Here is a 57,671-nt window from a genome sequence, read left to right on the forward strand (position 1 = left end):
AGAGCACCATCTGCGCTCGGCATACCAGTATAATGAAGAATGATCATATCAGGCGGACAGTTATCTACCCGCTCGCCATGGTTAGGCGAAGGTGCGACGGACGCACCCATGTAATCCGGTGTAAAAGCAGTCATGCAGCGCGGCGTTCTTTCTCAATCGCCGCATAAGCGGCATTGAGTGCAGCCATACGTTCATTGGCAGCGGCATGCAACTCCATCGGCACGCCACGAGCAATCAAACGGTCCGGATGATGTTCTGCCACCAGACTGCGGTAACGCTTGCGGATCTCAGTAAATGCGTCAGAGCGCGAAACACCAAGCACCCTGTAAGGGTCACGACCATCAAGATGGACGTGGCGGGCCATGATCGTTTCGAAATGGTCTTCGGTAATGTGGAAGATTTCCGCAATACGGCCAAGGAATGCCAGTTCGCGCTCATGGATCAGACCATCCGCCTTGGCGATATGGAAAAGACCGTCGATGACGCTTTCCAGCATCTGGCAATTGTCCTGTCCCGAACCGCAAAGGCCGGCCAGACGCTCGGCATAGGCTTCATAACCGGCCACGTCCTGACGGGCGAGATTATAAAGACGCGCGACGTTTTGCGCTTCTTCTTCCGGAAAATCGAAAATCTGCCTGAAGGCCTTCACCTCGGCATCGTTGACGACACCATCAGCCTTGGCCATCTTGGCAGAGAGCGCGATGATCGCCACAGAGAATGATACTTTACGACGGGTTTCCGGGTCGCCCTCGAACAGCGTGCGGATGGCTTCCACCACGCGACCGAGCGTATTTCCCGCCACGTCGCCGATTGCGCCGAGCAGCCGTTCCCACAGAGATGAAAGTTGCAGACAGGCGAAATCTATAATCATAATCCAGATTCACCAGATAATGCCCGAAAAATCAAGGTGTACGGTACCCTGCCAGTATTAAGTTTTATTCATCTTTGGTCGCGATGAACCTGATGATCGAAACTGGCACACACGCACAACCTGCCACGGGACGCAGCACGGACAAGGTTATCCACAGCCCGCCAAATGGCGCCATATCACCGTCATCAATTGAAACGATTATATTTGCCCTTGGCCGCAATCGCCTCCAAAAACCCGGCGAAACACCCGTTTTTCTTGATAAATTCACTTTACAGCCGCGGCCTGCTGTCGCATCCATTTGCCCACAGACCAGATTTTCATGACCTAAAAGGAGTGCCGTTATGGCCAAACAGAAAGTCGCAATGCTGACCGCCGGTGGACTTGCTCCCTGCCTCTCTTCCGCTGTTGGCGGCCTGATTGGCAGATACACGGACATCGCCCCGGAGCTCGACATCGTGGCCTACCGTTCCGGTTATCAGGGCGTTCTTCTGGGTGACCGTATCGAAATCAACAAGGACATGCGCGAAAAGGCGCACCTGCTGCATCGTTATGGCGGCTCGCCAATCGGCAACAGCCGCGTCAAGCTGACCAATGCTGCCGACTGTGTGAAGCGCGGCCTCGTCAAGGAAGGCGAAAACCCGTTGCGCGTTGCGGCTGAGCGTCTGGCCAATGACGGCGTCACCATCCTCCACACCATTGGTGGAGATGACACCAACACCACCGCTGCCGATCTCGCAGCCTATCTTGGCGCCAATGGTTACAACCTCACTGTGGTTGGCCTTCCAAAGACGGTCGACAATGACGTCGTTCCAATCAAGCAGTCGCTTGGCGCATGGACAGCCGCCGAAGTCGGCGCAAACTTCTTTGACAATGTCAGCAATGAACAGAGTGCCGCACCTCGCACATTGGTAATCCATGAAGTCATGGGCCGCCACTGCGGTTGGCTGACGGCAGCAACCGCCCGTTCGTATATTCAGAAAACCAGCGCTAATGAATATGTCGACGGCTTCATGATGAATGCCGCGATGAAGAACATCGACGGCCTTTTCCTGCCGGAAATGGCGTTTGACCTGGAAGCAGAATCTGAGCGTCTGCGCGCCATCATGGACAAATCAGGTTATGTCACGCTGTTCGTGTCGGAAGGTGCTGGCCTCGATACCATCGTTGCCGAGCGCGAAGCGGCTGGCGAAAGCGTCAAGCGCGACGCCTTTGGGCACGTCAAGATCGACACCATCAATGTCGGCGGCTGGTTCCAGAAGCAGTTTGCATCGCTGATCGGCGCGGAACGCTCGATGGTTCAGAAGTCTGGTTATTATGCCCGCTCGGCCCCGGCCAATCAGGATGACCTGCGCCTGATCCAGAGCATGGTCGATCTTGCTGTCGAAAGCGCGCTCAACAAGGTGTCCGGTGTCACCGGCCATGACGAGGAACAGGGTGGCAAGCTGCGCACCATAGAATTCCCACGCATCAAGGGTGGAAAGCACTTCGATATCTCGGCAAAATGGTTCACCGACGTGATGGATCACATCGGCCAGAAGGCTGTGTCAGCATGACGCATAAGGGCGTCCTGCAACCTGCAGGTGCCCTAACCATTTGAATTTATGCATCGGCTTGTCAGGAAATTTCTTTTTGATTGACGACCCGATGCTTTTTCAGGGTAAATTCCCTTGCAAGACGTCAGGAGCATGGCATCATGCTTCTGATCTTGCTAAATTAAAGCATGGCACACAAAACTGTGTAGCGGTTTTGAGATAAGAACATGCGATAAGAAAGACTTAAGGCGCGCCCGGCCTATCTGCTGATCCGTTGCGCTTTGAGAGGAAAGGGAGCCGAAATGATGAACGCCGAGCTATGGATCACATTTGCCGCAGCTTGCGCCATTTTGTTTTCACTTCCCTCGCCGCTTTCACACCGGGTGGCATCCTATCGTGCCATCAGAGGCAAAAAAACCATTTTCCCGGCCATTACAGGCGCATCGATTGGCATTGTAACCGCCATGACGGCCGCCGCGGTGCCAACGCTCGGCTTTGCCTATCTCTCCGCATCCCTGCTGGAAATCGTGCAATGGGCCGGCATCGGCTGGCTGTTGCTGTTCATGCTGTGGGTGTTTGCCAGCCCGGCTGTGCGGCTTGCCAAGGCCGACAATGACAACCTTCCTTTCAAGACAGCCAGCGGTGTTTTCACCGACTGTTATTGCCTTGCGCTGACACCACGTTTCATCGCTGTCTTTCTGGCCTTGTTGCCGCAGTTCGTGACAGCAGGTGCAGACAACATTACCTTGCTGGCAGAAATGCAGGCGCTGGCCCTTCTGATGTCGCTTGTTCTGGCCCTCGGACACGCTGTTTTTGCCGAAAAGAGCCTGTCACTTGCGCGGCAGATGAGCAACCAAAAACGCAAGCCTTATCAACGCCGTAGCTACTTCATCAGCGGTCGCGCCGTAACAGCAGGATACCGCCGCATTGCCGCCTGACGTTGCAGGCCTGCTTGCCGCCCGGTTCACAATAGGTTAATGGACGTCACATGTAGTGGCCTGCTTCGTTCGCGACGAGGGCGTCGAAAGACAGGCAAAACGAGAGCGGCAACATGACAAAACGCCTGAGTGCAAGCCGGAGAACGGCGCTCCTGATATCGACCACTTTTGGTATCGCAGCCACTTTGGCAGGTTGCACCAGCGTAGAAATTGCTTCCAAGCCTCAGCTTGAAACCACCCAGCCGACCTTGCAGGCGCAGGCAACGACAGCGCCTGCTGCAGATGGCACGGCACCGGCCGCCGCAACTGTAGTTGCAGGCACGGAAGTTGCTGCACAGGCCGCAGCAGCACCCGCGACAGCAAGCGTCGCCGTTGATGCTGCCGGCAAACTCGTTCTTCCACCAGCCGCAGAAATTGCCGCAGCAGCCGCCCAAGCGTCGACCGATGGCCAGGCAGAAGCACAAATGGTGGCGCAGGCAACCACTCCGGCAGCACAGCAGGCAACAACCGCGCAGGCCACACCTGCTGCAGCCGCAAACACCGTCGCCACAGCAGGCAACACGGCCACTTTCACACAGGTTGCCGCCGTAAAGGGTTCGTTCCCAAGCAAACAATCCGAATCTGCAGCCATGCGCATTTCCATGGCCATGCAGCCGTTTGACGATGGCAAGGCCGCCCAGGCCGCCATTTCCGCGCAGACAGCTGTTCCCTCTCAAAAACCGCAGGGCGTGATGATGGCGTATGCCTCCGCCCCGCAGAACTCGGCCATCGCTGCCATCAACACCCGCGAAGGCATGGAAACTTCTCCTGTCGGACGCGAAAAGCTCAGCACGCTGATTTCCAAATACTCGCAGATGTATGATGTGCCGGAAGATCTGGTGCACCGTGTCGTACAACGCGAAAGCCGTTACGTTCCATCTGCCTTCAACCGTGGACATTACGGCCTCATGCAGATCAAACACGCCACCGCCCGTTCCATGGGCTTTGATGGCCCTGCGTCCGGTCTGTTCGATGCAGAAACCAACCTGAAATACGCAGTTAAATATCTGCGCGGCGCATGGCTGGTGGCTGACAACGACCGTGACAATGCCGTACGTCTTTACGCGCGTGGTTACTACTACGATGCCAAGCGTAAGGGCATGTTGCACGTCCTGCGCAAATAGGCGCTATCCACAGCACGTCATCAAACTGTAGCGTATCAGAGATAAACGCCTCTAACCCAATGTAGAGGTGGAATCATATGACGAGCGCCACACACAAAACCAGCTTTCGTAACAATGGAAAGCTGAAGAATGCCCTCCTCCAGCACAAGACACTTTCCACGGATGGCTTTTCCGAGCGTCTGTTCGGCGTGCTGTTTTCCGGTCTGGTTTATCCGCAAATATGGGAAGATCCGGAAGTCGACATGGAAGCCATGGAATTGCGGAACGGGCACCGCATTGTCACCATCGGTTCCGGTGGCTGCAATGTACTGGCATATCTCTCGCGTAATCCTGAAAGCATTGATGTCGTCGATCTCAATCCGCATCACATCGCCCTCAACAAGCTCAAGCTGACCGCTTTCCATCACCTGCCCGGCCACGGAGATGTTGTTCGCCAGTTCGGCCAGTCCAACATCCGCAGCAACAGTGAAGGCTATGACCGCTTCATCGCCCCTCACCTCGACCACCAGACCCGCGCCTATTGGTCCAAGCGCACGATGACCGGCCGTCGGCGTATTTCGGTGTTCAATCGCAATATCTACCGCACCGGCCTGCTCGGCCGCTTTATCGGCGCAGGTCACGTCATTGCCCGCCTGCACGGCGTCAAATTGACCGAGATGACCCACGCCCGCACCATGGATGAGCAGCGCCGCTTCTTTGATGAGAAGGTAGCACCGCTGTTTGACAAGCCAATGATCCGCTGGCTCACCAAACGCAAAAGCTCGCTGTTTGGCCTTGGCATTCCGCCACGTCAGTATGACGAACTGGCAAGCCTCTCGGATGGCAACACCATCACCCCGGTTCTGCGTGCCCGCCTTGAAAAGCTGGCTTGCGACTTCCCCTTGAAGGATAATTACTTCGCCTGGCAGGCATTTGCTCGCCGGTATCCAGAGCCGCATGAAGGCGATCTGCCAGCCTACCTGAAGCCGGAATATTACGAAGCCATTCGTAACAACGCGCTCAAGGTTTCGGTACACCACGCAACCTTCACGGAGCTTTTGGCTGGAAAACAGGCCGCCAGCCTCGACCGCTACGTACTCCTGGATGCGCAGGACTGGATGAACGACACACAGCTCAACGATCTGTGGAGCCAGATGACCCGCACCGCTGCCCAGGGCGCACGCGTCATCTTCCGTACCGCTGCGGAAAAAAGCGTCATCGAAGGCCGCCTGTCGCCGGAAGTCCGCAACAATTGGGTCTATTTGGAAGAACGGTCGCACGAACTGAACCGCAAGGATCGTTCGGCAATTTACGGCGGCTTCCACATCTACGAAAAGACCTCGGTATGAGTGGTCAAAGCAAAGGGTTTCAGTCCCTTGATAGCAATGACCACGCCGGCCTGATGGATGATATGTACCGCTACCAGCGGTACATTTACGACCTGACCCGCAAATATTATCTGCTGGGACGCGATGGCACCATTGCTGGCCTGAATATCCCAGCCGACGGCACCATGCTGGAAGTCGGTTGCGGCACAGGTCGCAATCTGCTGCTGACCGGCAAGACATTTCCTGCCGCCCGTTTGTTCGGTCTGGATATTTCTGCACAAATGCTTGAAACAGCTGCCGCAAACTTCAGATCTGAATCGATAAAACCGGTTTTTAAAGTGGCCGATGCCACGGCCTTTGACGCTGCCGATTTCGGACAGGACGGCGGTTTCGACCGGATCATGATTTCCTATGCGCTGTCGATGATCCCCGACTGGCACGGCGCAATCGATGCGTCATTGTCTGCACTGGCACCGGCAGGCAGCCTGCATATCGTCGATTTCGGACAGCAGGAAAAACTGCCCTCGCTGTTCAGGCGCCTTTTGCGGGGGTGGCTTACCCGCTTCCATGTCACGCCGAGAGCTGATCTGCGAGATGTTCTCAAGCAGCGCCTTGCACAGCATAACGCGACCTTGCGCTTTGAAACCATTGGCGGTGGTTACGCCTGGCGGGCGGTGATTACCAAAGTCCAGCAGGGATAAACGGCACAAACGCCCCCTCACATCCAGCATCATCCTCGGTAAAAAAACGGGGATGATGACATCTTGCTGCAAAGCCTTGCTTAAATACCAAGCAAAACAGTGTTTTGCCCCTTGTCATAACCGGTTGTTTACCACGATATGCTGAATTAAGAATATCCGAACTGCTTCGAAACCGAGGTGGTGTGGGGGTAATATTCCTTTTTTAGACGAGACAGACATGGGGCGACGGCTTTTACCGGTGGTTCTTTCCACATTGATGCTGGTCAGTGGCTGCACTTCCGCCAGCTATGACCTGCTGGAAACGGCATCCGTTGCCAAACCACGCTTTCAGGACACCGATCCGCAGGACTTTGGCGTCAACAATCCGCACCGCCATGATATCCATGGCATCGATGTGTCCAAGTGGAACGGCGATGTCGATTGGCAGCAAGTGCGCAAGTCAGGCGTCTCCTTCGTCTTTATCAAGGCCACCGAAGGTTCCGACCGCATCGACCCGAAATTCAATGACCACTGGCGCCTCGCCGCGAAAGCGGACATTCTGCATGCACCCTACCATTTCTACTATTTCTGCTCGACGGCGGATGCGCAGGCCGACTGGTTCATCCAGAACGTGCCGAAGGAAGCCGTAACCCTGCCGCCGGTTCTTGATGTCGAGTGGAACCCGTCTTCCCCGACCTGCAAGACGCGCCCTGCCCCGATGGTCGTGCGCGCCGAGATGCAGCGTTTCCTCGACCGTCTCGAGAAACACTACGGCAAACGTCCGATCATCTACACCTCGGTGGACTTCCATCGTGACAATCTGGTTGGCCAGTTCAAGGACTACCATTTCTGGGTTCGCTCGGTGGCTGCTCATCCAGCCAAGATCTATGAGGATCGCCGCTGGGCGTTCTGGCAATATACCGCAACCGGCGTTGTGCCCGGCGTGACCGGACCGACGGATATCAACGTGTTCTCGGGCAGCGAAAAGAACTGGAAAAGCTGGGTTACAACCGCTAGCAAGTAATGCTGAAAGGCCTTTGTTAACGAAGCAGCCATCAAACCGGGTGTTCAGCCCGGTTTTGGGGTGTTTTTATACCAGGCCTCATGCTTTCGTCACAAAGCTTGTCGAAAGCAGGAAAACTTCATTACCAAGGAACCACACGATGTTCATGCCATCCGTCCGCAGCGCGGTTCTCGTCGCTGCCACCTGCCTTCTGACTTCCGGTACTGTTTTTGCGCAGGCGCAGACAACAACACAGGCACCCGCACAGGCCGCAGCTTGCGGCGGTGATCTTTCAGCCTTCCTGCAGGGTGTAAAAACAGACGCATTGGCAAAGGGCATCCCGGCTGACGCCATCGACAAGGCTCTGGCAGGCGCGGAGATTGACCAGAAGGTTCTGTCGAGAGACCGCGCCCAGGGCGTTTTCAAACAGACCTTCCTTGAGTTCTCGCAGCGCACCGTCAGCCAGGCTCGCCTTGATATTGGCCGCAAGAAGATCCAGCAGCTGTCCAGCACCTTCCAGCGCGCCGAGCAGGAATTTGGTGTTCCAGCTGGCGTCATCGCTGCCTTCTGGGCCATGGAAACCGATTTTGGTGCCGTTCAAGGTGATTTCAACACCCGCAACGCACTTGTGACCCTGTCGCATGACTGCCGCCGTCCGGAACTGTTCCGTCCGCAGCTGCTTGCCCTAATTGAGATGGTGCAGCATGGCGATCTCGACCCTGCCACCAACACCGGTGCATGGGCTGGCGAAATCGGCCAGGTCCAGATGCTACCTAAGGACATTATCGCCTTTGGTGTCGATGGTGACGGCGACAACCACATCAACGTCAAGACCAGCGCTGCCGACGCCATCCTGACTGCCGCGAAGTTCATCCAGAGCCTTGGCTTCCGCAAGGGCCAGCCATGGATTCAGGAAGTCAGTGTTCCAGAAAACCTGCCTTGGGAGAAATCCGGTCTCGGTGGTCCGTTGACGGCTGGCGAGTGGTTTGCGCTCGGCGTGACCCCGCGTGATGGCAACAAGAATTTCGCAAACCTGCCGGCCGCACTGGTGCTGCCACAGGGTCGCAAAGGCCCAACCTTCATCACCTACCCCAACTTCAATGTCTATCTGGAGTGGAACCAGTCCTTCATCTACACGACGTCTGCGGCCTATTTCGCCACACGTCTGATGGGCGCACCTGTTTACAACAAGGGTAACCCCGATCAGGGCCTGGATGACGCGGCGATGCGCGAGCTGCAAACCAAGCTCGATAACATGACCCATGACGTTGGCAAGATCGACGGCATTCTCGGTTCAGGGACCCGTGTTGCCGTCCAGCGCGAGCAGAAGCGTCTTGGTATGGCAGCTGATGGTTGGCCTACCCGCGAGCTTCTCGACGCGCTTTAAGGCGAAACTGCCACATTTGGCACCGATTGAACCAAGCGGCCCCTGTTCGAATCTGGGGCCGCGTTTACCATCCCGCTTAAGGATTATGTCCTAATCTCGACAAAACGACTGGGGATAAGCGGCCTGGATTTACTTTTTCTCAATAAAACAATTAATTTCTAATATTGAAATATTATTTGATTTTCAATGGATTGAGGAAATTCATTCCTAAAAACCGAACAAATGCACTGCGCTGCGGCATAAAATACGCTTTTCAAGCGACACAAAACGGTCATATTATCCTCCAGTCAACAGAAGGAGGCAGACCATGGGACTCACGAACTCTCTTAATGCCTTGGTAGTCGGTATGGCGTTTGTGTTCGTCGGAGCAATGCTTTTTATCTGACGAGGACTTCAAGGCTCGATCAAGCATCCAAAACAGTTGATGACTTAAAAAAATTTAAAAGCGCAGATTCGGGAGGATCTGCGCTTTTTCCGTATTTGTAAGAACTTAAGTCGGTTCAGGCTGCCGAGCGTCTTTCACGCGACAGGCCAAGATTTTCCAAAACAGCATTGACCAGTGGCGCACGGTTCATGGTGTAAAGGTGAAATTCGCTGAAGCCGCGTCGCTGCAAATCCTCGATCTGCTCAGCGGCCACGTCGGCGGCCACCTTGGCACGGTCTGTCGGGTTGTCATCCAGACCTTCAAAGCGAGTATCCAGGAATGAAGGTACGCTTGTGCCGCAACGGCCAGCAAAACGCTTAAGCTGCGTCAGGTTCTGGATCGGCATGATGCCCGGCACTACGGGAATGGTGATGCCAGCAGCCGTTACACGCTCCATGTAACGCTCATAGACGTCGTTATCGAAAAAGAACTGCGTTAGGGCACGCGTTGCGCCATTGTCGAACTTGCGCTTCAGCATGTCGATGTCAGCCGCTTCGTCGGTGCTCTCAGGGTGTTTTTCCGGATAGGCGGACACAGAGATTTCGAAATCGCTGATCTCGCGCAGCCCCTTCACCAGTTCCGATGCATTGGCATAACCGTCCGGGTGCGGCTTATATGCCGTGCCGATACCGGTTGACGGATCACCACGCAGCGCCACGAAATGGCGTACACCGGCAGCACGAAATTCGTCCACAACCTTATGCACGTCCTCCCGGCTGGCATCAACGCAGGTCAGATGCGCTGCCGTATGCAGCTTGGCATCGCCAATCATCCGTCGCACAGCCTCAAGCGTCGGTGCCTTGGTCGTGCCACCAGCGCCATAGGTCACCGACACGAAGTCCGGGTTCCAGCGCGAAAGCTCGGCCACGGTTTCCCACAATTGTTTGTCCATTTCCGGCGATTTCGGCGGAAAGAACTCAAAGGACAGATGAATATGGCCATTGGCGCGATTTTGTTCTGTCGTGGCCATTGTCATGCCCTCCCCGAGGCAACAAACGGAGTGGATGCTGCTGCCTCGTTTGCAATCAGCAAACGTTGGTCCTTTGCAATCCAGATTGTAACATCCAGTGACTGGCTGCCGGCTTTGCCGGAGCGCAGATCAACCGCCTTAAGAAGCTCGAGTTCAGACTTCTTCAGCCAGTCCTCAAGCGTTTGGTGAGAAAATCCGAGCCGCACATGGGCATGGTCTTCCCGCAGATAATCAAATGAATGCGGTGCCAGATCGATGATGACCAGACGGCCACCGGGACGCAACAAACGCGCAGCTTCGGCAATGGCCCGGTCAGGCTCATCCAGGAAATGCAAAACCTGATGGATAACGATCAGATCGAAATCCTGACCTTCAAGCGGCAGGTTGAAAATATCGCCGTGCCGGACGGACGCATTGCTAATGCCCGACTTGTCGAGATTGGACCGCGCCACGGCAAGCATGTCACGGCTGGCATCCACGCCAATCGCACGGCGGTAGACACCGCTGAGCAACTGCAGGATACGGCCGGTGCCCGTGCCAAGATCCAGCATCGAGTCGATCGGCGTCGTACCAATCAGGCCAAGAAGTTGCTCTTCGATCAATTCGTCGCTGACATGCAGCTTGCGCAATTCGTCCCAGGCGGCCGCGTTGCGGCTGAAATAATCCTGCGCGCGCTCGGAGCGGACCCGTTTCACATCAGCCAGGCGTTCGCTGTCACGCAGTAAAACGGCATCATCCTTGGCAGTTGCGTCCAGCAACTGACGAACCAGCGAAGCGGCGTTTCCATCCTGTTTCAGACGGAAATAAGCCCATGCACCTTCCTGATAACGGTCGATTAGATCTTCTTCCGTCAAAAGCTTCAGATGTCGGGACACACGTGGTTGGGATTGACCGAGAATTTCGGTAAGATCGGTGACAGTCAGATCGCCAGCCGACAACAAAGCCAGCAGACGCAACCGCGTCGGCTCACCTGCCGCCTTCAACAAATCCACAAGATTGTTCAATTCAAACTGCACAACACGCCTCGCCAAGCCCCAATCAAGACATAAAGATATCTTTATGTGATTTGATAAGCGGTTGCAAGCGATAATCCCAAAACTGTTAACGCATTTTGTCAGGTCACGACAGGTCCCAGGGCGGCCGTTTGCGCGACGCTCCGGCCGCCCTGAGGTGAGCAATAAAGGTCAAACGACGTTGATTCCCGCCTGCCAATGCTCATAAAGCGTTTCGATGTCGCCACTGGTCAGCAGCGGCATCACCTGATGCAATTGTTCATCGGGCCAGTTCCACCACTGCATTTCCAGCAACATAGCAATCAGACGCTCATCGAAACGCAGACGAATGTTACGGGCTGGATTACCGCCGACGATTGCGTAAGGCTCGACATCACGGGTTACCAGCGCGCGTGTACCGATCACCGCACCATCCCCGACTTTGACACCCGGCATGATAACGGCCTCGGAACCGATCCACACATCATTGCCGATGACGGTATTACCGGCCGGTTTGTAACCGTTCTGCGCGCCTACGAATGCCGGCACCTCCGACATCCAGTAGAATGGAAAGGTGCTGATCCAGTCGTTTCTGTGACCCTGATTACCAGCCATGATAAAGGAAGCACCTGATCCAATCGAGCAGAAGCTACCAATGATCAGCCTGTCGGCACCTTCATCCGGCAGAAGATACCGGGCACAATCATCGAAACTGTGACCGTGATAATAACCGGAATAATAGCTGTAGCGACCAACAACGACGTTGGGGTTGGTTATCTGCTTGTCGAGCGTAATGCCCCTGAAAGGGCTTTCAAAATAGTTCTGCATTGAAGTTCTCTCTGCATGTGTTTCGCCGCGGCGCACTTGCAGGCACACGGCATCCTTGCGAAAGACCAGAGGTCTTGTCGCCACAGCCCCTCACGTCAGATGCGCGGGAGCACTATGCAGATGGTACACGGTGCAGATTTCATAGGATGCTTTTAGCCTGTTTCCCGTCTGGAGGAAACCCGGCGTGCGGCACTCAAGACCAAGGCCGTAACTAAACGATAAAACAGAGTGCAATTTGATCGCGGCCGCAAAAGGCTTCCCCTTATGCGGCCGCTTGTATCGAAGTCAGGCTGAAGGTCAGCCCTCTGCCATTGGCCTATGAGATCAGAACTCGGTCCAATCCTCGGCAACGGCCGCATTGCCATGCGCAACCGCAGCAGAACGGCGAGCCGGCGCCTGTCTAGGAGCCGTCGACACAGGTGCTGCCACACGACGCATGACATCCGCCGCCGCCTGCAACTGCCCAACCTGCTGGCCAAGCTGGAACTGCGACAGCAGGGAGTTGAGATTGACGCTTTCTTGCGCAAGCGCCGCACCGGCCGCATTCATCTCCTCTACCATCGCCGCATTCTGCTGCGTCGACTGATCCATGTGATTGACGGCCGTATTGACCTGCGCCAGTCCAGCGGACTGTTCATGTGCTGCGGTCGCAATGGCTTCCATATGGATATTGATCGACTGAACCAGACCGGCAATTTCAGCCAGACCTGTACCGGTATCGTTGACGAGGCGCACACCTTCGCTAACGGCAATTTCAGAATTGCCGATCAGTGATTTGATTTCCTTGGCAGCATTGGCAGAACGCTGCGCCAGTTCACGCACCTCCTGTGCAACGACAGCAAAGCCTTTGCCTGCCTCACCCGCACGTGCGGCCTCGACACCGGCATTCAGGGCCAACAGATTGGTCTGGAAGGCGATCTCGTCGATAACACCGATGATCTGGCTGATCTGCTTGGAGGAGTTTTCAATCTTCTCCATGGCAGAAACGGCGTTGCGCACGACATTGCCGGAGTTATCGGCACGATCACGGGCGTTACGCACCACATCACGCGCCTCGCCTGCCCGTCTGGATGTTGAAGTCACATTGGCGGTGATCTGTTCCAGCGCTGCAGCGGTTTCCTCAAGTGACGCGGCCTGCTGCTCGGTACGACGTGAGAGATCATCAGACGCAGACGAAACCTCCTTCGATCCACCAGTCACCGTGGATACGGAATGACCAACACTTGCAAGCGTCTCACGCAACTGACGAACCGAACTGTTGAAGTCCTGCCGCAATGCTTCAAACTGCGAGGACAGTGGTTCGTGCAACTCGCACAGCAGATCACCAGCGGCCAGACGTTTCATGCTGCTGGCAAAGGTGCTTGTGGCCTCAACCAGCCGCGCCTCTGCTTCTGCCTCCGCAACCCGTTGCATGTCCAGCCGCTCGCGCGCTGCACGGCCCCTTGCCTCTTCCTCTGCCGCTTCCAGTTCACGATTACGAATAGCGGACTGGCGGAACACCTCAACGGCCTGTTCCATGTCGCCTATTTCGTCCTTGCGGCCGGTCGCCACATCATTGTTGTCGATATCGCCATGCGCCAAGCGCCCCATAATCTGAACCATGCGTGCAATGGGCCGCACAACCGTCATCGCCATCAGGCCGGAAAACACCACCATGATGAGGCCGCCGATAAGGCAAAGCACGGCAATCACAACAAGATTGCTGAAAGCACCATCGGCATGCGCCTGCGCCAATGCCGCGATGCGCTGCAAATCCTCATTTTCGATCTGTTTGAGCGTTTCAATACGTTTGGTGGAAACAGTGAACCATTTGCCGCTGTCGAGATTGCCCAGCTCGGCATTTTCGCCATTGGCAAGAATAAGCGTGCGGATCGCGACAACGTCTTGGGAAACGTCGGCAATCATCGCCTGATATTTGCTGCGCTGGTTTTCATCCAGAACTGACAGCGAAGAATTGAGAAGCGCGGCCTGACCGCCAGCCATGGCTGCAAACTCTGCGAAGCGGCTTGGGTCCACTCGTTTTGCTGTAATAAAGCCATTGCCAATTGCACGTTCCTGACCGGCAATTTCCTTGGCCTGCATTAGTTGCACATAGCCAGACATCTGCTGGGCAATGCCGGCGTCTTGCGCAGTAGCGGCGATATTGCCGGAAAGACCGACAATCTTGCCAACGACGCCCGTGTAGAAACTGAACGATTGCGCACCGGTCGTTGACAGGCTGTCGACGGATCTACGTAGAACTGCAATTTCGCCAATACCGCTGCTGATTGATTGCTTGGGACCGGCCAGATCAAAATCAACCGCTTTCGCCAGTTCCTGCGACACCGTCTGGAACTCTCCGACCGCTGCATCGGTCTGCGAACGGGCGCTAGCAAGCTGGGACGCATTCTGATTGCCCTTTGAACCGATAAAACCCGCTGTCAGGCCACGCTCCACCTGCAGGGCATGCACCATGTCACTCAGCTTTTTCAACTGTTCACTGGCGACCGTAATCTGCTGCATGTCATTATAGATAACCAAGCGATCTGATATCTGGGCATAGGCAAGATAACCGGCAGCAAGCATGGGCAAGGTGACTGCGGTCCACAGCCGCTTGCTGATTGAAATATCGACCAATCTCATGAGACACTCCTGAAGCATGGCCTCATGCCATCTAAAATTGTGCCGATCATGCACTAGAAAAATCTACGGAAACCACCTTAAGAAAAACTGAAAGTAAAAGTCAAAACAATGGCTTAAAATGACGATCATCAAGGTGCACACATATGTCGCAGGCACTAAATTTTTAGAAATCGGCAAGATTTTCCGCACAAAATAAAAGCCTCTGCACACATAGCGTGCAGAGGCTTCATGAAATTGTCCGTTATTTGGACAGGTCTTAGCGGGTCAGGCGCTTGTAGGCCTGGCTGCCCGGATTGAGGGCGTCAGGACCAAGGCGACGAACCTTGTCTTCCTCGTAGTCTTCGAAGTTACCTTCGAACCATTCGACATGGCCATCACCCTCGAAAGCGAGGATGTGTGTCGCCAGACGGTCAAGGAACATGCGATCGTGGCTGATGATGATGGCGCAGCCTGCGAAGGCTTCCAGCGCGCTTTCCAGCGCACCGAGTGTTTCCGTATCAAGGTCGTTGGTCGGTTCGTCGAGCAGCAGCACGTTGCCGCCAGCCTTCAGCATCTTTGCAAGGTGCACGCGGTTACGCTGACCACCCGAGAGATTGCCAACCTTCTGCTGCTGATCACCGCCCTTGAAGTTGAACGCGCCGCAATAGGCTCTGGAGTTCATGTCGAACTTGCCAAGCTTGATCACTTCCGCACCGCCGGAAATTTCTTCCCAAACGGTCTTGTTGCCATCCAGCGCATCGCGGCTCTGGTCAACATAACCAAGGTGAACCGTTTCACCGACGCGGATCGAACCAGCGTCCGGCTTTTCCTGGCCGGTGATCATCTTGAACAGCGTCGACTTACCGGCACCGTTCGGGCCGATGATACCAACGATACCACCCGGTGGCAGCTTGATCGACAGGTCGTTGATCAGCGTGCGGCCTTCAAAGCCCTTGTTGATGCCTTCCAGCTCGATAACGACCTGGCCAAGACGCTCGGAGACAGGAATGATGATCTGCGCGTCGCCTGGACGAATGTTTTCAGCGGCATCCACCAGCTGTTCGTAAGCCTTGATACGGGCCTTCGACTTGGCCTGACGGGCTTTCGGGCTGGATGCAATCCATTCCTGTTCGCGCGACAGTGCCTTCTGGCGGCCGGCTTCTTCGCGGGATTCCTGCTGCATGCGCTTTGCTTTGGCCTGCAGGTAGGCAGAGTAGTTGCCTTCGTAAGGAATGCCACGGCCACGGTCGAGTTCGAGAATCCAACCGGTAACGTTGTCCAGGAAGTAACGATCGTGGGTGATCATCATCACGGCGCCCGGATAGTCACGCAGGTGCTTTTCGAGCCATGCAATGGTTTCGGCGTCAAGATGGTTGGTCGGTTCGTCGAGCAGCAGCAGGTCAGGCTGCGACAGCAACAGACGGCACAGCGCGATACGACGGCGCTCACCACCCGACAGCGTTTCAACATTGGCGTCCTTTGGCGGGCAGCGCAGTGCTTCCATCGCCATTTCGACCTGCTGTTCCAGATCCCACAGGTTCTGGCTGTCGATGATGTCCTGAAGCTTGGCACCCTCATCCGCAGTTTCGTCGGAATAATTCATCATCAATTCGTTGTAACGATCGATAACGGCCTTCTTGTCGGCAACGCCTTCCATGACGTTTTCAAAAGCGGTCTTGGCAGGATCAAGCTTTGGTTCCTGCTCGAGGTAACCAACGGTCGCGCCTTCGGCGAGCCAGGCTTCACCGGTAAATTCCTTGTCCTGACCGGCAATGATGCGCAGCACAGTAGATTTACCGGCACCGTTTGGACCGAGAATACCAATCTTGGCATCCGGGTAGAACGACAGGTTAACGTTTTCGAGGATCTTCTTCGCCCCGTAGGACTTGTTAAGACCAGACATATGATAAATGAACTGACGTGCCATTAAAGGAATGCTCCGCGCCATAAAATGAGGTTTGCCGCTATGTAGGCGAAATGACCGTGTGGGGCAATGTCGAAACGGGAATTATCCTACGTCGCAAATGCAAACGGCATACAACGCCCCGTCAAAATCCTATCGTAAGCGGCTGTGATCGATGCGGAAAACCTGCAAGTCGGACGCGTTGTCTGTGATAATTCTTTCCAGCCCTGGCCAGTCTTGGCCTGTTGCCAGCACCGTGTAAAGCACAGCGTCCTTGTCGCTCAACTCAAATCCCAGGCGGCATACAACAACATAGTCAAAAGGTGCAAGCGCCTGTTTTCTGGCTTCAACGTCATTGGAGAGAAATGCCGTAAAGACCCGACGCATACCGGGTGCTGTGCGATGAAACGGCGCCGATGCAATCGAAAAACCATCCGGCATGGTTGCTGCGAGTGACATCGCCAATCCTTGCGGCGAGATGATACGGCCCGGCGAAAGCGTTGCCAAGACTGACATATCCTGCCCTTGGCACTGGTCATATTGCATTAAATCAGTGGGGTGAAAGGCAAATTCGCCTTTGGAGAACATCAGAAGCGATCCTGCAAAAACAAGCACGCTTGCAGCAGAACTAAACACCGCTGGCAGGATCGAGGCGCCGTCTGCTCTCGCCTGCCGCCACCAGTGCACGGAGAAGAAAAGGAAAAACGGCATAAATAACAGCGCGAATTTCAAATAACGAGCCATCAACAACGCCAGAATAAGCGCACACGCCATGACCGCGTAGAGGATCAGATATTTGGTATTCTGCTGAAAGCCTTTCCTGATGACAGGAATAAGTGCAAAAAACACAAGTCCGGTTACCGCGCCAAGAAGAGGCACGACACCACTCGTATCGACACTATAAAGCTGCAGGAAGTTCTTCTCCTGCAAAAGGCGATCAAACCAAAGCGCGTGCTCCAGCGGCCCCAACATCCCATATGGACCTTGCAGGCATTGCGGAAACAAACAGGCCGTAACAGCAACGATAATCAGCAGCGGGACAATGAAAGCCGCCGCCTTGATAGACTGCTGCGCAGCACGCGGCGTAAAATAGAGGCTGCCACATATACTCAGCGGCACCAAAATCATCGGCAATATATAAGGTGCCGAAAACGCATCGCACTGAACCGACCGTATCGAGGCAGGTCCAAGAAACGCAAATGCACAAACAATGGTGGCAATAAACATTGCCATACAGGCGCCAAGCAGCACCCGCCTGCTCTCTTTATTACCGACAAGATAGGAAAGTATAAGACCCGCCCAGACGACCACGACAAGCGGCAAGACTTCAAGGCCTGTTACCAGAGATATGGCGGCGCCGGAACCGATCAGCACACCACCATTGAAGCTCCACAGCATTAACCCGCAAGCAAGCATCATCATTGCCAGGATCTGCACATTATGATGATCGATGCGACCTGGCGAAAATTCCTGCACTACGCTTGCCAGAAAGCACACCATGCAAACAATCAGAATGATCTGCATGCGCGTAGAAAATGTTTCGAGCGGCACCATCCGCGTCAAAAGCAACGCCGCCAGAAAACTGAAGGGCACAAGCAGAAGAAGTGGAACGATAAAGAGCGCAATATTCAAGGCCACTTCAGGTGCGAAAAGCATTTCCGCAATTGCAGTTACAATGACATAGGGCAAGTCAACCAGCCGCGACCACGGCGAGAAATACGGTTCCGGCATGGCGATGAACGGCAACTGAAAATCAAACCATTGCCCTTTGGGCGACAGCAAATGACGGATTTGCAGTTCTCGCATCCGGTCGTCAACATCACTCCCCTGAGCAACACCTTCGGTCATGCTCAGGAAGATCACGATCATGGCGACGGTATAAATCAGCAAGGATACGTGGAAGATGGGTAATTGACCGTTTTTCTGTAACGGTTTCATTGTATTGGCTGAAATGGATATCATAACCAAACCCTGCAAGATCAACCTCACATCCGTAAAGGATGAAGCATTGATTTTGCAATACCTAAAGTTGCAAAAGCACTAGGATGCTCTGAACGAAAGGGCAAACCATGTTCTCACAGATCAACCGCCTTGAGAGTCCGTCTGGCGCCTCTGTTGCCTATCGCCACATGCCCGCCGAAAACGAGGCGCGCGGCGTGCTGATGATCTGCCACGGCCTTGTTGAACATGCCGGTCGTTACGCCCGCTTTGCCGATGTAATGGCAAAACAGGGTTTTGAAGTTTACGCCCATGACCACCGAGGCCACGGGCGGACAAAAGCCGATGACGCGCCGCTTGGCCGTTTTGCGTGGAAAGATGGCGTCGACAAGGCGATCAAGGATGTGATGGCTGTGCGCAATCTGGTTGGCGAGCGTCATCCCGGCCTGCCGGTTGTCCTGTTTGGACATTCAATGGGTGGACTTGTCGCACTGAACACCGCCGTCAGCCATCCGCAATCCTTTGCTGCCCTGTCCATATGGAACTCCAACTTTAACCCCGGTCTTTCGGGCCGTGCCGCTCAGGTGGTGCTGCGCATCGAGAAATGGCTGAAGGGTTCGGATGTGCCGAGCGGTATTCTGCCCAAGGCAACGTTTCGGACATGGAATGCCCGTATGCCGGAAAAGCGCACCACCGCCGACTGGCTGAGCCACGACAAGGCTGCTGTCGACGCCTATGTCGAAGATCCGCTCTGCAGTTTCGAGGCAAGTGTCTCTCTCTGGCAGGACGTATTTGAAATGTCCTATCGTGGCCCAAAACTGATCAGCCGATTACCAAAAGACATGCCGATCCTGCTGGTCAGCGGAGACGAGGATGCCGCCACCAATGACGGCAAGGAAATTGTCTGGCTTGCAGACCAGTTCCGAAATGCCGGCTTCACTGACATCAAGGACATTATTTACAAGGGCATGCGCCACGAAACATTGAATGAAAAAGGCTGGGAAGTGCCCGCAGCCGATTTCGCGGCATGGTGCACAAAGGTCGTCGGGGACTGACCGCTCCTGTGCCGAAACGGAATATCATCATGAGATAATATCGAATGCGTTCCCTCAAAAAGGGTGTTCTATAGTCAGAACACCGTTGCGCATTCGCACGTTGAAAGAAACACCAATGACATCGAAAATGGCCCGCGGAAAAACAGCAACTCAAGCGACAGCTCTGGCATCCGGCAGTGTATCCACCGGGCTGTTCATGATGTTTGCCGCGGTGATGATTTCCCCGATCATCGACATTTTCGCCAAGCTGGCCATCACGACCGTTCCAGCGATTGAAATCAGCGCGGCGCGTTTCCTGATCCAATCGCTTGCAGCCGTGCCTTTTCTCATCATGCGACCGCATCTGTTCTCAATGTCCTGGCGCTCAACAGGCTTTCACATCGTTCGTGGTGGCATCCTTGCCCTGTCGATGATCAGTTTCGTTGCCACGCTGGAATTCATGGAAGTGGCAGATGCAATTGCCATCTTTTTCGTTGAGCCAATCATTCTGACCATTCTCAGCAGCATCATCCTGAAGGAAGCCATTGGCTGGCGGCGTTACACCGCCTGCGCCGTCGGCTTTTTCGGTGCGCTGCTGGTCATTCAGCCCAGTTTTGCCGAAGTCGGTTACGTTGCGCTTCTGCCGGTTCTTTCGGCATTCTGCATTGCCATTTTCGCCATTCTGACTCGCATCGGTTCGCAGAAGGAAGACCCGTGGAGCATGCAGCTTCAGTCCGGCATGTGGGGTTTCCTGTTCTGCGCCCTTCCAATGTTGTTCAGTGACATGCTTGGCATGCCCGGCATTGCCTTCACCTCGGCCGATACCACAATCCTGCTTTATCTCTTGGGTGTTGGTGTTTCAGCCACCCTATCAGGCATTCTCGGCGTTTACGCCTATCGCGCAGCCCCGGCCTCGATGCTGGCCCCGCTGCAATATCTGGAAATTGTTTCTGCGACGATCTTTGGCTGGCTGGTGTTCAACCACTTCCCGGATGCCATCAAATGGCTTGGCATCGCCATCATCGTAGCGTCGGGCCTCTACATCATCTGGCGGGAACGCCGCTTTGCTTCAAAGCCAGTCTCCAATGTCGAGACCACACCGCTGACCCCATGAGATAATGACCCTAGACATGACCCAGCAGACACATGATAGACAGCCGCCACTTAAAGGCATCCGCGTTATCGAACTGGCCCGCGTTCTGGCCGGGCCATGGGCGGGACAGATGCTGGCGGATATGGGCGCCGATGTCATCAAGATTGAAAACCCAGATGGCGGTGATGATACCCGCGCATGGGGACCACCCTTCGTGGAAAGTGTTGATGGCGACAATCTCTCGGCCGCCTATTATCACGCCACCAACCGCGGCAAACGGTCGATAACCGCTGATCTGCGTACCGTCGAAGGCTGCGATCTCGTTCGCCGTCTGATCGCAACCGCAGATGTGGTCATCGAAAATTTCAAGCGTGGCGGGCTTGTCAAATATGGGCTGGACTATCAAAGCCTGAAAGCGCTTAATCCGAAGCTGATCTATTGCTCAATTACCGGTTTCGGCCAAACTGGCCCCTATGCGGATTTCGCCGGTTACGATTACATCGTGCAGGGCATGTCAGGTTTCATGTCAATCACCGGTGAACCGGATGGACAGCCTATGAAGGCGGGCGTTGCCGTTGCCGACATCTTCACCGGCATTTATTCGGTGACCGCCATTCAGGCAGCCATCATCCACGCGATGCGCACCGGACAGGGCCAGCATATCGACATGGCCCTGTTGGATGTTCAGTCGGCCGTGCTGGCCAACCAGAACATGAACTATCTCATTTCTGGCAAGCCTCCGGTGCGTCTTGGTAATGCCCATCCCAACATATCCCCTTACGAGGTGGTACCAACAGCCGATGGTTTCCTTATTCTGGCCGTTGGCAATGATGGCCAGTTCAGCCGCCTGTGCAAAATTCTTGGGCTTGCCGACATCGCCAGTGACGAGCGTTACGCGACCAACAAGGCGCGTGTCGCCCACAAGGCAGATGTACGCCGCATCATCTCCACCGAAACCTTGAAGTGGCAAAAGCGCGATCTGCTGACCGCCTGCGAGAGCAATGCGGTGCCAGCCGGCCCGATCAACTCGATTGAAGAAATGTTTGCCGACCCGCAGGTAGAGGCGCGCGGCTTGCGGGTTGATCTGCAGGCCGCAGACGGCACCACCATCCCCGGTGTCCGCACCCCTATCGTGCTGTCCGAAACACCATTGCAATACGAACGCCCCAGCCCGCGTCTTGGCGAACATCAGGCTGATGTGCTGGCTGAACTGGAAGAGATCGAAAGGAACATGACGCCATGAAAAGAACCGGCGGACAATTGATTGTCGAGGCACTGAAGGCCAATGGCGTAACACGCGTTTCCTGCGTTCCCGGCGAAAGCTATCTCGCCGTTCTCGATGCGCTCTATGAAAGCGGCATTGAGACCATTGTGTGCCGCCAGGAAGGCGGCGCGGCAATGATGGCCGACACCTGGGGTCTTCTGACGGGCCAACCCGGCATCTGCATGGTAACCCGTGGCCCCGGTGCCACCAACGCGTCAGCCGGCCTGCATATCGCCATGCAGGATTCCATTCCGATGATCCTGTTCATCGGTCAGGTGCAGCGCGATGCGCGTGAACGTGAAGCCTTCCAGGAAGTCGAATATCGCCGCGCCTTTACCGAATTCGCCAAATGGGTGGGCGAGATCGATGATGTCAGGCGCATTCCCGAATTTGTAAGCCGCGCCTTTGCCGTTGCCACCTCCGGCCGTCCCGGCCCTGTTGTGCTAACACTGCCCGAGGATGTGCTGGTTGAGGAATTCGACGCACCGCAGGCCAAGCCATCGATGCCGGTCGAGGCGCATCCTGGTGCATCACAGATTGCTGATTTTGCCGAGATGCTGAAGGCAGCCAAACGTCCTCTGGTCATTCTTGGTGGCACCCGTTGGACGGAAGAAAGCGTGGCACAGTTCCAGGCTTTTGCTGAAAAGTTCAAACTGCCGGTCGGCTGCTCTTTCCGCCGCCAGATGCTGTTTGATCATCTGCACCCATCTTACGCCGGCGACATCGGCATTGGCGTCAATCCAGCACTTGGCAAAGAGGTCAAGGAAGCCGACCTCATCGTGCTGCTCGGTGGGCGTTTCTCCGAAATGCCGTCCTCCGGCTACACGCTGCTTGATATTCCATATCCCGCGCAGAAGCTGGTGCATGTCTATCCGGACCCGGATGAACTCGGTCGTGTCTACCGCCCGGATCTGGCCATCTGTGCCAGCCCGAAGGATTTTGTGGCGGCCCTAGGTAAGCTTGAGGCACCGTCCAATCCCGTCTGGGAACAACGTACCGTTGCCATGCACGAAACCTACCTCAAGTGGTCGACCCCACCCAAGACAGGCCCCGGTTCGGTTCACATGGGACCGATCATGGAATGGATTGAGGAAAACACCCCGAAGGATGCCATTTTCACCAATGGCGCTGGCAACTACGCCACATGGCTTCACCGTTTCCATCGCTTCCAGCGCTTCAACACCCAGTCTGCGCCAACATCCGGCTCGATGGGTTACGGTCTGCCGGCTGCCGTTGCCGCCAAACATCTGTTCCCGGAGCGCGAGGTCATCTGCTTTGCCGGTGATGGTTGTTTCATGATGCATGGCCAGGAATTCATCACGGCCGTGCGTTACGGCCTGCCCATCATCACGCTGCTGGTCAACAATGGCACCTATGGTACCATCCGCATGCATCAGGAGCGGGAATATCCCGGGCGCGTCAGCGGCACGGATCTGGTCAATCCGGATTTTGTGGCTTTTGCCAAGGCCTATGGCGGCCATGGTGAGCTTGTCGAAACCACCGATCAGTTTGCACCGGCGTTCGAGCGCGCACGCGCCAGCGGCAAACCGGCAATCATCGAAATCAAGCTGGATGCGGAAGCCATCACGCCGACCCGCACACTGACGCAAATTCGCGAAAAAACCTGATACTTGGCATGGACAGGTTTCCGGAATGGTGCAATTCCTGCGGTCAAATAAACCAACAGGAAGCGCCATGCCGGAAGCACAGTCCCCAGTGATTACCCCAAGAGGAATGAAGATCGAACCAAGCGCCGGTGCCCCTTTTGAAGCGGTGCGGGTATCTAAAACGGTTCTTCATACTTGCCGGTTTGCAGCACTGGCGACCATTGATCCCGTCAGTGGATATCCCTACACCACCGTCACCAATATCGCGATTGAGCCTGACGGCACGCCATTCTTTTTTGCAGCCCGTCTGACACTTCACGCCCGCAACATCGAAGCCGATAACCGCATTTCCCTGACGCTTGCCCCGTTTGGCAAAGGTGATGCGCTGACGGAACCTCGCCTGACACTGGTCGGTCGTGCTGTCTTGATCGGCGCGGATGAATTTGAAACGGCAAAGGCCGCCTATCTCGCTCGTTACCCGAAATCCAAGCTCTATCTGTCACTTCCCGACACGTTGCTGTTCCGGCTGCAGGTTGAGGGCGTGCAGATCAATGGCGGGCCAGCACGCAATGCCAGTAACATTACACCTGTAGACCTGCGGACCGACCTCTCCGGGACCGACGCGCTGATGGCTGGCGCTGCCGACGAAATCGAACGTCTCAACGCCATCAAGGGTGAGGCCACTCGGCTGGCGTCGCTCGCCGGCAAAAAAGCCGGCACCTGGAAAATCACGTCGATTGATCCTGAAGGTATCAGCCTTGCGGCCTCGTCCGATCTGGCGCGGCTGTGGTTTGCGGACCGTGTCGAAACATTGAATCAACTTGCAAAGGCGTTGAATCAGGATTCGAAGTAACAGTAACAAGGGATTCACAAACAACGACAATCCCTGAGCGAACCCCCTCGATAACCTCATAAAAAAGGCCGGTCAGCATGACACTGACCGGCCTTTTCTTTTTGATTGTTGCGATCAGCGACTTAGAGCGCTGCCGTCACGATAAACTCAACCTTGTAGTCCGGCGTTGCCAGAGCAGCCTCGCTGGTTGCGCGTGCTGGCGGGTTTGCCGGGTCGATCCAGCCTTCCCAGACAGCATTCATTTCGCCGAAGGTCGACATGTCGGAGAGGTAGATGATGGTCTGAAGGATCTTGGATTTGTCGGAACCGGCAGCAGCCAGCAGACGATCAACTTCAGCCAGTGCAGACTTGCTCTGCTCGGCAACCGACGAACCTTCACCAACCTGACCAGCCAGATAAACAGTGTTGCCGTGAACGACTGCACCGCTCATACGCTTGCCGGGTTCGATACGCTTGATGCTCATGAAAATGCTCCTGTTATAAGCTTATGAAAATTCCCTGCCCCATCTCGGGCAACGTGCAAAAACGGCTTAGCCGCGCAGATGATGGGTCTTGTCGTAGATGGCAGTCGAGCGCGCGCCAGAGCGGCAGTAGCCCAGCATCGGACGCTGCAATTCGTCAAGCGCATCCACCATCCCGGCAACAGCTTCACCATCGACACCGTTCCGACCAACCGGCACATGTGCAATGGTCAGACCCAGTTCTTCCGCCCGCTCGGCAATATCGGCAAACAGAGGCTGGCCCTCTTCTTCACCGTCTGGGCGGTGGCAAACGATGGATTTAAAGCCGAGCGCCTTGATCTGATCCAGATCGGCAACGCTGATCTGGCCGGTCACTGAATATTCATCGTCAATACGTCGGATATCCATCTTCAAATCCTCCTGAAATGCCTTGGCTCGGCAAGCCTTTCGGCCCTTCGCCTCTAAAATTGAAGTGCCAAGGGTGTAAGGCGAATTGGCCGGTGCGTCAATCGACAAGCAACTGCCAGCACCGGGTTTAAAACCGCATCAGGCTATGTGGAAACGCAAACCGTATGACCGCGTTTCGCCCGGCTGCAACATGTTTAACTCGCCACTGTCGGCAAGCTCCTCACGGCTGACCCAGCGGTGCGAAACCGGCTCGATGCCAAGCACATGGGCAGGCGCCTTCTGGTTACGCCACATTTGTAGATAAGGCAGAGTATCGGTGCGGAACTGCACTGTCAGGCTCTTGCCGCCAAGCGAGGCAATCGGCCCCAGACGAAGCGTTGCCCACGCCTCCTTGCCGGCGGCTGGCACACAGAACACGCTGCCGGGCTCTTCGCCAAACCGCCAGTTGAAGCCACCATCCTCCAGCATGTCGCCTTCGAGCTGCACATTGTCATCGAACAGCCGTGCACCGACATTCATGTGGTACATCAGAAATACCGGTTGCACCGTATCACTGGTGTTGGTGATCGTGTCGTCCAGCGCCACTTCACCGGTTGCCCCGTCAATCGTCCAGACACGCTGCAACAAGGCCGTGCCACCATTGGCCAACCGCACCGGAATATCCGCTGCGATCCTTGCCCTTTTCTCGCCGACGTCCCAGGCGGTTATCTCTGCCGGGTGGGATGAGAACGAGCCATGCAGCGGATATTTGCGGCCCTCGGCATCGCCCTCAATCAGCTGCGGATGGCGAATGTGGTCAGGGCCACAGGTGAACAGGAAACCTTCCAGCGAGTGATCGATGCGCGGGTCGCCATCATCAGGAATAGCCCTGCCCGGTGCTATATTGATTCCCTCTACAATGCAGGAACCGATGTCCAGAACCGACGTTTCATCCAGATGAATAACTGGCGATTTACCTAGTTGAATGTCTCGCATACGGCCTCTCACTGGCAGTTGAACTATATTTTACCGTGAACGTGCACTGAGACATGATGAAATTAACGTAACGTTCACTTCGAATTCATCTTTTTCACAATAGGGTCAATATTGTGTTGTGTAGGTGGATGAAAAGAGTGAGGAAAAGCGGAATCGTGAAACAGTTTCTTAAAACAACTTTTTTCGTGGCTGTTACCACTTTGTCCGTCTTGCCGTTCAGTTTTGCTGACGCGCAGGACCGCTATCGCTATGCCACTCAGGAACAGCCACTGCTGGTGACGCCGGATGGACGCGTGCTTGATTTCATTCCGCAACGCAGTGACATCGTCATCAGCCGCGACCGCATGGGCCGCACCGTTTTCTATGATAGCTATGGCAACCTGCTGGCCACGGAAATGCCGCCGGAGGCTATGCGCAGGCAGCAGCCTTCCCGCGAGACCTATTATCCGCCAGCACCTGGCCACTCCCAGCGCGATATCGGCTATTACGACAATGGTAGCGTTCGTGATTACCGCGAATATCGCAATGATGGCACAGACCGTGACGTCTACACCGGTTCCGTGCCCGCACCTGGCGCCATTGAAAGCGCACCGCTGGAACAGCCAATGCCCGGTGAAAGCACGACAGCCGCCGTTCCGCAGCCGGATCGCCTGATCGAGCGCCACGCGCCGGTTACCGCACCGACCAATCGTTCGCGTCAGGAAATTGTCGCACTTCAGACATTCCTCGACCGTGAAGGCATCTCGCCCGGCGTCATCGACGGCAAGATGGGCTCCAACGTCACCAAGGCCATTTCGGCCTGGCAGGACATGACTGGCGAAACACTGGACCCGAACAATTCGGAAGACATTCTGGAGCGCTTGCGCATGTCCGGTGGCATGGCCATCGTCAACTACACGATCACCGCAGCCGATGCTGCCGGTCCGTATGTTGCAGCCATTCCTGACGACTACAGCCAGAAGGCGCAGCTTCCTGCCATGTCGTTTACCTCGGTCACGGAATCGCTGGCCGAACGTTTCCACATGGATGAAACCTATCTGAAAGAGCTGAACCCTGGCGTTGACTTCACGGTGCCCGGCTCGATCATCAAGGTCATCGATCCCGGCAAACCGAAGGCCGGCTCGGTTGCGCGCATCGTCGCCCACAAGGGCATCAAACAGGTATTCGCCTATGACGAAACCGGCACGCTGGTCGCTGCCTATCCGGCCACCATCGGTTCTTCTGACACACCGTCGCCAAGCGGCATTCACACCGTTGAACGTATCGCGCTGAACCCCGGTTATACCTACAACCCGAAAATCAACTTCCAGCAGGGTCAGAACACTCAGATCCTGCAGATCCCGCCAGGCCCGAACGGTCCGGTTGGCACCGTCTGGATTGCCCTGTCGAAACCGACCTACGGCATTCATGGCACACCGGAGCCATCCAAGATCGGCAAGACCAACAGCCACGGCTGTATTCGCCTGACCAACTGGGATGCCACCGAATTGGCCAAGATGGTCAAGCCCGGCGTGGTTGTGGAGTTTGCCGAATAAGGCCTCCAACCATTCTCACGACATAAAAAAGGCGCGACACTTGTTAGGTGTCGCGCCTTTTCTTTTGTCTTCGTGGAGGCCGTCAGACCTTGATCTTGTGTCTGCGACCCTTGCCGATATCCGGCAGCAGCACTGTCAGCAATCCAAGCAGTGGCAGGAATGAGCACACCTGGTAGACGTAGACGATGCCCTTGTGGTCCGCCACCACGCCAAGTGCCGCAGCACCGATACCGCCAATACCGAAGGCGAAACCAAAGAACAGTCCTGCAATCATGCCAACCCGGCCCGGCACCAATTCCTGTGCAAACACTACGATTGCCGAGAAGGCCGATGCCATGATCACACCGATGATAAATGTCAGGACAATCGTTGTGTTGTAGCCGACGTAAGGCAGCACCAGCGTAAAGGGCAGCGCACCAAGGATCGAGAACCAGATCACGAATTTCGTGCCGAACCAGTCAACAACTGGTCCACCAGCAACCGTACCAATGGCAACGGCGCCGAGGAACACGAACAGCAGGATCTGTGCGTATTGCACCGACACGTCGAAACGCTCGATCATGTAGAAGGTGTAATAACTCGAAAGGCTGGTCATGTAGAGGTACTTCGACAATACCAGCAGTGCCAGAACGGCAATGGCCTTCATGACCTTTGCGCGGGGCAACACGATAGCCGGTGCAGCAGCCATACGCTTTGCGGTGGCAACACGTTGCTGCGAATACCATCTGCCCACCTGGAACAGAATGATCATGCCAGCCAATGCCGCAGCAGAGAACCACGCAACGCTTTCCTGTCCGCGCGGCAGCACGATGAACGCAGCCAGCAACGGTCCAAGTGCCGAGCCAAAATTACCGCCCACCTGAAACAGTGACTGCGCCAAACCATGACGGCCACCGGACGCCAGACGTGCAACACGCGAGGATTCCGGATGGAATACCGCAGATCCCAGACCCAACACACCGGCTCCCAGCAGCAGTACGGCATAAGAATGCGCATAGGCCATCAACAACAGGCCGATCAGCGAAAAGCCCATGCCGACCGACAGCGAATATGGCAGCGGACGTTTATCGGTATAGATACCGATCAGCGGCTGAAGCAGCGACGCAGTGACCTGAAACACCAGTCCAAGTAGACCGATCTGCGTGAAGTCGAGCGCATATCCGTCCTTGAGCATGGGATAAAGCGCCGGGATAAGCGACTGCATCGTGTCATTCAGCAAATGACAGAAGCTGACAGCCATGATGATGCCGAAGACCGTTTCTTCCGCTTTGTGTGTTTCCAGACCTACTGAGTTATTGGCCACTTTCGTCTCCATTATTTGACATAATCCAATAAGAGGATTGTGGCACCCCCGCTTTCGTGTTTTGGTCCATTTATTACGCGAGTGGGCCAAATGCAGCAAAAGAAGCCACAAGAAATAATGGGACCCCGCAGCAAGCACTATGACAGACTGTGGGCGATAGAGACTGCGGCGGGTCCGGTTCACACCTCACCCAACCATTACAGTGCCGGCGATCTGGTTGAACGCCACAGCCACAAGAGAACACAATTGCTTTATGCGCGCTCCGGCGTGGTGCTTGTCACCACCGATCAGGGTCGCTGGATGGTGCCACCTGAACACGCCTTGTGGATACCACCGGGTGTCGAACATTCCGTGGAGATGTTAGGTGCCGTAACCATGCTGTCGCTTTATCTTGATGCCAGTGCCGTGCCTGACCTCCCCGCCTTCGTGCGCGTGGTTAGCATAACCGGTCTGGCACGAGAGCTGATCATCGAAGCCGTGCAACCGCCATCGGACGACAACAGCCGCGAACGCGCCGAGCTGATCCTGCCGCTGCTGTTGAATGTCGTGGCCAAACTGCCGGACATTTCGCTCGGCCTGCCATTCCCAGAGGATCCCCGCCTTGCTGCCTTGTGCCGTCGGTTCATAGTCAACCCGACGCCGGATCTCATCATAGATGTCTGGGCAAGGGAACTGTCGATGAGCAGGCGCGCCTTTACCCGCGCTTTTCGCCGCCAAACCGGCCTGTCACTGTCCGTGTGGCGCCAGCAGGCCTGCCTGTTTGCAGCATTACCGCGCCTTGCGGCCGGTGAAGCCGTAACCACTGTGGCGCTTGATCTCGGTTATGGCAGCATTCCAGCCTTCACCACCATGTTCAAACGCATGTTGGGCACCTCTCCCCGCTCCTACCTCACCTCGCACAGCAATCACTGAAAACAAAAACGCCCGCTGGTGATGCAGCGGGCGAATATCTGTGACTGAACTGGGAGCCGTATCAGGCAACCTTGCGTCTCAGAATGCTGGGAACGTGAGGTACGCTACGCACAACCCTGACCGGCAAAAGCCGCAGGATTTCCTTGGCAAGCGACTGGGCGTTTTCTTTTGCCTTGTCGAGGTTGCTGACCTTGAGTGGATCGAGACCCAAGAGCGTACCGCCATAGTCGAAAATGTCTCGATACGCCGCACGCTCGGCAATCGCTGTGTCGAGCACGCGCACGTTTTTGGTCGCCAGAAGGCCTTTGACCAGCAGCAGCGAACGGGTGGTGATCATCGCATTGACGCGCGTCAGCACAACCGAATGATCAATCTTTCTGCCGGTCTTTTCGGTGAGGAATTCAATCAGTTCCAGAACCTGCGCGCCACCGCGCGCATCCATGGCACAGCCCTGAATGGGAATGACGACATGGTCGGATATGCCAAGCGCCATCGTCAGCAACGGGCTGCGGGTGCCAGGCATATCAATGATAAAACAGTCCGTATTGGCTTTGTTTTCTCGGATATGGGCCTCAAGCGACGAACTCGTGACGTGCGAGATAACCGAGAGGTTTGGGATATGCCCGGAAAGTTCGTGCCAGCGGGAGATCCAGTGCTGCGGATCGGCATCAAGGATGGTGACGCGATGGCCCATACGGGCAAGTTCGGTTGAGAGCAGGAGCACGGCGGTGGTTTTACCGGCGCCACCTTTGGTATTTGCGAATGTAATGACTGGCATGGAGCCCTCGAAGTGATGCAGAGCCTAATTTCATCGCTCCTGAAGGCACCTCACGCTCATGGTGCCAGCCCATATTCTTAACGATTATGGTTAATGAACCGGAAATTTTGGAAAGATTGTAAATTTGCCAAAACGCAAGATCATCGCGAAAAACTGCTGGGGCATCATGCACAAGGCATTGTTACATAAACGCTTTCTGACACAAAACGACAAAAGGCCGTATAGGTGTTCCCCCCATACGGCCCTCATATTCCAACCGCGAAATGCAGTATCGATGCCTTAAAGGTCCAGAATGCGCTCGCCTGTTTTTATGCCTGCTTGCGGCAAGAGCCGACATCTGAGGCGCGTAAACGTCCGGCCTTCAGGTCTTCATATTGCGGCAGGCTGGTATCCGGACCTCCGATATTGGCCTCATAGGTCGCACGATCGATGCTGATTGTGCGGCCGCTGCTGGTAAAGCCGATCATGCCCTTTTTGCCGGAATAGGCCACCCCAACCTTCATTTCGCAGAAGTAGCGCGTCCCGCTTTTCATAAAGGTCCAGCCCCAGATACCTGCCTTGTTTTTGGCAAGTGGTCCGACCGCATAATCCTGTCGTGTCAGGCTTGTGAAGCTCTCTGCTTGCGCACCGGCTGGCAGACAAAAAAGCGCCACTGCAATCAGTGGCGCAAAAGTAGAGTATTTGAACATTATGGATTTGGCTTTCAGAAGCAGTCTTCGAACAGTTTTTTGGTGTTTTCCAGTGTCATCGGCACCGGATTACCGCCGCAGCTTGGGTCCTTGATGGCTTCGGCTGTCAGCTCATCAATCCGGTCTGGCTTGATGCCCATTGCCGTCAGATTTTCTGGCACACCCAGCTCTTTGCGAAGCTCAAGAACGTAATTGTAGAAACCGTCAAAGCCACCCTCAATGCCGAGATAGGCTGCCGCGCGAGCAATCTTGTCTTCAATGGCGGGGCGATTGAAGCGCAGCACCGCCGGCATCACCACCGCATTGGTCATGCCGTGGTGGGTGTTGTAGACAGCACCGATCGGGTGCGACAGCGAATGGATGGCACCAAGCCCCTTCTGGAAAGCAACAGCGCCCATGGCGGCTGCCGCCATCATATTGGTGCGAGCTTCGATATCGCTGCCATCCTTGTAAGCGCGCGGCAGATATTCCTTCACCAGACGCAGACCTTCCAGCGCAATACCTTGGCTCATTGGATGGAAGAACGGTGACGAATAGGCCTCAAGGCAATGGGCAAAGGCATCCATGCCGGTACCGGCGGTAATCATCTTCGGCATACCGACCGTCAGTTCCGGATCGCAGATAACAACGCCGGGCAAGAACTTGGGATGGAAGATGATCTTCTTCACATGGGTCTTGGAGTTGGTGATAACACTGGCGCGGCCGACCTCTGAGCCGGTACCTGCTGTGGTCGGCACGGCAACGATCGGGGCGATGCCGTCTACATTGGCACGTGTCCACCAGTCGTCAACATCTTCGAAGTCCCATACCGGCCGGGTCTGGCCAGCCATGAAGGCGACCGCCTTGCCAAGATCAAGGCCGGAGCCGCCACCAAAGGCAACAACGCCGTCATGACCACCGTCCTTAAACGCCTTTACACCGGCTTCAAGGTTGATTTCATTCGGGTTCGGGTCAACTTCGGCAAAGATCGCACGACCAAGACCTGCCTGCTCCAGAATATCCAGTGCATGGCCGGTAATTGCCATGCTTGCCAGACCACGGTCGGTTACCAGCAGTGGCCTCTTGATGCCCAGTGTCTTGCAGGCATCCGCAAGTTCCTTGATCCGTCCACGGCCCAGCTTGACAGCGGTCGGATAGCTCCAGTTCGCGACAATATTCATTTCGTGACTTTCTTCAGATGGTAGGATTTCGGACGGGTCAGGTTCTGGAAACCGATGACCGACAGTGAACCGCCACGGCCGGTTTCCTTCACGCCGGTCCAGCACAGAGCAGGATCGAGGTAGTCGGCCCGGTTCATGAACACGGTGCCGGTTTCAATCTCGCGACCAATCCGCCCTGCCCGTGCCGGGTCTTGCGTCCACAGGGATGCGGTCAGTCCGTATTTGCTGTCATTCATCAGTGCGATGGCTTCGTCGTCATTCTTGACCTTCATGATGCCGACGGCAGGACCAAAGGTCTCCTCAGTCATGAACTCCATGGAGTGATCGACATTGACCAGGATCTGCGGCGCGACATAGGCGCTTTCACCATCATCGGCAGCAAACAGCTTTGCATCGACCAGCGGCTTTGCACCCTTGGCAACCGCATCGGCAATCTGCTGACGCACTACCTTGGCAAAACGCTTGTTGGCCATCGGGCCCAGTGTCGTTTCCTGCTCCAGCGGATTGCCGAGTTTGTAATTGGAAACCCAGGCAACCGACTTTTCGACAAACGCATCGTAAAGCGCTTCATTGACATAGATACGTTCGATGCCGCAGCAGCATTGGCCGGAATTATAGGTCGCGCCATCCATCAGCGTATCGACCGCTGCATCAAGATCGGCATCTTCCATGACATAACCGGGATCCTTGCCGCCAAGCTCCAGACCAAGGCCGGTAAATGTGCCAGCCGCAGCCCGCTCGATGGAACGACCGCCTTCAACCGAACCGGTAAAGTTGACGAAGTTGAACAGCCCTTCGGAGATCAGGGCAGACGTGGTGCCATGGTCCAGAAACACATTGATAAACACGTCTTCGGGTACACCCGCCTCGACAAAGGCACGTACCATGCGCTCACCCACTAGCAGGGTCTGGGCGGCATGTTTGATGACGATTGTATTGCCAGCCATCAGAGCCGGCGCAACCGTGTTGATCGCAGTCATGTAAGGGTAGTTCCATGGTGCGATAACAAACACGACACCATGTGGTTCGCGCTCAATGCGACGTTCGAAATTGCCGCTTTCTTCGATCACCAGCGGCGCCAAAGCATCAGCCGCAATCGAGGCGACGTAATTGGAGCGCTCGTTGAAACCCTTGAACTCACCACCATAACGCACGGGGCGGCCCATCATATGTGCCAGTTCCGGGACCACCTCACCGACCATTTCATTGAGGCGTGCCACGCCCTTCAGCACCAGTTGCACACGGTCCTCAAGCGGACGCCGCGCCCAATCCTTCTGTGCATTGCGTGCTTTGGCAACGGCAGCCCGTGCCGCGTCCAGCGACAGCGCCTCGCGTTCGGCATACACCGAACCGTCAATGGGGGAGATATTCTGGATCATGACCATGATCGTTTTCCTGTGTTAATGAAGCGGGCGGTGAAAACGGCATGTTGTTACCGCCCATAGTCTTTCCTCGGTATCGGGCCGAAACCGCGTCGCAGGTGACGGCCCGACAAATTTACGCTCGCTCAAAACCGCGCGCGACTTCCCAGTCGGTAATGCGCCGGTCGTATTCCTCCTGTTCCCACTCGGCAGCGCGCACATAGTGGTCAACCACTTCATCGCCAAAAGCAGACCGCAACATGGCAGATGATTTCAATTCCGCAGTTGCTGCGCGAAGGGTGTGTGGAATTTCCCGCACCTCTTTTGCTCCGTAAGCATCTCCTACGAAAGCAGGCTCCAATTCAAGTTTCTTCTCAATGCCATCAATGCCTGCGGCAATCAGCGCCGCCATGGCGAGATACGGATTGAGATCGGAACCACCCACCCGGCACTCGACGCGGATCGCCTTGCTGCCTTCACCGCACAGGCGATACCCTGCCGTGCGGTTGTCCTTGCTCCAGATAGCCTTGGTTGGTGCAAACGTACCAGCCATGAACCGCTTGTAGGAGTTGATATAGGGCGCAAGGAAATAGGTAATCTCGCTGGCATGCGCCAACAGACCCGCCATGTAATGCTTCATTGTGTCAGACATTCCATGCTCTGCCCCCTTGTCGAAGAAGGCTGGCGTCTTGCCATCAAGGCTCCACAGTGACTGATGAATATGTGACGAACTGCCGGCGGAATTATAATTCCACTTGGCAAGGAAGGTGATGGCCTTGCCCTTGGACCAGGCAATTTCCTTGGCCGCATTTTTGATGATCGAATGGCGGTCGGCCATGGTCAGCGCATCGGCATAACGCACGTTGATTTCTTCCTGACCGGGCGATGCCTCACCCTTGGAATTTTCCACCGGAATGCCTGCTCCCTGCAGCCCCTTGCGCAGGGCCCGCATCACATCCTCCTCCTTGGTGGTCTGGAAGATGTGGTAATCCTCGTTGTAACCGCTGGCGAGGTGCAGATTGCGATATCCGCTTTCACGCGCCGCATCATAGGTCTGGTCGAATAGGAAAAACTCAAGCTCCGTTGCCATGAAGGGCTTCAACCCCATCTCGGCCAGTCGCGCCACCTGCTTTTTAAGAATGGCACGCGGTGAATGCGGCACCTCTGCATGAGTGTGATGATCCAGCACGTCGCACAGTACCAGTGCCGTGCCTTCCAGCCATGGCACGCGCCGCAGCGTCGAGAGGTCAGGCTTCATGGTATAATCGCCATAACCCTTCTCCCAGCTTGTCGCCTTGTAGCCGGCAACAGTCTCCATCTCCATGTCGGTCGCCAGCAGGTAGTTGCAGCTGTGCGTTTCTTCATGGGCACTTTCCACGAAAAATTCCGCCTGAAAACGCTTGCCCATCAGGCGGCCCTGCATATCAACCAGACATGCCAGCACAGTATCGATACGCCCTTCGGTCACGTCTTTTTTCAGTTCATCGAATGTATAGGTGGCGGTCATTTTTTATCTGATCCCTCAATCGAAAGGAGACGGCCCGAATTATGGGCCGTCCGTTTCTTTTATTGGCGTGCGTCAAGCACGCGTAGCGGCCTGCTTGTGCTCCAGAGCAAACTCTTCTTCCGGAGACAGGATCAGACGATGACGGCCGACCAGTGCGAAATACGCAATGGCAATGGCAAACCATACGGCCACCCAGACAACACCCTTTGAGAAGTTAGGGTCCTGAACCTGATACAGCAGGGTTACGACAGCAATGATGATGGTCAGCACGGCTCCTGGAATACCGACTGGAGAACGGAATGGCCGTTCAATGTGCGGCAGATTGCGGCGAAGCATGATGAACGAGATCGCCTGCATGATGTAGGAGAACATCGCACCAAACACCGCCATGTTCAGCAGCACGCTGCCGATGATGCTGCCACCCTGGTCTGCGCCCAGCGAGAACCAGATTACCAGCATTACGCTGAGACCGACGAGAGCACCGGTCAGCATTGCAACATGCGGTGTCTTGAACTTCGGATGAGTGACAGAAAGTGCTGTCGGGAAGTATCCGGCACGCGACAGCGAATAGATCTGGCGTCCCTGCGCATAAAGGATCGTGTGGAAGCTGGCGATCAGACCGGTCAAGGCAACGAGACCGAGCAGAACCACGCCACCGTCACCATAGACGGCCTTGAAACCATCTAGCAGCGGCTCAAGCGACGAACCGAGATGGAAGGCACCCACGCCTGGCAGCGATGGGTTGAGCAGCACGATCATGAATGCCGAAATCATCAGAGTGATAATGCCGAGAATGATGCCCTTCGGCATATCACGCTTCGGATCGACAGATTCCTCGGCCGCCAGCGGCAACTGTTCGATGGCAAGGAACAACCAAACGGCAAACGGCAGCGTGGCCAGAACACCGGAAAAACCGAATGGGAAGAATGATCCATTGCCCTCTGGCAGTTCAACCGCAGCGCCATCAGGCCCGACGCCGATGTTCAATGCCCAACGCGAAAAGTCCATGTTCGGAATGGCGCTGATCCAGAAGAACACCAGAACACCGAGCGAAATCAGCGTGATGACCAGCGTTACCTTGAAGGAAAGCTCAAGCCCGAAAATGTTGAGAGCAAGGAAGATGACGTAGAACAACACCCATAAGAAGGGTGAATAGACGGGATCGAGCCCAAGGATTGAGTTCACATAGGCTGTGATGAAAGTCACGATAACGGCGGGGGTGAGAACATATTCGACGTTCTCGCAAAGGCCGGTGATAAATCCGCCCCACGGACCCATGGCTGTGCGGGCAAAGGAATAGGCCGCACCGGTATGCGGCAATGCCGGGCTCATTTCAGCAATGGAAAGAGTAAGGCCGAGATACATGACGGCGATAATTATGCCCGCGACGAGCATGCCACCCCATCCGCCGGTGGAGAACCCGAAGTTCCAGCCGGAAAAATGCCCTGAAATAACCGCGCCAACCCCAAGTGACCAAAGTGACCACACACCGGCGTAGCGTGAAAGTCCTCGTTTTTCGAAATAGGAAGCGTCCGCTTTTTTATAGCTGACGCCTGCTGATGAACTGTCCATGCTCTTCTCTCCTGAAAAAGAAAAAACAGGCAGTCAGCCGGAATGGCCGATTTTGCCCCAGTTGATTGGGTGCGTTCGGAACGATTGATCCGCTAGCGCCCATGCGCATTTACTGTTCCCCTGCAGCACTTCGCGCCTTTTCGGCTGTCTGAACGTGCGGCAGTATTTCCAGTGTTCTTATTGCGAGTGCGGATCTTTGCCCGCCATCTCCCCAGATTGTTTCATCGTGCCAACGATGACAGTGCCTGTTTCACAAGTCTCGCCACAAAATCCGCGGCAGCTTCCTGCTCCTTTTCATCCCTGATGAGATCGTTGCGAATTTCGATCATCACGTTGAGCAAACCTTCCGGCAGTGCGTGCAGGCGCAATGTGTGCGTCACGCCATCTTCCGGTCCGTAAGGCTGGTTTCTTTCCACCTGATAGGATTTACCCCCTTCAGGAGAATCACTCTTTGCCGCCGCCAGCATTCCATCGGCCAGACGGCTGTCGACGTCATGAAGAATGCCGACCTGAACCTCACGGAGCTGGCCGTAATAAACAGGCGTGAAGCTGTGAATGGTCACGATGACAGGCTGACGCCCCTGCGACAGGCGGGCGGCAATAATGTCATCCACCTGCTCGTGAAACGGCATGTACACAGCCGATGTGCGGGCAAAACGCTCGGCATCGGAAATCTGCCGATTACCCGGTATTTCATAAATCTCGCTGGAAGACGGCATTGCTGCCACGGATTCCGGCGGGCGGTTGCAGTCGTAAATCAGCCGGGAATATCGTTGATAAACAAGGGTTGCATCAAGCTTGCCCACCAGCAGTCTGGAGACCGCCAGTGCGCCTGGGTCCCAGGCAATGTGGCTGGACAGCACATTGGCATCCAAGCCTAGCGTGCCAAAATACTCCGGAATTTCCCGTGACGCATGTTCGCAGATCAATAGCACATCACCGACGGCATCCGCGTTTTCCACGGCGACAGTGTCACCCTCAGCATCAGTGAAAAACCGTGAACGCAAAGTCATGCAAAGAACCCCGCCAGATCATGCCACGTCCCTACGCAGCAAGAAAAGAATTCTTCACCATTCACATTCTGTCAATGAAATTCTGAAAGAATCTTTTCAAGTTTTCGATTGACTCCCCCAACATCCCCATTGTTAATCTGCAAATCCAGACCGGCAAAAAGACCGGAGGGGGAACAATTTGCAAAGTGCAGCGGCAACCGTATCGGATGTCATCCATAGCCATTATGAAAACCTGACGAGAGCTGAAAAACAGCTCGCGGAAAGCCTGCTTGCCAACTACCCCGTCTCAGGACTGGGCAGCATAACCACGGTCGCGGAAAACGCTGGCGTCTCGACGCCGACCGTTGTGCGTATGGTGCAGAAGCTTGGCTTCAAGGGATATCCGGAATTTCAGGCAAGGTTGCATCAGGAGCTGGAAGCGACGATTTCCGGGCCGATCGCCAAACATGACCGTTGGGCATCCAATGCTCCCGGCCTGCACATTCTCAACCGCTTCGCTGATGCCATTACCAGCAACCTGCGCGACACGTTGAGCGATCTTGACACCGCCTCTTTCGACAATGCCGCTGCGCTGCTGGCAGACCGCAAGCGCAGCCTCTATTTCGTGGGTGGCCGTATCACGGGATCGATCGCGGAATATTTCTTCACCCATATGCAGGTCATCCGCCCGAAAACGACGCTGATGTCGTCCAACTCCAGCTCATGGCCGCAATATATGCTGAACATGAGCGCCGGTGACGTGCTGGTGATCTTCGACATCAGGCGTTACGAACATGACATGGCGACCCTTGCTGAGGTTGCCCATGCCAATGGCGTCAGCATTCTGCTGTTTACCGACCAATGGACCTCCCCTGTCGCAAAACATGCACTGCATACGTTTAGGGTGCGGATCGAAGCGCCGTCCGCGTGGGATTCGTCCGTTGTTACTCTGTTCGTTGTTGAAGCCCTGATCGAAGCCGTTCAGAGCCGTTCATGGGACGAAACAAAGCAACGCATGAACGCGCTGGAAGGACTTTTCGAGCAGACACGTCTGTTCCGCAGGCCCGACAGAACATGAACATCAGTCAGAATGCATATTCCTTGACGAAAATTGCATCTGCTGCTTGGATAACCTTACAACGCTTCCGGCGCGTGATGGGGAGAACATAAGCCGGAATAGACGCCTTGAAATTTTTCACTGAACAAAAAAATATTTTTCCGCTCCATGGGTTGCAACAAAACGCAAAGATGGCGGAAAAAAGGCGAAAAGCGGCGGAATCCGGATAAGGCCAACGCAATCTGATCGTCACATTAAGTTCACGTAACGGAAGTATCAGCGTCCGCCGACGCCTGAGAAACACGAAGAGGAGAAAAAAGTGATCTCTAACAGCCGCCGCCTGCTAGCACTGTCTACAGCCATTGTGATCGCCTCCACGGCCGTCGCATCTGCTCAGCCAAGTGCAGAACTCATCGAAGCAGCCAAGAAGGAAGGCATGCTTACTACGGTCGCACTGCCACACGACTGGTGTGGTTATGGCGATGTCATCGCAGCCTTCAAAGCCAAGTATCCAGAGATCACCGTCAACGAACTGAACCCAGACGCCGGTTCCGCTGACGAAATCGAAGCCATCAAGGCAAACAAGGACAACAAGGGTCCGCAGGCTCCTGACGTTATCGACGTCGGTCTGGCTTTCGGTCCACAGGCAAAGGCTGAAGGGCTGTTGCAGCCTTACAAGGTTTCCACCTGGGACGAAATTCCAAACGAAGTTAAGGATGCCGAAGGTTACTGGTACGGCGACTACTACGGCGTTATGTCCATCATGGTGAACAAGGATCTCGTATCCAACGTTCCAACCGACTGGGCTGATCTGCTGAAGCCGGAATATGCTGGCCAGGTTGCTCTTGCTGGTGACCCACGTGCTTCCAACCAGGCTATCCTCAGCGTTCTGGCTGCTGGTCTTGCTTCCGATGCCAAGTCTGGCAAGGACGCCGGCGAAGCTGGCCTGAAGTACTTTGCAGAACTCAACAAGGCTGGCAACTTCGTACCAGTTATCGGCAAGGCCGGTACGCTGGCACAGGGCGCAACCCCGATCGTCATCGCGTGGGACTACAATGCTCTGTCCTGGGCAAAGACACTGAATGGCAACCCTCCGACAGAAGTTGTCGTTCCTGCCAAGGGCGTTCTGGCTGGCGTTTACGTACAGGGTATCTCGGCTTACGCGCCACACCCGAACGCTGCCAAGCTTTGGATGGAACACCTGTATTCTGACGAAGGTCAGCTCGGCTGGTTGAAGGGCTTCTGCCACCCGATCCGCTTCAACGCGATGGCAAAGGCCAACAAGATCCCTCAGGATCTGCTTGATGCCCTGCCACCAGCAGCTGCTTACGAAAAGGCATACTTCCCGACCCTTCAGGAAGTTGACGACAACAAGGCCGCTGTAACCGCTGGCTGGGACAGCGTTGTCGGCGCAAACGTTCAGTAAGCATTGATACAAGCCGCCCCGGCCATTGCGTGCTGGGGCGGTTTTTATAAAATTGAAGCAAGAGACCGCATCAACTGCGGCGTTTGGGGCACACGGCATGTCATCAGCCAACACTGGCGCGACCCGGCAGACAAGCAAGCGACCTCGTCTTCCGCTTGATTGGCTGGGCGTTGTACCTTTTCTTATATTCGTTGTTCTTTTCCTGTTTTTGCCGACGATGAAAATCGTCATTGGCGCTTTTCAAAATCCTGATGGCAGTTTTACGCTGGATAATATCAAGGGGCTCTACACGCCCTCGATTATCGCCGCTTACTGGATTTCCATCAAAATCAGCATCGCCTCGGCCCTTCTCGGCTGCCTGATCGGTTTTGGTGTGGCCGCAGCCGTTGTGCTGGGTGGCCTGCCCAACTGGATACGTAGCCCGCTGCTGACATTTTCCGGTGTTGCTTCGCAGTTCGCCGGTGTGCCACTGGCCTTCGCCTTCATCGCCACACTCGGCCCTGTTGGTCTCGTCACGGTTTTCCTGAAAACACAGCTCGGTCTTGACCTGCGCCTCATGGGCTTCAACCTGCTGTCGTTCTGGGGCCTGACCATCACCTATCTGTTCTTCCAGATCCCGCTGATGATCCTCATCATCACCCCTGCCCTGGATGGTTTGAAGCGCGAATGGCGCGAAGCCGCCGAAATCCTCGGCGCCAGCGGTTTCCAATACTGGCGCATGGTTGCATTCCCCATCCTGCTGCCATCCATTCTCGGCACCATGTCGCTGCTGTTTGCCAACGCCTTTGGCGCTGTTGCAACGGCTATCGCATTGACCGGTTCATCGCTGAGCATCGTGCCTATTCTGTTGTTTGCGCAGATCCGTGGCGACGTTCTCGGCAACCCGCATCTGGGTTACGCACTTGCATTCGGCATGATCGTACTGACCGGCATTGCCAACGCGCTTTATATCTGGCTGCGCGCCCGCAGCGAAAGGTGGCTGAAATGAAGCGTATTTTTGCCTGGGGTGCGCTGGTTTTCGGCATTCTATATTTTGCCCTGCCGTTGATCGGCATGACAAACTTTTCCATGAAAATGCGACGCGGCGAATATTCCTTCGACGCTTACGCCAAGGTGCTTGGCGATCCGCGTTTTCAGGAAACCTTCAGCTATTCTGTCATGATGGCGCTTTTCACGATCGTGTTCGGCGTGTTGCTCGTGGTTCCGACTGCCTATTGGGTGCGACTTAAACTGCCAGCGCTTCGCCCTTACGTCGAATTCGTCACGCTGCTGCCACTAGTTATTCCAGCCATCGTTATCGTGTTCGGTTACATCCGCCTTTACAACACCTCGAGCTGGCTACCGCTGACCGGCTCAGCCTTCGGCACCGACCTGTTGTTGATGTTCGGATATGCAATACTTGCTTTGCCCTACATGTATCGTGCTGTCGATACGGGTCTGCGTACCATCGATATCGGCACACTGACTGAAGCCGCCCAGAGCCTGGGTGCGGGATGGTTTACCATCCTGTCACGTATCATCCTGCCAAATGTGCTGGTTGCCGTTCTGTCAGGCGCATTCCTGACATTCGCCATCGTCATTGGTGAATTCACCATGGCAGCGCTTTTGAACCGCCCCGCCTTCGGACCTTACATGCAGTTGCTCGGCGCCAACCGCGCTTATGAGCCTGCCGCCCTTGCCGTGATTTCCTTCGGCATTACATGGGGTTGCCTTGGTCTGATCCAACTCGTCTCACGCTACCAGAAGGGCGCGCCTCCAAAGGCCTGAGGAAGATTTTATGAGCTTTTTGACACTTCAGAACATTAAAAAATCTTTTGGCCCGGTGCAGGTCGTCCATGACTTCAACATGGCGATTGAAAAAGGTGAGTTCATCTCGTTCCTCGGCCCATCGGGATGCGGCAAGACCACTATCCTGCGCATGATCGCCGGTTTCGAGACACCGAGCGACGGCGACATCGTCATCAACGGTCGCAACCAGACGACATTGCGGCCAAACCAGCGCAACATTGGCATGGTGTTTCAGGCCTACGCCCTGTTTCCAAACATGAACGTGTTTGAAAACGTCGCATTCGGCCTCAAGGTCGCTGGCAAGCCAAAGAGTGAGATCGACGCACGCGTCAAGGAAATGCTGGCGCTCATTCACCTCAAACATCTGGCAGACCGTTACCCCTATCAGATGTCCGGTGGTCAGCAGCAGCGTGTTGCCTTGGCCCGTGCTCTTGCGCCAAAGCCGGAAGTGCTGCTGCTCGACGAACCGCTCTCGGCTCTCGACGCCAAGATCCGCGTGTCGCTACGTGAAGAAATTCGCCAGATCCAGCGTCAGCTAGGCATCACCACCATTTTCGTGACCCACGATCAGGAAGAGGCCTTGTCCATTTCCGACCGCATCGTGGTGATGAATGCCGGCCGTGCAGACCAGATCGGCACGCCGTTTGAGGTTTACAACAAGCCTGAAACCCGCTTCGTGGCGTCCTTCGTTGGCACGCTCAACATTCTTGAGGCAACGGTGGTTGACCCTGCCAGCGCCACGGTCAAGATCGGCGAAACGACACTGAAGTTGGCAGAACCGATTGCCACTCACAAACAGGGCGACAAGATTTCGCTGGCGCTTCGCCCAGAAGCCGGAACGCTGTCTGCATCGGAAAACAAAGATTCGTCGATTTCCGGGAAGGTGCTGAGCAGCAACTTCCTCGGCTCGGTCATCCGTACGCGCCTTGATGTCGCTGGCCACAAAATCTCGTTCGACATGTTCAATAATCCCGGCATGCAGCCACCAGAACATGATTCTGTCGTTACCTTGTATTTCGACGCACGCGACCTTCTCGTTATCCGCGAGTAGGAAATACAATCGATTTAAACAGGCTTTGCGCCGCTTTTGTTCACCATCGAGCAAAAGCGGCCAGAAACCGCTTGTAATCCCCCTGACGATGCCGCATTCAACCGCCCGGACAGTGAGTTTCAGACATTCCGCCCATGCCACCATGCGCCGGACAGTCTCCTCAATGTTGTATGCGCAATCCATTGCCATGACATAATTCAAACGAGCGGCGGGTTGCGTGGGGTCACCTACGAAGAGAACGGCATCATCATGTCTCCCACCACGACACCGGCGGCTGCCCGCCCCCTGAATTCACAGGATTACCGTACACTTGGCCTGTCCGCCCTTGGCGGCGCGCTTGAGTTTTACGACTTCATCATTTTCGTCTTTTTCGCCACCGTCATCGGCCACCTGTTCTTCCCGGCCGACATGTCGGACTCGGTGATCATGATCCAGACCTTCGGTATTTTTGCTGCCGGTTATCTCATCCGCCCGATCGGTGGCATCGTACTTGCCCATTTCGGTGACCGTTATGGCCGCAAGCGTGTGTTTGCTTTCTCCATTCTGCTGATGGCGCTTTCGACGCTCGGCATGGCGCTGATGCCAACCTACGCATCAATTGGCATTGCTGCCCCGATCATGCTGGTTATCCTGCGCATGTTGCAGGGCGCTGCCATTGGTGGCGAAGTACCGGGTGCCTGGACATTCGTGTCTGAACACGTGCCATTCCGCCGTGTTGGCCTCGCCTGCGGTTTCCTGACGTCTGGCCTGTCGCTCGGCATCATGCTCGGCTCGCTCATCGCGACAGCGATCAACAGCATTTTCACGCCTGAGGAAGTTGCCGCTTACGCCTGGCGCATTCCGTTCTTCATCGGCGGCATCTTCGGCCTCGTTGCGGTTTACCTGCGCCGTTGGCTCGAGGAGACCCCGATCTTCAACGAGATGAAGAAGTCGAAGTCGCTGTCACGCGACCTGCCACTTGGCACCGTTTTGAAGAACCACAGACGCGGCGTCATCATTTCCGCCCTGCTGACCTGGGTTCTGTCTGCGGCAATCGTCGTCACTACACTGATGACCGCTACCTTCCTGCAGAAGCTTTATGGCTACTCGGCGCTTGAATCACTGGCTGCCACCAGCTTCGGAACGCTGTTCCTGATCATCGGCGTCATTCTGGCCGGAGCACTGGTCGACAAGATCGGCAGTGGTCGTTTCTTCATGGGCGCCAGCGTGTTTTTCGGTATTGCCACTTTCACGTTCTACAGCTTTGCCGGGACCTCGCTTACCGCCCTTTTCGGACTTTACGCGGTTATGGGTTTCTCGGTCGGTATCGTCGGCGCTGTACCATACGTGATGGTCCGTGCCTTCCCGGCATCGGTACGTTTCTCCGGCATGTCCTTCGCCTACAATGTCTCCTACGCGATCTTTGGCGGCCTGACACCCGTCGCCGTCACGACCGCGCTGGCTTACACCCCGATGGCTCACGCCTGGTATCTGGTGTTCATCGCCGTTCTGGCCTTTGCCATTGGTGTCTACCTGCATCTGCGTGGTGACGAGGTGGAAAGCCATGTCGGCATTGAAGAACTGGAAACACTGCGCGCCTGATCAAGCCGCCGCTTCGCCGTCCCAAAGGGGCGGGGCGAATACAGTCTTTTAGACAACAAAAAAGGCGCGAAGTTTTTCGCGCCTTTTTCTTTTCCTTCAATACCTTGTCGAGAAAACCGGACTCAGATCATCAACGGCCTGACGCAAACTCTCAGGCCGCATTTTCCACGTCGTCGTCGCCATTGGTCGGCACATAGTTCAGCACTGGTCCAAGCCAACGCTCAACCTCGACAACCGGCATGCCCTTGCGCGCCGCATAGTCGTGAACCTGATCGCGCTCGACTTTGGCAACGCCGAAATAGTAGCTTTCAGGATGGCCGATATAAATGCCAGACACGGAAGAACCCGGCCACATGGCGTAGCTCTCGGTCAACTCGACACCGGCGGCATTTGTCGCGTCCAAAAGTTCGAACAGCGTCTTCTTTTCGGTGTGATCAGGCTGGGCAGGATAACCGGGTGCCGGGCGAATACCGGCATAAGCTTCACCGACCAGATCTTCATTGCTGAGGCTCTCGTCCTTGGCATATCCCCAGAACTCCTTGCGCACACGTTCATGCATGCACTCGGCAAAGGCTTCGGCAAAACGGTCCGCCAGCGCCTTTACGAGAATGGACGAATAGTCGTCATTGGCGCGCTCAAACCGTTCGGCAATCGCCACTTCCTCGATACCAGCCGTGACAACGAAACCGCCGACATAGTCCTCAACGCCGCTGTCCTTTGGTGCCACGAAGTCAGATAGCGCCACATTCGGACGACCGTCGCGCTTGGACAACTGCTGACGCAGAGTGAAGAACGTCGCCAATTCCTCCGCGCGGCTTTCATCGGTAAACAAGCGGATATCGTCACCAACCGTATTGGCAGGCCAGAAACCGATAACAGCCCGCGGACGGAACCACTTCTCATCAATGATCTTCTTGAGCATAGCTTGTGCGTCAGCATAAAGCTGGCGTGCGGCTTCACCCTGCTTTTCATCGTTGAGGATCGCCGGGTAGCGGCCTTTCAGTTCCCACGTCTGGAAGAACGGAGTCCAGTCGATGTAACGCGACAATTCCTCAAGGTCGTAGCTATCGAACACCTTGGTGCCATAGAACTGCGGTTTGACCGGCTTGTAATCGCTCCAGTCAACCTTGTGGGCATTATCACGGGCACGCTGCAACGGTAGGCGCAGCTTCTCACGCTCGTTACGGGCATGGGCTTCGGCAACTTTGGCGTATTCACCGCGAATACCATCGATATAGGCAGGCTTCTGCTCGTTGGACAGCAGCGCCGACACCACACCCACGGCACGCGAAGCATCGGTGACGTAAATCGCCTGCCCCTTCTCATAACGCGGGTGGATCTTCACGGCCGTGTGCACACGGCTGGTGGTTGCGCCACCGATCAGCAGTGGGATGTCAAAACCCTGCCGCTCCATTTCGGCAGCGACATGCACCATCTCGTCCAGTGACGGCGTGATCAGACCGGAAAGGCCGATGACATCAACCTTCTCGGCAATCGCCGTTTCCAGAATTTTCGAGGTCGGCACCATCACGCCAAGATCGATGATTTCGTAGTTGTTACAGGCCAGCACGACGCCGACAATGTTCTTGCCGATATCGTGTACGTCGCCTTTCACGGTCGCCATCAGCACCTTGCCGGCAGCACTGCGTTCAGAGCCGCCATTCAGACGCTTCTCTTCTTCCATGTATGGCAACAACACGGCCACGGCCTGTTTCATGACGCGGGCGGATTTCACCACCTGCGGGAGGAACATCTTGCCGGCACCAAACAGGTCACCCACCACATTCATGCCGGCCATCAGCGGGCCTTCGATAACGTGCAGCGGACGCTCGGCGTTCTGGCGTGCTTCTTCGGTATCGGCATCGATATAGTCGGTAATGCCATTGACCAGCGCATGCGACAGGCGCTTTTCAACCGGCAGCTCACGCCAGGACAGGTCCTGCACCTTGGCTTCCTTGGCACCAGAACCACGGAAACGTTCCGCAATTTCCAGCAGTCGCTCAGTGGCATCGTCACGACGGTTCAGCACCACGTCTTCACAGGCGTCACGCAGTTCAGCGTCGATATTGTCGTAGACAGCCAACTGGCCAGCATTGACGATACCCATGTCCATGCCAACCTGAATGGCGTGATACAGGAACACCGCATGCATGGCTTCGCGCACCGGCTCGTTGCCACGGAACGAGAAGGACAGGTTGGAAACACCGCCGGAGATATGTGTCAGCGGCATGGTCTTGCGGATGGTCTGTGTCGCCTGAATGAAGTCGACACCGTAATTATTGTGCTCTTCAATACCGGTTGCCACCGCAAACACGTTCGGATCGAAGATGATGTCTTCCGGCAGCAGACCAGCCTTTTCGGTCAGCAACTTATAAGCACGGCTGCAAATCTCGACCTTGCGCTGATAGGTATCGGCCTGGCCAACTTCGTCAAACGCCATGACAACTACGGCAGCACCGTAATTACGTACCAACCGTGCCTGCTCGAGAAACTTCTCCTCGCCTTCCTTCAGCGAGATGGAGTTGACGATGGACTTGCCCTGAACGCACTTCAGACCAGCTTCTATGATCTCGAATTTCGACGAGTCGATCATGACAGGAACGCGGGCAATATCCGGTTCAGCAGCAATCAGGTTCAGGAACTCGACCATGGCCTTCTGGCTGTCGATCAGGCCCTCATCCATGTTGATGTCGATGACCTGCGCACCGTTTTCCACCTGATCTCGGGCAACGGCAAGTGCTGCCGTATAATCACCAGCGGTAATCAGCTTGCGGAAACGCGCCGAGCCGGTCACGTTGGTACGCTCACCGACGTTGACGAAAGGAATGTCCTTGGTCAGCACGAAAGGCTCAAGGCCAGACAGCGACATGAAGGACTTGTGTTCCGGCACTTGGCGCGGCTTGTGGCCCTTTACGGCTTCGGCAATGGCGCGGATATGGTCAGGCGTCGAACCACAGCAACCGCCGACAATATTGACCAGACCGTCGCGTGCAAAGCCCTCAACCTGCTTTGCCATCATCTCAGGCGTTTCGTCGTACTGGCCAAATTCGTTTGGCAGGCCAGCATTTGGATAGGCGCAGATGAAGGTATCAGCGACGTCAGACAGTTCCTGCAAATGCGGGCGCATGGCGTTGGCACCCAGCGCACAGTTCAGACCGATGGTAAACGGATTTGCGTGACGCACCGAGTTCCAGAACGCCGACGGCGTCTGCCCGGACAGCGTGCGGCCCGAAAGGTCGGTAATCGTACCTGAAATCATCACCGGCAGATAAATGCCCTTGGCAGCAAAACGCTCCTGGCAGGCAAAGATCGCCGCCTTCGCGTTCAGCGTGTCGAAGATCGTTTCAATCAGGATGATGTCAGAACCACCATCGATCAGACCATCGATCTGCTCGCCATAGGCAAGGCGCAGATCATCGAAGGTCACGGCACGGTAACCGGGATTGTTAACATCAGGGGAAATGGAGGCGGTACGGTTGGTAGGGCCGATGGCACCAGCCACGAAACGACGCTTGCCATCTTCGCGTTCGGCGCGCTGCGCAGCACGGCGCACGACGGCTGCACCTTCACGGTTCAGGTCATAAACAGCACCTTCCATCTCGTAGTCAGCCTGCGCGATGCTGGTTGACGAGAAGGTATTGGTTTCCAGAATATCGGCACCGGCAATCGCATAGCGATAATGTATGTCTTCGATCGCACTTGGCTGGGTCAGAATAAGAAGGTCGTTATTGCCCTTCTGATGGCAGGCGCAACCAATGAACCGGCTGCCACGGAAGTCGTCTTCCTCAAATCCCAGCCCCTGGATCTGCGTGCCCATGGCACCATCAAGGATGAGGATACGCTCGCGCGCTGCCTGTTGAAGGGCTTTCAGAATTTCTGCGCCATCCTGGCGACCACCTTCTGCGCCGAACACTTCGTCAAACACGGGCACTCTCCTCATTCCAGCTTGCGGTATCGCAAGCATCAACTCACATAAAGATATGTTTATGTCAATATATCTTCAAGTCATAGCTATGGTTTCACATGATGTCGCATCATAAGAGAATGCTCTTCTGCGTGACAGCCAATAGATGAGCAGATATAGCTTTCCCCAACATGGAGGAAGACAATGCCGAAGGCCGAAACACTCTCTGCGAACTGGAGCACCCTGCCCCTGCACAGGCAATGGCTGTTGAAACAGGCGGATGGATTGTATGATTTCTTTCAATATCGTGCCGTCAATCCCAAGGGTGGTTTCTTCGATCTGAACGCCAGTGGCGCGCCTTTGCAGCAGGAAAACCCGGTTCGCGGCATTCACGCCTCTGCCCGCATGGTGCATTGTTTTGCCATTGGCCATTTGCTCGGTCGCCCCGGCTGCGGCGATATCATCGACCATGGCATGACCTATCTCTGGCAGAACCACCGTGACACCCAACATGGCGGTTATTTCTGGCAGGTCGATGACAACGGTCCGGTCGATTCGAGCAAGCAGGGTTACGGCCACGCATTTGTACTACTGGCCGCTTCCTCCGCCAAGGTGGTCGGCCACCCGCTGGCAGATGCCATGCTCGCCGATGTGACAGAGGTTTTGCAGACCCGCTTCTGGGAAGAAAAACACGGCGCCATCAATGAGGAGTTCAACCGCGACTGGTCACCTATCGAAGCCTATCGCGGCCAGAACTCCAACATGCACCTGACCGAAGCGCTCATGGCGGCCTATGAGGTGACCGGCGAACGCAGCTATCTCGACAAGGCCGAGCGCATTGCCGACCTCATCATCAACCGCTGCGCGCGCGCGTTGGATTTCCGCGTGCCTGAGCATTTCGATGATAACTGGACGCTGAACAAGGATTATCGCGGCAACGAAATGTTCCGTCCTTCTGGCTCCACACCCGGCCACTGGCTGGAATGGGCACGCCTCATCCTGCAATTATGGGTGCTGGGAGACCGCAAACACGACTGGATGCCCCTTGCCGCCCAATCCCTGTTCGTGCAGTCCATGGCTCTTGGCTGGGACAGACAACAAGGTGGCTTCTTCTATACGCTCGACTGGGACAATGTTCCCGCCAAGAAGGAAAAGCTCTGGTGGCCAATGTGTGAGGCAGCCGGTGCTGCCCACTTCCTCAATGAAAATCTGCCAGCTGACGCGTTTTATGAGGACAGCTATCGCAAGATCTGGAGCACCATTTCCAACCGCTTCATCGATCACAAAAATGGCGGCTGGCATGAGGAACTAACCGAAAACCTCGTTCCGGCCAATACGCTGTTCCCCGGCAAAGGCGACATTTACCACGCGCTGCAGGCCTGCCTCATTCCGCTGTTCCCAGCCGATGGCAGCCTGACCAAGGTTATCTCCGAGAAAGATGCCCGGTTCTGAATTGATTCCGGATAAAAAAATGCCGCGTTCCTTAGAAACGCGGCACTTTTTATGAGTAAGATTTAAAACCCGATGCTTTCTTCAAACTCATCCCAGGATTCGTACATCGCATAACGACCAATGCCGGGGATCGGCACATGACCGTAATAAGGTGACAGCTGGAATTCGGAAAACATCTCGCTTTTACCGGCAACGGCACCAACATACATGGCAGACACCAACCCGGTGCGGTTGGCGCCATGCTCACAATGAATAAGAATGGGCTTCTCGGCGTTTTTCATGATCTCGACCAGAAGCTCAGAATCACCCTGCGTCAGCTTTTCCTTGGAACTGAGCGGAAAATCGACCAGACGAATGCCGTGTGCCTTGGCCGCTTCGCTTTCGGCGTTATACCAGGCTTCGCGTTTCTCATCCCGTAGATTGATGATGGTCTTGATGCCGTAGGTTTCGGCATAGGAAGTAATATCCTTGCCGCTTGGCTGTGCCGAGCGATAAAGCTCACCCGGCAGCACTTCATGGAAATTCCCGATCAACTGATTGATGCCCATATGGGCGCCGGTCAAAACAGGCAATGCGACCAGACAAACAGCCGCAATTTTTGCAATTTTCAAAATTCGCACAAACATACACTCATATACGCACGCAACAATGGCGCTTACTTGTCAGCGCACAGGCGATAAAACAAGTAAGCCATGGTTGCATTCAACGGCGTAGAGGCGTCACGATTGCGTGATGTTTTCGCCCTGACTCCACTCGGGTAGTGGGAAAACGCGGTCATAACCCCAATTGAAAACAAAGGCATAGACCATATAAAACAGTGCGAAAGCGGCATCCATGACAAAGGCTGCCCAGAGTGTGATGCCGAGATATGTCGCAATGAACGGCAACAGCACCACAAGCAGACCGGCCTCAAACAATACCGTGTGCAGTACACGGATCGGAATGGTCTTTTCGGTCGTGCCGCGCCAGTGCGTCATCAGCATATCGAAGGACAGATTGTAAACGTAGTTCCACAGGGTGGCGAGCGTTGCACCGACAACTGCAATAACGCCAATGTCTTCAATCGGTTTGTTGAACACCAGCGCGCCCAAAGGCGTAACCAGCAAAAGACCGATGATTTCGAAACTGATGGCGTGACGGATTCTGTCGCGAACGGAGCGCATGATATTCCCCTGCGGGTGCTACCGGGTCGTCCCGATCAATCTTCCCGTTATGGGGGAGGCCGTCCTCTCTTGTGCCCTAAATAGGAGATGATGTCGTAAATGCAACTGCTTTTCTTTGGCCAGAGGTCTGAGAAAGCCGCGGGACAAACAGCGCCACGAACAGACAAAGGGCAACGGTAAACCGCTGCCCCTCGCCGCTAAAAGATTACTGTTCCAGCGCAAATGTCAGGTTTACAGTCACGGTATAGGTATTTTCACCAGCCGCGATCGGTACGCCCGCATCCATTTCTTTCATCATTGCGGCGCGCACCATTGGCTGCGCCATCGGGCGTGGCATGTTTTCATTGATTTCAATGATACGGCCAAGCTTTACGCCAGCGGCTGCAGCAAGGGTCTTGGCTTTTTCAACCGCATTGGCAACGGCTGCCTTGCGTGCCTCCTCAACCGTCGCATCCGGTTTGTCATTGGTGAAGCTGATATCGCCACCCTGATTGATACCAAGCTTGACCGAGGTATCCATGATGCCGCCAAGCTTCGCCAAATCGCGCACCCGCACTGTCAGGCCGTTGCTAACCTGATAACCGATGATCTCAGGCGCAACATAAACGCCATCCTTTGGCTCAACCTGCTTGTAGAGCGGCTGAATGGAGAAGTTGCTGGTCTGCAGATCCTTGTCATCAATCTTGTCAGCCTTCAGGGCTTTCAAGACTTCGGCCAGTGCCTTGCTGTTGGCATCGAGAGCTGCCGCGGCAGTGTCAGCCTGCTTAACAACGCTGAAGGAGAGAATCGCCATGTCAGGCACGATTGCCGCCTGGCCTTCGCCCGAAACATTGATAACTGCTTCGCGTGGCGTGGAGGCCTGCGCAAAGGCAACACTTGCGCCCATGGGCAGTGTCGAAAAGGTCGTGAATGCCGCCAGAATCAAAGCAGTACGGGCATTTTTAGCAATCATGGAATGTCTCCTCATTATTGGATGCACCAAATCGTTGCAAGTTTGAGCGCATCATTATCCTGTGGCAATAGATTGTGAAGCCTTTACGGCAATGGCTTGTAGGTTCCCGCAAATTGGTTTAGAGCCATTTTTGCGCCGATATGAACCATTGCATCCGGCGTACATGAGCACATGGTGCTCAGTGGGCCTGTAGCTCAATGGTTAGAGCCGGCGGCTCATAACCGCTTGGTTGGGAGTTCGAGTCTCTCCAGGCCCACCAACTTTCTCCAGAACACTTCAATATCACGTATTCTCGAAACGGGGGTGCGTAAAGTTGCGGGCTGATTTGTTGAAACGCCCCATGCCTGCCCGTGAGAGCAAAGCAAGAGGCGTTCCTTTCAGGCCGTCAAGGGCGGGTGGACCAGACGGCTGATGCTGTGAAATGATTAGCGGCGGATAACCGGGCAACCACGCTGATTGGCGAAGATAACGCGGTCACGGCCGTGGCGGTCAAAACCGGCGACAACAACGCGACGCGGCGAAACGTCAACAACGCGGGCGCGGCGCAAGCCCATGCGGCTTGCCTTTTCTTCTGCAAACCAAGGGGAGCAATTGTCGCGTCGACGATCGCGCTCACGCTGCCAGCCATGACCACCACCGTGGCCACCGCCGTTGTAGATACCGAAACGAATTTCCGGACCACCGGCAGAAGCTGTCGACGCGGTCGCAGAGAAACCACCAAGAGCGATGAGTGCTGCCAGACCGGCTTTTGCAAAACTATTCAACATTGTGTTTTCTCCAATTTCCTTGAGGGTTGGACCAATAACGATCCCGCATTTCCCAAGCGGTTGAAGAGAACATAGAAAGATCAGGCTGAACGGATTCAGAACCGTCCGTTCAGCTATAGTTCATTATGATTAACTCGGACGAAAATTCGAAATAAAGGATTGATTTTCATATAAAAATAAAAAGTCACGGCGATAGGTGAAGTACGATTTCACGCCGGTGAGACTGGTCTCGATGCTCGAAAAGATAGATGCCCTGCCATGTTCCCAACGCCATTCGACCTGCTGACACGGGGATACCGATGGACACCTGTGTCAGTGCTGATTTGATGTGAGCAGGCATATCATCAGGCCCCTCCATCGTATGAACAACCCAACGCATGGAAGGGTCGTTTGATGGGGGAACAAGGCGGGCAAAAAACTCCCGCAAATCTCGCTGGACATCCGGATCGGCATTTTCTTGAATCAGCAGAGAACAGGATGTGTGGCGCACGAACAGCGTCAACAGCCCGTCCTCACCGCCGCAGTCCCGTATAAAAGACGCCGCCTCACGAGTAAATTCGTAAAGCCCCTGCCCTTTGGTCGAGATCACTATGGTTTTCTGCGGCATGTATTTTTTCCTGTTTTAAAATGGAACTTAAATGCTTCGGAAATGTTGATGGCCATAAGGGGCAATTTCCATAACGGGACAAACGCGTGACGACTGAAATCTTGGACCGAATTTTTGCCCCAACACAATCGAATCTTGACCGAAGGCAGTCTTCTATGTCGCTTGGCACCGACGCCATCTTCAATCGTTTCCCGCTGATAATTCATCAAAAATCATCAATTGCGACTGTATATCCGTACGGCAGCGTGATTGCTTCAGTTCCGGTTCGTTTTGAAAGTATGGCATATGAATATCCCTGATAAACAGGTCAATCTGACCAATTGCGACAAGGAACCAATCCATATACCTGGCTTCATACAGCCCCATGGTTGTCTGATCGCCTGTGACAAAACCATGCACACCATCATTCGCCACTCGGAAAACTGTGGTGAAATGCTGCGTGAAACTGAGAACCTGAACGGCAAACCGATTGAAAGCATTCTGGGCGATCAGGCGGTACATGATCTACGCAACGCGCTGACCATTATGAACCGCAGCGAAAGACCGGCAGTACTGCCGGGCGTCAAAATCAAAGATGGCCTGATTTTCGACATTTCCGTGCATCGGCACAAATCTACTACAATCATCGAATTGGAGCCGGCCAGTGATGAAGTCCATCCCTTGCACTTGGCACAGCGGATGATCGAGCGGATCAAGTCGCTCAATAACATCGAAATATTTGTAGAGCGGGCCGCCAAGCTGGTAAAAGCCACGCTCGGTTATGACCGCGTAATGATCTACCGTTTTGAAGACGACGGCGCGGGCAAAGTCATCTCCGAGGCGAAAGAACGCGAGCTGGAAAGTTTTCTTGGGCAATATTTCCCCGCCAGCGACATTCCCCAGCAGGCTCGCGCGCTTTACCTGAAAAACACCTTGCGCATCATCTCCAATGCCAACGGCGATCGGGTTGCGATAAACCCCGTTCTTGATGCTTCCGGAGAACCGCTCGATCTCTCATTTGCCCATTTGCGCAGCGTTTCGCCCATTCACCTGGAATACCTGCGTAACATGGGCGTGTCGGCCTCCATGTCGATCTCCATCATTGTTGATGGTGTGCTCTGGGGCCTTATTGCCTGCCACCACTACTCGCCTCGCATGCTGTCGCTGCCAGGCCGCATCGCTGCAGAAATGTTTGGTGAGTTTTTCTCCCTGCATCTCCAGGCCCTGAAACAGAAGCGCAAACTGGATACGGCTAATCAGGCACATGCTGCACTCGATACGTTTTTGCGTGTTGCAGCCCACCACACGGATATTGAGCAACTTCTCGTCGAAAGTTTCCATGACTTCACCCGGTTGATGCCATGTGATGGGGTTGGGCTTTGGTTGAAGGGCAAGTGGTACAGCCAGGGCTCTACACCGCCAGAAGATGCTATCCCGGGTCTCATCATGTTCACGACCTCAATGGTCGAAGGCGCCAAAATCTGGGCAGGTCATTGCCTGTCGCAACAGCATCCGGAAGCAGCGGCTTACAGCGATGTTGCAGCCGGAATGCTTGCCATTCCTCTTTCGCAGGTCGAAGAAAAATATTTGCTGTTTTTCCGCAAGGAACTGATCCAGACTTTGAACTGGGGAGGAAATCCGGAGAAATCCTATGAAACAGGTCCTTTGGGCGACCGCCTGACCCCGCGCAAGAGCTTCGCCATCTGGAAAGAAACAGTGGAAATGCAGGCGCAACCGTGGACCGAAGCCGACCGGCAGATTGCCGAAGCCGCACGTGTTGCACTGATGGAAATAGCCTTTCACCACAGCGAACTGATGGCAGGCGAGCGCAAACGCGCCGAGGTGCGTCAGCGCATGCTGAACGAGGAGCTGAACCACCGCGTCAAAAACGTGCTGGCGATCATCAAGTCACTGGTGGGCAATCCGAAACAGCAAGGTCGCACACTGGAAGACTACATCACCTCGCTGAAAGGTCGTATACAGGCACTGTCATTCGCCCATGACCAGATCATTCGTGGTGATGGCGGTGGTGCCCTCAAAGACCTTCTGGACGCCGAGCTGACACCGCATAGCGCTGGTGAAGGCACAATCAGCCTGGACGGCCCGCATATCATTCTCGATTCGCGCGCCTTCTCCGTCATGGCGCTGGTCCTCCACGAACTGGCCACCAATGCTGCGAAATATGGCGCCCTCGCCCACAGCGGCGGACAATTGTCCGTCAGCTGGAAGCTGAACGAGGTGGGCGACTGCGCTTTGGAATGGCGCGAAGTGCTGCGTACGCCGATGATTGCGCCGTCACGCACGGGGTTTGGCACGGCACTGATCAATCGCAGCATTCCCTACGACCTCGGCGGTAAAAGTACGACAACCTATTTGCTGGATGGTTTGCAGGTGCAGATGCTGCTGCCTGCCCGCCATATATCATCGTCCAAGATCGCCGCTCCGGTTGCGAGCGAAACCAAAAACACTGCCCCATCACACCATCATAAAAAGGGTGAACCGTTGAAAGTGCTCCTCGTTGAAGACCAGATGCTGATTGCTATGGATGTTGAAAATATGCTGGAAGACAATGGTATCTTCGGCGTCGAAACAGCGACATCCTCCGGCATGGCACTGGAAAAGCTGAAAAGCTTCTCACCGGATGTCGCCATTTTGGATATCAATCTTGGCTCGGACACATCCATTCCGGTCGCCCAGGAACTCTTGAGACGCAAGATTCCATTCATGTTTGCGACCGGTTATTCTGATAGCCTGGCCGTACCGGCAGAACTGACCAATGTGCCAGTTATCCGAAAACCTTATGATGAAGATGCCCTCATGTCAGAAATTGGCAGACTGTCGCAAAAAGCGGAAACTGCCTGATTGTACCGGTTTTAAGGCACTGGGAAACCACGTTTCACGACATCGGCCTGCGGCACTGCCGCCTTGCCAATCTCATACTGGAACGATGTGACGTTGAAGTTATCGAGGTCTACCTCGCAACGGAATGTGACATCGTACCAGTGGTTGCCAACGTTAAAGGCACCACCACTTGCATCAAGCACATTGCCGGAAATCAGGCCACCCTTATCCGAAAATGGCACAATGCCATCCGGTCCACTGGAGCCAGAGCGCACCTGACGGATCTGCGCCAACGCCTCAATGCTGCACATTTGCACGATGCGGCGTTTGGGTGGCAAATCGCCCAGCATGGAACGCATGCCGGGATTATCAATCACCCGATTTGATAAAAGCTTTTTGGCGCTCTTTAATTTCTTTGGCGCATCGGTCTTCGGTGTCTGTGCTGCCTTTTCCTCTACCGGCTTTTCCTCGACAGGTTTTTTCTCCGGTTTGGCCTCTACCGGCTTTTTAGCAGGTTCGGTTTTGACAGGATCAGGCGGTGCCAACTCACCATCGGCAGCGGTTGGCGGCGGGTTGTCCTCGGCAGCAGCCGAAGCCGTTTCCACTTCGGCATTCTCTACCGGCTTCTCGCTTGGCTCGGTTACCGTCTCGGTTGGCTTTTCCTCCAGCTCCGTAGGGTCTTCAGCGACGGAAGCGTCGTCTTCGGGACTAGTGCCGGGATTATCCACGACATCGTCCTTCTGAGGCTCAGGGCGGATTGCGATTGCTGGCATTGTGGCCGCTGGCATTTTTTGCGTAGCCTCTTCGGCAGGCGGCGGAGGCGGAGGTGGTGGTGCAGCGGGTTGTTCCGGCTTTTCCGGTTCCTTTTCAGGCTCAGGTGGCGGCGGTGGTGGTTCTGGCTCTGGTGGCACCAGATCGACACTAATGCTTTCAGGCTCCGCCATCTCGGTCGGGAAATCCGGAAACTGCAAAAAGAACGCACCAACAATAGCAAGGTGCAGTACGACCGATACCGGGATCGTCCATCCTTTTTGCCACCATTGTTTGTCCGGAATCTTCTGC

General features: G+C 55.2%; 49 protein-coding genes and 1 tRNA gene (2 of these 50 cut by a window edge). 24 read left to right on the plus strand and 26 right to left on the minus strand.

Features of this window, described 5'->3' with window-relative positions; genetic code table 11:
* Together ACZ5FM_RS10590 and ACZ5FM_RS10595 are read right to left on the minus strand one after the other, a co-directional pair.
* Positions 1-134, minus strand: the beginning of a protein-coding gene (locus tag ACZ5FM_RS10590) for an N-acetylmuramoyl-L-alanine amidase (protein WP_464038642.1). It extends 634 nt beyond the left edge of the window; the window shows 134 of its 768 coding nt (coding positions 1-134); it begins with the start codon at positions 132-134; its stop codon lies off the left edge, out of view.
* A complete protein-coding gene (locus ACZ5FM_RS10595; protein WP_192488871.1) occupies positions 131-871 on the minus strand; it encodes a J domain-containing protein in 741 nt (246 codons plus the stop codon). Before ACZ5FM_RS10595 ends, ACZ5FM_RS10590 begins: the two co-directional genes overlap by 4 nt.
* A gap of 341 nt (positions 872-1,212) precedes the next feature.
* On the opposite strand from ACZ5FM_RS10595, the gene ACZ5FM_RS10600 reads away from it, so the two are divergent.
* The 7 genes from ACZ5FM_RS10600 (at position 1,213) to ACZ5FM_RS10630 (ending at position 8,881) form a co-directional block, all read left to right on the plus strand.
* Positions 1,213-2,424 carry a pyrophosphate--fructose-6-phosphate 1-phosphotransferase gene (locus ACZ5FM_RS10600; protein ID WP_192488499.1) on the plus strand — a complete coding sequence of 404 codons (1,212 nt, stop codon included), beginning with the start codon at positions 1,213-1,215 and terminating at the stop codon, positions 2,422-2,424.
* Between the two features lie 281 nt (positions 2,425-2,705).
* Positions 2,706-3,341 carry a LysE family translocator gene (locus ACZ5FM_RS10605; RefSeq protein ID WP_250981887.1) on the plus strand — a complete coding sequence of 212 codons (636 nt, stop codon included), beginning with the start codon at positions 2,706-2,708 and terminating at the stop codon, positions 3,339-3,341.
* A 113-nt stretch (positions 3,342-3,454) separates the two neighbouring features.
* A complete protein-coding gene (locus ACZ5FM_RS10610; RefSeq protein ID WP_464038643.1) occupies positions 3,455-4,504 on the plus strand; it encodes a transglycosylase SLT domain-containing protein in 1,050 nt (349 codons plus the stop codon).
* Between the two features lie 77 nt (positions 4,505-4,581).
* Positions 4,582-5,832: a BtaA family protein gene (locus ACZ5FM_RS10615; protein WP_464038644.1), complete on the plus strand. Its 1,251-nt coding sequence runs from the start codon at positions 4,582-4,584 to the stop codon at positions 5,830-5,832.
* Positions 5,829-6,512 carry a class I SAM-dependent methyltransferase gene (locus ACZ5FM_RS10620; protein WP_464038645.1) on the plus strand — a complete coding sequence of 228 codons (684 nt, stop codon included), beginning with the start codon at positions 5,829-5,831 and terminating at the stop codon, positions 6,510-6,512. Before ACZ5FM_RS10615 ends, ACZ5FM_RS10620 begins: the two co-directional genes overlap by 4 nt.
* Positions 6,513-6,729: 217 nt before the next feature.
* Entirely contained in the window at positions 6,730-7,515 is a 786-nt protein-coding gene (locus ACZ5FM_RS10625) for a glycoside hydrolase family 25 protein (protein WP_464038646.1), read from the plus strand.
* 145 nt (positions 7,516-7,660) lie between these two features.
* Positions 7,661-8,881 (plus strand): lytic murein transglycosylase, encoded by a 1,221-nt coding sequence (locus tag ACZ5FM_RS10630; protein WP_250982386.1) that lies wholly within the window; start codon positions 7,661-7,663, stop codon positions 8,879-8,881.
* 500 nt (positions 8,882-9,381) lie between these two features.
* On the opposite strand, the gene metF is transcribed toward ACZ5FM_RS10630, so the two are convergent.
* From metF to ACZ5FM_RS10660, 6 genes are all read right to left on the minus strand, one after another.
* Complete coding sequence (gene metF, locus ACZ5FM_RS10635) at positions 9,382-10,275, minus strand: methylenetetrahydrofolate reductase [NAD(P)H] (protein WP_192488494.1); 894 nt, start codon at positions 10,273-10,275, stop codon at positions 9,382-9,384.
* 2 nt (positions 10,276-10,277) lie between these two features.
* On the minus strand, positions 10,278-11,291 hold the full coding sequence (locus ACZ5FM_RS10640; protein WP_192488493.1) for an ArsR/SmtB family transcription factor: 1,014 nt from the start codon (positions 11,289-11,291) through the stop codon (positions 10,278-10,280).
* 168 nt (positions 11,292-11,459) lie between these two features.
* Positions 11,460-12,095, minus strand: coding sequence for a type B chloramphenicol O-acetyltransferase (gene catB / locus ACZ5FM_RS10645; protein WP_464038647.1), 636 nt, complete (start codon positions 12,093-12,095; stop codon positions 11,460-11,462).
* 324 nt (positions 12,096-12,419) lie between these two features.
* Entirely contained in the window at positions 12,420-14,717 is a 2,298-nt protein-coding gene (locus tag ACZ5FM_RS10650) for a methyl-accepting chemotaxis protein (protein ID WP_464038648.1), read from the minus strand.
* A gap of 256 nt (positions 14,718-14,973) precedes the next feature.
* Entirely contained in the window at positions 14,974-16,623 is a 1,650-nt protein-coding gene (gene ettA / locus ACZ5FM_RS10655) for an energy-dependent translational throttle protein EttA (RefSeq protein WP_192488491.1), read from the minus strand.
* Positions 16,624-16,752: 129 nt separating this feature from the next.
* On the minus strand, positions 16,753-18,561 hold the full coding sequence (locus tag ACZ5FM_RS10660; protein ID WP_464038649.1) for a hypothetical protein: 1,809 nt from the start codon (positions 18,559-18,561) through the stop codon (positions 16,753-16,755).
* 107 nt (positions 18,562-18,668) lie between these two features.
* On the opposite strand from ACZ5FM_RS10660, the gene ACZ5FM_RS10665 reads away from it, so the two are divergent.
* The 5 genes from ACZ5FM_RS10665 (at position 18,669) to ACZ5FM_RS10685 (ending at position 24,388) form a co-directional block, all read left to right on the plus strand.
* Positions 18,669-19,592 carry an alpha/beta hydrolase gene (locus tag ACZ5FM_RS10665; protein ID WP_312945365.1) on the plus strand — a complete coding sequence of 308 codons (924 nt, stop codon included), beginning with the start codon at positions 18,669-18,671 and terminating at the stop codon, positions 19,590-19,592.
* A gap of 115 nt (positions 19,593-19,707) precedes the next feature.
* The gene (locus ACZ5FM_RS10670; RefSeq protein ID WP_275641640.1) at positions 19,708-20,685 is read left to right on the plus strand and encodes a DMT family transporter; all 978 of its coding nucleotides are present in this window, start codon (positions 19,708-19,710) and stop codon (positions 20,683-20,685) included.
* A 16-nt stretch (positions 20,686-20,701) separates the two neighbouring features.
* The gene (gene caiB, locus ACZ5FM_RS10675; protein WP_250981898.1) at positions 20,702-21,907 is read left to right on the plus strand and encodes a succinate--glutarate CoA-transferase; all 1,206 of its coding nucleotides are present in this window, start codon (positions 20,702-20,704) and stop codon (positions 21,905-21,907) included.
* Positions 21,904-23,556: a thiamine pyrophosphate-binding protein gene (locus ACZ5FM_RS10680; protein ID WP_464038650.1), complete on the plus strand. Its 1,653-nt coding sequence runs from the start codon at positions 21,904-21,906 to the stop codon at positions 23,554-23,556. Before caiB ends, ACZ5FM_RS10680 begins: the two co-directional genes overlap by 4 nt.
* Positions 23,557-23,623: 67 nt before the next feature.
* Positions 23,624-24,388, plus strand: a complete 765-nt coding sequence (locus ACZ5FM_RS10685) for a HugZ family pyridoxamine 5'-phosphate oxidase (protein ID WP_464038651.1) — start codon at positions 23,624-23,626, stop codon at positions 24,386-24,388.
* Positions 24,389-24,510: 122 nt separating this feature from the next.
* On the opposite strand, the gene ACZ5FM_RS10690 is transcribed toward ACZ5FM_RS10685, so the two are convergent.
* The 3 genes from ACZ5FM_RS10690 to ACZ5FM_RS10700 form a co-directional block, all read right to left on the minus strand.
* Positions 24,511-24,852: a RidA family protein gene (locus ACZ5FM_RS10690; RefSeq protein WP_192488487.1), complete on the minus strand. Its 342-nt coding sequence runs from the start codon at positions 24,850-24,852 to the stop codon at positions 24,511-24,513.
* A gap of 66 nt (positions 24,853-24,918) precedes the next feature.
* Positions 24,919-25,257: a protein tyrosine phosphatase family protein gene (locus tag ACZ5FM_RS10695; protein ID WP_192488486.1), complete on the minus strand. Its 339-nt coding sequence runs from the start codon at positions 25,255-25,257 to the stop codon at positions 24,919-24,921.
* 138 nt (positions 25,258-25,395) lie between these two features.
* Positions 25,396-26,232 carry an aldose 1-epimerase family protein gene (locus tag ACZ5FM_RS10700; RefSeq protein ID WP_464038652.1) on the minus strand — a complete coding sequence of 279 codons (837 nt, stop codon included), beginning with the start codon at positions 26,230-26,232 and terminating at the stop codon, positions 25,396-25,398.
* Positions 26,233-26,387: 155 nt separating this feature from the next.
* Between ACZ5FM_RS10700 and ACZ5FM_RS10705 the strand changes: the two genes are divergently transcribed.
* Complete coding sequence (locus tag ACZ5FM_RS10705) at positions 26,388-27,767, plus strand: L,D-transpeptidase family protein (RefSeq protein ID WP_464038653.1); 1,380 nt, start codon at positions 26,388-26,390, stop codon at positions 27,765-27,767.
* Positions 27,768-27,849: 82 nt separating this feature from the next.
* Here the strand turns inward: ACZ5FM_RS10705 and ACZ5FM_RS10710 are convergent, their stop codons facing one another.
* Positions 27,850-29,082 carry an MFS transporter gene (locus ACZ5FM_RS10710; RefSeq protein WP_464038654.1) on the minus strand — a complete coding sequence of 411 codons (1,233 nt, stop codon included), beginning with the start codon at positions 29,080-29,082 and terminating at the stop codon, positions 27,850-27,852.
* 105 nt (positions 29,083-29,187) lie between these two features.
* Between ACZ5FM_RS10710 and ACZ5FM_RS10715 the strand changes: the two genes are divergently transcribed.
* Positions 29,188-29,982, plus strand: a complete 795-nt coding sequence (locus tag ACZ5FM_RS10715; RefSeq protein ID WP_259144114.1) for an AraC family transcriptional regulator — start codon at positions 29,188-29,190, stop codon at positions 29,980-29,982.
* A gap of 61 nt (positions 29,983-30,043) precedes the next feature.
* Here the strand turns inward: ACZ5FM_RS10715 and ACZ5FM_RS10720 are convergent, their stop codons facing one another.
* The 7 genes from ACZ5FM_RS10720 to ACZ5FM_RS10750 all read right to left on the minus strand — a co-directional run bounded on the left by ACZ5FM_RS10720 (position 30,044) and on the right by ACZ5FM_RS10750 (position 38,062).
* The gene (locus ACZ5FM_RS10720) at positions 30,044-30,760 is read right to left on the minus strand and encodes a ParA family protein (RefSeq protein ID WP_250981905.1); all 717 of its coding nucleotides are present in this window, start codon (positions 30,758-30,760) and stop codon (positions 30,044-30,046) included.
* 308 nt (positions 30,761-31,068) lie between these two features.
* Positions 31,069-31,449 (minus strand): hypothetical protein, encoded by a 381-nt coding sequence (locus ACZ5FM_RS10725; protein WP_464038655.1) that lies wholly within the window; start codon positions 31,447-31,449, stop codon positions 31,069-31,071.
* A gap of 14 nt (positions 31,450-31,463) precedes the next feature.
* Positions 31,464-32,609 (minus strand): iron-containing alcohol dehydrogenase, encoded by a 1,146-nt coding sequence (locus ACZ5FM_RS10730; RefSeq protein WP_312945387.1) that lies wholly within the window; start codon positions 32,607-32,609, stop codon positions 31,464-31,466.
* Positions 32,606-33,994, minus strand: coding sequence for an aldehyde dehydrogenase family protein (locus ACZ5FM_RS10735; protein ID WP_250981908.1), 1,389 nt, complete (start codon positions 33,992-33,994; stop codon positions 32,606-32,608). Before ACZ5FM_RS10735 ends, ACZ5FM_RS10730 begins: the two co-directional genes overlap by 4 nt.
* Before the next feature lie 112 nt (positions 33,995-34,106).
* Positions 34,107-35,477: a glutamine synthetase family protein gene (locus tag ACZ5FM_RS10740; RefSeq protein ID WP_464038656.1), complete on the minus strand. Its 1,371-nt coding sequence runs from the start codon at positions 35,475-35,477 to the stop codon at positions 34,107-34,109.
* Positions 35,478-35,549: 72 nt separating this feature from the next.
* The gene (locus tag ACZ5FM_RS10745) at positions 35,550-37,049 is read right to left on the minus strand and encodes an amino acid permease (protein WP_250981910.1); all 1,500 of its coding nucleotides are present in this window, start codon (positions 37,047-37,049) and stop codon (positions 35,550-35,552) included.
* 221 nt (positions 37,050-37,270) lie between these two features.
* On the minus strand, positions 37,271-38,062 hold the full coding sequence (locus ACZ5FM_RS10750) for an N-formylglutamate amidohydrolase (RefSeq protein WP_275641651.1): 792 nt from the start codon (positions 38,060-38,062) through the stop codon (positions 37,271-37,273).
* 178 nt (positions 38,063-38,240) lie between these two features.
* Between ACZ5FM_RS10750 and ACZ5FM_RS10755 the strand changes: the two genes are divergently transcribed.
* The 6 genes from ACZ5FM_RS10755 (at position 38,241) to ACZ5FM_RS10780 (ending at position 44,944) form a co-directional block, all read left to right on the plus strand.
* Complete coding sequence (locus ACZ5FM_RS10755) at positions 38,241-39,119, plus strand: MurR/RpiR family transcriptional regulator (protein WP_464038657.1); 879 nt, start codon at positions 38,241-38,243, stop codon at positions 39,117-39,119.
* 298 nt (positions 39,120-39,417) lie between these two features.
* Entirely contained in the window at positions 39,418-40,524 is a 1,107-nt protein-coding gene (locus tag ACZ5FM_RS10760; protein WP_192488473.1) for an ABC transporter substrate-binding protein, read from the plus strand.
* 97 nt (positions 40,525-40,621) lie between these two features.
* On the plus strand, positions 40,622-41,512 hold the full coding sequence (locus ACZ5FM_RS10765) for an ABC transporter permease (RefSeq protein ID WP_192488472.1): 891 nt from the start codon (positions 40,622-40,624) through the stop codon (positions 41,510-41,512).
* Positions 41,509-42,291: an ABC transporter permease gene (locus tag ACZ5FM_RS10770; protein WP_192488471.1), complete on the plus strand. Its 783-nt coding sequence runs from the start codon at positions 41,509-41,511 to the stop codon at positions 42,289-42,291. The genes ACZ5FM_RS10765 and ACZ5FM_RS10770 overlap by 4 nt, the downstream gene beginning before the upstream one ends.
* A 10-nt stretch (positions 42,292-42,301) precedes the next feature.
* Entirely contained in the window at positions 42,302-43,363 is a 1,062-nt protein-coding gene (locus tag ACZ5FM_RS10775) for an ABC transporter ATP-binding protein (protein WP_464038659.1), read from the plus strand.
* Between the two features lie 249 nt (positions 43,364-43,612).
* On the plus strand, positions 43,613-44,944 hold the full coding sequence (locus ACZ5FM_RS10780) for an MFS transporter (RefSeq protein WP_250982388.1): 1,332 nt from the start codon (positions 43,613-43,615) through the stop codon (positions 44,942-44,944).
* 151 nt (positions 44,945-45,095) lie between these two features.
* Here ACZ5FM_RS10780 and metH read toward each other — a convergent pair whose 3' ends face one another.
* Positions 45,096-48,869 (minus strand): methionine synthase, encoded by a 3,774-nt coding sequence (gene metH, locus ACZ5FM_RS10785; protein WP_464038660.1) that lies wholly within the window; start codon positions 48,867-48,869, stop codon positions 45,096-45,098.
* 183 nt (positions 48,870-49,052) lie between these two features.
* Between metH and ACZ5FM_RS10790 the strand changes: the two genes are divergently transcribed.
* Positions 49,053-50,300: an AGE family epimerase/isomerase gene (locus tag ACZ5FM_RS10790; protein ID WP_464038661.1), complete on the plus strand. Its 1,248-nt coding sequence runs from the start codon at positions 49,053-49,055 to the stop codon at positions 50,298-50,300.
* Positions 50,301-50,362: 62 nt separating this feature from the next.
* Here the strand turns inward: ACZ5FM_RS10790 and ACZ5FM_RS10795 are convergent, their stop codons facing one another.
* From ACZ5FM_RS10795 to ACZ5FM_RS10805, 3 genes are all read right to left on the minus strand, one after another.
* Complete coding sequence (locus tag ACZ5FM_RS10795; RefSeq protein WP_285200439.1) at positions 50,363-50,926, minus strand: dual specificity protein phosphatase family protein; 564 nt, start codon at positions 50,924-50,926, stop codon at positions 50,363-50,365.
* Between the two features lie 93 nt (positions 50,927-51,019).
* Entirely contained in the window at positions 51,020-51,463 is a 444-nt protein-coding gene (locus tag ACZ5FM_RS10800) for a PACE efflux transporter (protein WP_464038663.1), read from the minus strand.
* 205 nt (positions 51,464-51,668) lie between these two features.
* Positions 51,669-52,415, minus strand: a complete 747-nt coding sequence (locus ACZ5FM_RS10805) for an SIMPL domain-containing protein (protein ID WP_405049365.1) — start codon at positions 52,413-52,415, stop codon at positions 51,669-51,671.
* A gap of 183 nt (positions 52,416-52,598) precedes the next feature.
* Between ACZ5FM_RS10805 and ACZ5FM_RS10810 the strand changes: the two genes are divergently transcribed.
* A tRNA-Ile gene (locus tag ACZ5FM_RS10810) sits at positions 52,599-52,674 on the plus strand.
* A gap of 166 nt (positions 52,675-52,840) precedes the next feature.
* Here the strand turns inward: ACZ5FM_RS10810 and ACZ5FM_RS10815 are convergent.
* Together ACZ5FM_RS10815 and ACZ5FM_RS10820 are read right to left on the minus strand one after the other, a co-directional pair.
* Complete coding sequence (locus tag ACZ5FM_RS10815; RefSeq protein ID WP_192488462.1) at positions 52,841-53,182, minus strand: hypothetical protein; 342 nt, start codon at positions 53,180-53,182, stop codon at positions 52,841-52,843.
* Between the two features lie 184 nt (positions 53,183-53,366).
* Entirely contained in the window at positions 53,367-53,789 is a 423-nt protein-coding gene (locus tag ACZ5FM_RS10820) for a secondary thiamine-phosphate synthase enzyme YjbQ (RefSeq protein WP_259144064.1), read from the minus strand.
* An 86-nt stretch (positions 53,790-53,875) separates the two neighbouring features.
* On the opposite strand from ACZ5FM_RS10820, the gene ACZ5FM_RS10825 reads away from it, so the two are divergent.
* Together ACZ5FM_RS10825 and ACZ5FM_RS10830 are read left to right on the plus strand one after the other, a co-directional pair.
* Positions 53,876-54,088: a hypothetical protein gene (locus ACZ5FM_RS10825; RefSeq protein ID WP_250981920.1), complete on the plus strand. Its 213-nt coding sequence runs from the start codon at positions 53,876-53,878 to the stop codon at positions 54,086-54,088.
* Positions 54,075-56,630, plus strand: a complete 2,556-nt coding sequence (locus tag ACZ5FM_RS10830; protein WP_464038664.1) for an HWE histidine kinase domain-containing protein — start codon at positions 54,075-54,077, stop codon at positions 56,628-56,630. The genes ACZ5FM_RS10825 and ACZ5FM_RS10830 overlap by 14 nt, the downstream gene beginning before the upstream one ends.
* Before the next feature lie 11 nt (positions 56,631-56,641).
* On the opposite strand, the gene ACZ5FM_RS10835 is transcribed toward ACZ5FM_RS10830, so the two are convergent.
* Positions 56,642-57,671, minus strand: partial view of a DUF930 domain-containing protein gene (locus ACZ5FM_RS10835; RefSeq protein ID WP_464038665.1) — the 3' portion only. Its footprint extends 2 nt past the window's final position; 1,030 of the gene's 1,032 nt are visible here — the last part of the coding sequence; only part of the start codon is in view: it crosses the right edge, with 1 base visible at position 57,671; its stop codon occupies positions 56,642-56,644.

The organism is Agrobacterium sp. 5Ca50 (genome assembly GCF_055381905.1).

Bases quoted from the DNA above. Each gene is read 5' to 3' on its own strand.
- ACZ5FM_RS10770 (WP_192488471.1), top strand. From the start codon at position 41,509: ATGAAGCGTATTTTTGCCTGGGGTGCGCTGGTTTTCGGCATTCTATAT.
- ACZ5FM_RS10745 (WP_250981910.1), bottom strand. From the start codon at position 37,049: ATGGACAGTTCATCAGCAGGCGTCAGCTATAAAAAAGCGGACGCTTCC.
- ACZ5FM_RS10725 (WP_464038655.1), bottom strand. From the start codon at position 31,449: ATGTTCAAATACTCTACTTTTGCGCCACTGATTGCAGTGGCGCTTTTT.
- ACZ5FM_RS10720 (WP_250981905.1), bottom strand. From the start codon at position 30,760: ATGCCAGTCATTACATTCGCAAATACCAAAGGTGGCGCCGGTAAAACC.
- ACZ5FM_RS10680 (WP_464038650.1), top strand. From the start codon at position 21,904: ATGAAAAGAACCGGCGGACAATTGATTGTCGAGGCACTGAAGGCCAAT.
- ACZ5FM_RS10820 (WP_259144064.1), bottom strand. From the start codon at position 53,789: ATGCCGCAGAAAACCATAGTGATCTCGACCAAAGGGCAGGGGCTTTAC.
- ACZ5FM_RS10700 (WP_464038652.1), bottom strand. From the start codon at position 26,232: ATGCGAGACATTCAACTAGGTAAATCGCCAGTTATTCATCTGGATGAA.
- ACZ5FM_RS10800 (WP_464038663.1), bottom strand. From the start codon at position 51,463: ATGCGCTCCGTTCGCGACAGAATCCGTCACGCCATCAGTTTCGAAATC.
- ACZ5FM_RS10595 (WP_192488871.1), bottom strand. From the start codon at position 871: ATGATTATAGATTTCGCCTGTCTGCAACTTTCATCTCTGTGGGAACGG.
- ACZ5FM_RS10615 (WP_464038644.1), top strand. From the start codon at position 4,582: ATGACGAGCGCCACACACAAAACCAGCTTTCGTAACAATGGAAAGCTG.
- ACZ5FM_RS10625 (WP_464038646.1), top strand. From the start codon at position 6,730: ATGGGGCGACGGCTTTTACCGGTGGTTCTTTCCACATTGATGCTGGTC.
- catB (WP_464038647.1), bottom strand. From the start codon at position 12,095: ATGCAGAACTATTTTGAAAGCCCTTTCAGGGGCATTACGCTCGACAAG.
- ACZ5FM_RS10790 (WP_464038661.1), top strand. From the start codon at position 49,053: ATGCCGAAGGCCGAAACACTCTCTGCGAACTGGAGCACCCTGCCCCTG.
- ACZ5FM_RS10685 (WP_464038651.1), top strand. From the start codon at position 23,624: ATGCCGGAAGCACAGTCCCCAGTGATTACCCCAAGAGGAATGAAGATC.
- ACZ5FM_RS10750 (WP_275641651.1), bottom strand. From the start codon at position 38,062: ATGACTTTGCGTTCACGGTTTTTCACTGATGCTGAGGGTGACACTGTC.
- ACZ5FM_RS10735 (WP_250981908.1), bottom strand. From the start codon at position 33,994: ATGGTCATGATCCAGAATATCTCCCCCATTGACGGTTCGGTGTATGCC.
- ACZ5FM_RS10805 (WP_405049365.1), bottom strand. From the start codon at position 52,415: ATGATTGCTAAAAATGCCCGTACTGCTTTGATTCTGGCGGCATTCACG.
- ACZ5FM_RS10650 (WP_464038648.1), bottom strand. From the start codon at position 14,717: ATGAGATTGGTCGATATTTCAATCAGCAAGCGGCTGTGGACCGCAGTC.
- ACZ5FM_RS10740 (WP_464038656.1), bottom strand. From the start codon at position 35,477: ATGACCGCCACCTATACATTCGATGAACTGAAAAAAGACGTGACCGAA.
- ACZ5FM_RS10815 (WP_192488462.1), bottom strand. From the start codon at position 53,182: ATGTTGAATAGTTTTGCAAAAGCCGGTCTGGCAGCACTCATCGCTCTT.
- ettA (WP_192488491.1), bottom strand. From the start codon at position 16,623: ATGGCACGTCAGTTCATTTATCATATGTCTGGTCTTAACAAGTCCTAC.
- ACZ5FM_RS10660 (WP_464038649.1), bottom strand. From the start codon at position 18,561: ATGATATCCATTTCAGCCAATACAATGAAACCGTTACAGAAAAACGGT.
- ACZ5FM_RS10600 (WP_192488499.1), top strand. From the start codon at position 1,213: ATGGCCAAACAGAAAGTCGCAATGCTGACCGCCGGTGGACTTGCTCCC.
- ACZ5FM_RS10620 (WP_464038645.1), top strand. From the start codon at position 5,829: ATGAGTGGTCAAAGCAAAGGGTTTCAGTCCCTTGATAGCAATGACCAC.
- ACZ5FM_RS10605 (WP_250981887.1), top strand. From the start codon at position 2,706: ATGATGAACGCCGAGCTATGGATCACATTTGCCGCAGCTTGCGCCATT.
- ACZ5FM_RS10665 (WP_312945365.1), top strand. From the start codon at position 18,669: ATGTTCTCACAGATCAACCGCCTTGAGAGTCCGTCTGGCGCCTCTGTT.
- ACZ5FM_RS10765 (WP_192488472.1), top strand. From the start codon at position 40,622: ATGTCATCAGCCAACACTGGCGCGACCCGGCAGACAAGCAAGCGACCT.
- ACZ5FM_RS10695 (WP_192488486.1), bottom strand. From the start codon at position 25,257: ATGGATATCCGACGTATTGACGATGAATATTCAGTGACCGGCCAGATC.
- ACZ5FM_RS10830 (WP_464038664.1), top strand. From the start codon at position 54,075: ATGAATATCCCTGATAAACAGGTCAATCTGACCAATTGCGACAAGGAA.
- ACZ5FM_RS10710 (WP_464038654.1), bottom strand. From the start codon at position 29,082: ATGGAGACGAAAGTGGCCAATAACTCAGTAGGTCTGGAAACACACAAA.
- ACZ5FM_RS10670 (WP_275641640.1), top strand. From the start codon at position 19,708: ATGACATCGAAAATGGCCCGCGGAAAAACAGCAACTCAAGCGACAGCT.
- ACZ5FM_RS10775 (WP_464038659.1), top strand. From the start codon at position 42,302: ATGAGCTTTTTGACACTTCAGAACATTAAAAAATCTTTTGGCCCGGTG.
- ACZ5FM_RS10610 (WP_464038643.1), top strand. From the start codon at position 3,455: ATGACAAAACGCCTGAGTGCAAGCCGGAGAACGGCGCTCCTGATATCG.
- caiB (WP_250981898.1), top strand. From the start codon at position 20,702: ATGACCCAGCAGACACATGATAGACAGCCGCCACTTAAAGGCATCCGC.
- ACZ5FM_RS10690 (WP_192488487.1), bottom strand. From the start codon at position 24,852: ATGAGCATCAAGCGTATCGAACCCGGCAAGCGTATGAGCGGTGCAGTC.
- metF (WP_192488494.1), bottom strand. From the start codon at position 10,275: ATGGCCACGACAGAACAAAATCGCGCCAATGGCCATATTCATCTGTCC.
- ACZ5FM_RS10730 (WP_312945387.1), bottom strand. From the start codon at position 32,609: ATGAATATTGTCGCGAACTGGAGCTATCCGACCGCTGTCAAGCTGGGC.
- ACZ5FM_RS10630 (WP_250982386.1), top strand. From the start codon at position 7,661: ATGCCATCCGTCCGCAGCGCGGTTCTCGTCGCTGCCACCTGCCTTCTG.
- ACZ5FM_RS10795 (WP_285200439.1), bottom strand. From the start codon at position 50,926: ATGTTTGTGCGAATTTTGAAAATTGCAAAAATTGCGGCTGTTTGTCTG.
- ACZ5FM_RS10780 (WP_250982388.1), top strand. From the start codon at position 43,613: ATGTCTCCCACCACGACACCGGCGGCTGCCCGCCCCCTGAATTCACAG.
- ACZ5FM_RS10715 (WP_259144114.1), top strand. From the start codon at position 29,188: ATGGGACCCCGCAGCAAGCACTATGACAGACTGTGGGCGATAGAGACT.